The sequence below is a fragment of the Vibrio owensii CAIM 1854 = LMG 25443 genome, assembly GCF_000817815.1.
In the GTDB taxonomy this organism is placed as follows: Bacteria; Pseudomonadota; Gammaproteobacteria; order Enterobacterales; family Vibrionaceae; genus Vibrio; species Vibrio owensii.
In genome coordinates, this window is the sequence record NZ_JPRD01000042.1 from 57,672 (window position 1) to 115,342 (window position 57,671).

The window sequence follows — 57,671 nt, forward strand, 5'->3', positions numbered from 1 at the left end:
ATCAGCACCGAGGCAGGACGAGCAAATGGCACGACGGATAACACTCAATCCGAATACGATGGCTACGCAGAATGCGTGAAAACCCAGTTCGACCCTGAGCAGGTTTCGGTTGAAACTTTAATCGGGTATCTGTTTGAAATCATCGACCCGCACAGTGTTAACAAGCAAGGTGAAGACGTAGGTGAAAAGTACCGTACTGGTGTCTATAGCCAAAACGAACAACACCTAGCGATTGCCAAAGCATTTATCGCAGCAAGACCAGATGCCAATAAAATCGCCGTAGAAGTGCTACCACTCACAAACTATGTACCAAGTGATGATGAGCACCAAGACCGACTCACACGCTTTCCAAACGACTACTGCCATATCCCGTTAGATTTGCTGCATAAGTACAAGAATCCGTCTTAATGGATAAGCTAAATCCAGCGTACCAAGCTCTCCTAACCTCCCCTTGGCTTTAAATTCGGAGCTTACACATTGGCGGCCAGTGTGTATCAAGGGGAGGAACTAGCTGAGCTCACTATCAGCTCTCCTGCTCGCTTTATATCTTTTCTCAAGGAGATAGAAAATTACGTTAATAAAAGGGTTATTGCAGGAGCTTTAGCACAAAGCCTCTTTTTTATAGCAAAATTGAACCATATTTGATTCCCTTCTCGTTTATTTTCAAGCTTCATTATTAATTTCAAAATAAATGGAATATAAGTCACAATACTAATTCCCTTCTAGCTCATTGATATTAATGACTTCTATCACACTTAGCTCTCAGTGATACAAAAATATAGTTATTGGATTTTTTTTACTATTTCAGAAAACCGTAACATTAATTAAATTTGCCTCATTACTTCAGTACCAATGAGTCAAAAAATGATTACAGAACTAACAAACGTCAATTTAATTAAAGGCAACCTTCAAGCAAATAATAAAAAAGAAGTCTTTGAAGAGCTAGCACAGATGCTATTCGAAAATAATCGAATCAGCAGCAAAGAGGCTTTTTTAACCGACATCGAAGCACGTGAAGCATTAAGCGTGACTTCAATGGACGGCATCGCTTACCCACACGCAAAAAGCAAAGCGGTTACAGAGCCTGCAATCGCTGTTGGCGTAAAGCGCGAAGGCATCGAGTATGGCGACGAAGAGGGAGTCAAACCGACCGTATTCTTCATGATTGCCTCACCAGATAACGGTGCCGACCACCATATTTATGTTCTTCAAGAATTATTCGGTAAATTTAGCGAAGAGTTTATTGAAGATATTCATAACGCAAAAGACGAAAACCAAATACTAAATATTTTAATTAATTCATAAGGCGTGAAATTATGAGTACAATCACAGCTCAAGCTAATAATAATAGCGATTTCAAAAAAATCCTAAGTACCATGAAAGGTCACCTTTTATTCGGTACTTCTCACATGCTTCCATTTATCGTTGCGGGTGGTGTACTACTGGCGCTGGCGGTAATGGCATCAGGTAAAGGTGCGGTTCCTGCGGACGGTTTATTGGCTGATATTTCTAATATCGGTATTAAAGGTCTGGTGCTGTTCCCAATTATTCTTGGTGGCTTCATCGGTTACTCAATTGCAGACAAACCAGCACTAGCACCAGCGATGATCTCTTCTGGCATCATGGCTGACATGGGCGGCGGCTTCCTTGGTTGTATCGTAGCGGGTTTCATCGCAGGTGGTGTGGTATTCCAACTTAAGAAGATCCCTCTTTCTGCTAACATGACTGCGTTGGGCGCTTACTTCATCTACCCTCTACTAGGTACGCTTATCTCTGCAGGTATCGTTCTATGGGGTATCGGTGAGCCAATCAAGATCTTCATGGCGTCTATGAACGAATTCCTAGCTTCTATGGCTGGCGCTTCTAAAGTGGTTCTAGGTACGATTCTTGGTGGTATGACTGCATTCGATATGGGTGGTCCAATCAACAAAGTAGCAACGCTATTTGCTCAAACTCAAGTTGATACTCAACCATGGCTAATGGGTGGTGTTGGTATCGCAATCTGTACGCCTCCTCTAGGTATGGCGCTAGCAACATTCCTATTCAAGAAGAAGTTCACTAAGCAAGAGCAAGAAGCGGGTAAAGCAGCAGCAATCATGGGTTCTATCGGTATCTCTGAAGGTGCTATCCCATTCGCAGCAAACGACCCAGTACGCGTTCTTCCTTCAATCGTTGCTGGCGGTATCGTTGGCTGTGTGTTCGGCTTCCTAACAGACGTACTACTACACGCACCATGGGGCGGTCTAATCACAGCTCCTGTATCAAGCAACATCCCAATGTACGTTGTGGGTATCGCACTAGGCTCACTAACAACAGCAGTTATCGTTGGCTTCTGGAAACCAGTTGCTGAAGAAGAAGCTGAAGACGAAATCGTTGAAGCAGCACCTGCACAAGCTCAAGCGGCTCCAGCAGCAGGCGAAGGCGAGTACGACATCGTAGCAGTAACATGTTGCCCATCTGGCGTAGCACACACATTCATGGCAGCAAAAGCACTAGAGAAAGCAGGTGCGGCAGCTGGTCTGAAAATCAAAGTAGAAACTCAAGGTCAAAACGGTATCCAGAACCGCATCACTGACCTAGATGTAGCAAACGCGAAGCTGGTTATTCTAGCTCACGATATCCAAGTAAAAGACGCTCACCGCTTTGCAAAAGCAAACGTTGTTGAGTGTTCAACGAAAGAAGCGATGCGTAACGCAGCGACTCTTGTGAAAGCTTAAACCTTAAGCTCCTCCCCCTAAGAGCCCTTTCCCCCAAAGGGCTCTATTTCAAGTTTTTAAGTTTTAGTAATACCCCTGATTTTTTTAATTATATAACCCTACAATTTACAAGGCTTTAAAAATGAAATTCAAACCTTCCCTACTCGCTTGCGCAGTTCTCAGTGGTCTAGTCGGTCTGACTGGCTGTAACGACGACACCACCAACATTTATGAAGGCGGTGATACCAACCCTGCACTGCCGGATATCCCTGACGGCGGCAAGCCAGTATGTCCTCCAGTTGGCGATGGCGACTGCGATGACAAGCCAAACCCAGAAACACCTGAAATCGACATGGGCGTTCACATCCCAGTAGATTTCGCCGATATGGACGTAACACGCTACGTCAACCCATTCATCGGCACAGGTAACCTAGGCAACACCTACCCTGGAGCAACCACACCACACGGCATGGTGCAGCTTTCTCCAAACAACGGTTCTAACGGCTGGGAATACATTTCAGGCTACTACTACCACGACGCACGTACTTCCGGTTTCTCTCATACCCACCTTTCCGGAGCAGGTGCTGGCGACTTGAACGACATTCTCGTCATGCCAATCAACTCGCGTTCGGATTACATGATTGATGAAGGTTCGGCAACGCTAAACCTAGAAGCGTCTCGCTTCCAACATCGTGACGAGCAAGCGACGGCAGGCTACTACAAAGTCGATCTATTGGATTACGACATCAAAGCCGAGTTGACGGCATCTGATCGCGTTGGTGTCCACCGTTACACCTTCCCTCGTGATGAGAAGTCAGAAATCATCGTGAACACTGGCTTCAAAATTAACTGGGACTACACCTCAGATTCTTACTTGAAATGGGACAAAGACAATAACCGTCTAGAAGGTCACCGTTTCTCAGATGGTTGGGCACCAAGCCAAAAAGAATTCTTCGTGATGGAGTTCGACCAACCAATCAAAAACGTTCGCTTTGCTTACTATGATAAAGAGCAAGGTCGTTACATGGACGTGCCAGAAGGCATTACAGAAATCGGTAACGAAACACGCGGCAAGTACCAATACGCGCGCGCTTACGTTGAGTTCGACACATCCAAAGACGGCTTAACGGTTGAAGCGAAACTGGCGCTATCAAACGTTGAAATCGGCGAGAACGGCAAGTCAGGTGCTTCTCTTAACATGACAGAAGTTGCTGGCATGAACTTCGACCAAGTACGCGAAGCGGCAACGAAGAAATGGGAAGACGAACTCGGCAAGATCCAAGTCTCTGGCGATGAAGATTACAAACAGACGTTCTACACCGCGATGTACCACTCGTACCTAGGTCAAACCATTCACTCTGACTTAGATGGTCGCTACCGCCAAGTTCACCAAGGTCGTAACGCTTACCCAGATGGCAACACACCTTGGGGCGATAAGATTGATACGCTGAAAGAGTCGATCCGCACTGCCGATGCCAACAAAGATGGTAAAGCAGACTTCACGCGCTACGACACTTTCTCGTTATGGGATACCTACCGCGCAGTTCAACCGCTGTCTTCGATTCTTGAGCCAGACCGCTTAGCAGACGTTGTGCTGTCTATGCTGTCTTACGCCGAAGAAGAATGGGTGGATGACAAAGGCAACGTGCGCAAAGGTCGCCTGCCTGAGTGGACATTCAAAGGCAACGAAACAGGCATGATGATGGGCATGCACTCAACGCCTGTGATTCATGATGTGTTGTCGAAAGGCTCACTAGAAAAACGCATGATCGATCTTGGCTTCACAGAAGCAGAGCGCAAAGACGTAAAAGAACGTTTAGTTGAAGCAATGATCACTGACGCGCGCGCCGCAACGAGCCAAGGCGTAGCATGGATCAAAGAGTACGAAGAACAAGGTTACGTGCCAGCGCAATTGCACGACACTCCACCAGATTCTTACGGCGGTCACTCACCATTTAAAGACTCTTGGACAGCATCTTACTCGCTTGAATACTCAATGAACGACTGGGCAATCGCGCAATCGATCAAAGAAGTATTTGGTGAAGAAGATCCACGCTACACCGAGTTCGCTAACCGTTCTAAAAACTGGCAAGCGCAATTCGACTTCGGTGGTAAGCAATACCAAGGTTGGTTCAAAGCCCGTGACTACGATGGCGAGTTTATCGATGCAGGTTGGGTAGACCCAATCACTGGTCGCGCGGTTGGTAAAGACTGGCGTCCAGACATGTTTAACTGGGCATTCTCTGAATCGAATGGCTGGCAATACTCGTTCAGTGTTCAGCACGACATTCATGGCTTGATTGACCTGATGACACGCTTCGACAAAACACAAAACCCTGAAGCAGAACGCGGAGACTTGTTCGCAGCACGCTTGGATGAGTACTGGTCAACCTACCCAGATCGCAACGCAGGCGACAACCAATTCCCAGTGTTCAACACAGGTAACGTTGGTCAGCACGTGCAAGGTAACGAACCAGATATCCACGTTCCGTACTTGTACAACTACGTCGGTCAACCTTGGAAAGGTCAGGCAGCCATCGCCGCAGCAACCAACATTTGCTACAAGAACACCGCTGACGGCATTTGTGGTAACGACGACTTCGGTACGCTCTCTGCGTGGTTCGTGTTCCGTGCGCTTGGCTTCTACCCAGTGAATGCTTCTTCTGGCATCTACGAAATCGGTACTCCGCTGTTTGAAAGCGCGTCTATCGATGTCGGCAACAACCAGAAGTTCACGGTTACCGCGAAGAACGTTAGCCGCGAAAACATCTTCATTCAATCGGCTCGCTACAACGGCAAAGACTTCAACCGTACTTACCTGACTCATGACGAAATCATGTACGGCGGTGAGCTGGAGTTCGTGATGGGCGACAAACCAAATCAACGTTGGGGCTCTTTAGAGCAAGATCTTCCACCAGCACAAGGCATCGGTGAGTTCTTGCATGAGGACGAGATGCCAGCAGGTTCTCGTTAATCCCAATAGTGACAACTCAGCCGGGAGAGCACATCTCCCGGCTATCCCTACAAGAAAATTTTATAAGCAGTCCTTTAGAAACAGTCTCTTATAAACACTTTTTATATACGAATAACGACAAAACGGTATGCACATGTTTAAACGTAATCTTATCTCTTTGGCTATCCTGGTTGGTCTGACGGGTGGCTTGGCTGGCTGTAACAGCGACAACGATTCTTCCTCTTCACTGCCGGGCGATCCAATTGTTGATCTCGCGGTGTTGAAATACGTCGATCCTATGATCGGCACAGCAGCTTCTGGTCATACATTCCCGGGCGCGACGGTACCGGCAGGTATGGTTCAACTGTCTCCAGATACTTTCATCGGTTCTAACACAGACCATGAATCAGGACTTAACCCTTGGCACTCGGCATCTGGCTACTGGGATTCATCCAACTACGAAACTGGCGAAGTGGTTAACACTGACGTTCCGCTGTACGGCTTCTCACATACTCACCTTTCAGGTACAGGCGCAACGGACTTAGGCGACATCTTGGTTCTGCCATACGCAGACATGGCGAACACACAACTGAACTCTTTCGACAAAGCCAATGAAGAAGCAAGCGCAGGCTACTACAAAACCAAGCTAAACCAAGGTCAAATCGAAGTAGAACTGAGCGCAACCAAACGCGTTGGTTTGCACAAATACACTTTTGCCGAAGGCGCGGACCGTAACGTGAAGTTCGATTTGGGTCATACCCTAATGAACAACAACGGCAAGTCTTTGAAGAACAAAGTAGAAGTGGTGGACGAATACACCATTCGCGGTCGTAAAACCTCAACAGGCTGGTTCCAAGGGCAAGATCACCAAGGTCAAGACATCTTCTTCTACGCGAAATTCAACCAACCAATCGCCAAAGCACTATTGGGTGAACAAGACAAAGAACCAACGCGCGAAATGCGTAATGGTGCGGTTTACTCAGGCGATGACCTGACCGCTTACCTAAACTTCGGCACAGGCGAACAGTCAATTGAGATCCGCGTGGGTATCTCTCCTGTTAACTGGCAAGGCGCACAGAAAAACTTAGAAGCGGAAGCACCAAGTTTCGACCTAGCAAAAGTAAAAGAAGACGCGGAATACGCGTGGGCTGAGAAGCTCGCAAAAATCAAAGTAGAAGGCGGCACTGACGCAGAGAAAACCAACTTCTACACTGGCATGTACCACATGATGATCGCACCAATCGAGTTCTACGATGTGGATGGTCAATACGTGGATATGCTTGGCACAGTGCGCACACTGAAAGATGGCGACACACCAAACTACTCGATTTACTCAACGTGGGATACGTTCCGCGCGGTTCACCCAATGTGGACCATCATCGACCCAGACCAAGCAACGCTATACGTGAAAGACTTGATTCGTAAATCCAACGACGAGTTTGGTCTATTGCCGAAATGGGAAGGTCACGGCTCAGAGACAGGCACCATGATCGGCTACCCATCGGCAGCGATTCTGGGCGATGCAGTAACCAAAGGCTTGATTGATGCAGAGCAAGCTTACACCGCATCAGTAAAATCAGCACGCTACACACCGCATGAGTACCCACAGATTCATGACGACATCCTAAGCTCACTCATGGCAGGTCAGTTGAACTACCACGAGAAAGAACAGTGTGTTCGTTACCCGAACTGGAACTCAGTATCGTACTCGTTGGAATTCTCATTCTACGATTGGACGATCGCAGAAATGGCGAAAGCCGCTGGCGATATGGACGCGTATGAAGAGTTCAAAGCTCGTTCTTACAACTCTTTGAAACACTGGGATGCAGAAGCAGGTAACGCAGACGGCACGGGCTTCTTCGTACCAACAGAGCTGAAAGAAGGCGACCCATGTGCGCTGAAATACGCTTCAACTGACTTCGACCCATACAAGTCTGACGCGTTCTACTACACAGAGGGTAACGCGTGGCAGTGGCAATGGGCGTTCATGCAAGACTTGGACAAACTGACTGAAATCATGGGCGGCACTCAAGGTCTAAACGACAAGCTGAACAACCTATTTACTGCTGATCCAAATGGCGGCGAAGCGCACCAAGACATGACAGGCTACATCGGTCAGTACATTCACGGTAATGAGCCTTCGCACCACGTTATCTACTTGTACAACCGCACTGAAGAGTCTTACAAGGCGCAGGAATACCTAGACCAAGTTTACGACCAGTTCTACAAACCGACACCAGACGGCATCATCGGTAACGAAGACGTAGGTCAAATGTCAGCGTGGTACTTGATGTCAGCACTGGGCTTCTACCAAATCTCGCCAACCGATCCAACCTACAGCATCGGTCGTCCAATCTTCGACAAAGCGACGGTAGACATCGGCTCTGGCACGTTCACGGTAACGGCTGAAAACAACGGTCCAGACAACATGTACATCAAAGAAGTAACCATCAACGGTAAGCCTCTGGATGTGTACAACACCTTCCAGCACAGCGAATTCAAAGCAGGCGGCGAACTGCACTTCGTGATGACGGCTGACAAGTCTGAAGCAATGCAAGCCAACCTAGGCGAATAATGATTTTGAGGGGACCTCGTGTCCCCTTTTCTCGTGGAATAAAAACAATGAAACTAAAAAGAACCCTACTCTCTACCGCAGTGTTAACCGCCATGCTTGGTCTTGCTGGTTGTGGCAGCGACTCTGATCCAGAAACTCCAGTTATCTCTACCCCTACTTTGGAATTCGTTGATACCTTGATCGGCACTAAAGGTCTTGGCAACGTCAACCCATCTCCAGTTATGCCAGAAGGTATGATTCAACCGTCACCAGATAACTTCGATCCAAACGGTTGGAATGGCAAAGGCTCGCCTGTCGAATACGACCCAGTACACAGCTTGCTTTCTGGCTTCTCAATGACCCACATTTCTGGCGCAGGTAAAGGCGACCTAAACGACTTCGCTTTCTTGCCATACACAGGCTTCAATACCGATGCCGTAACCATGGATAAAAGCTCGGAAGTGGCAGAGGTTGGTTACTACTCGGTTGACCTTGTAGAAACTGGCGTAAAAGCCGAGCTTTCAGCAACCGACCGCGTAGCGTTCCAACGTTACACTTTCAAGCCGGGTGAAGATCGTAAAGTACGTATCGATCTTCAACACGAACTGTTGGAGCAATACGGCAACCACTCTCGCAGCATCTACTACAAACGCGTTAACGACACCACCGTCGTAGGCGCGCGTACCTCAAACGAATGGGGTCAATGGCAAACCGTGTTCTTCGCGGCAGAATTCTCTGATCCAATAATTGAAGAGAACCTATACACCAAGCTGGCTTCTGAAAGCAAATTGACTCCAACTGACGCTACCGAAGTCGGCTTAGAAGATTACCGCGGTTACGCAGAACACAAACCAATGCCGGGCGAACCAGAACCTGACCCAGAACGTTTGGCAAAACGCGCAAACGATGTCCTGACGCATTTGAACTTTGGTAAGAGCGATGATCCATTGGTGGTCAAAGTAGCGATTTCTGGCACTGGCGTTGACGGCGCACTGAAAAACCTAGAAGCAGACACCAACGGCTGGGATTTCGACAACGTCGTACAACAAAACCGCGTGGCTTGGGAAAACATCCTTGGCGAGTTTGAACTGGAAGGCGGCAACAAAGCCGACAAGACCATGTTCTACACCTCGCTCTACCGTACGTTTGTTGCTCCATTCGTATACCAAGACGTGGATGGCAAATACCGTGGCATGGATGGCAAAGTGCACCAAGCAGAAGATGGCTTAGTGAACTACTCAGTGTACTCAATGTGGGATACGTTCCGCGCCGCACACCCACTGAAAACCATCATCGATAAAGACCGCGCGATTGAACACGCACGCGATCTATTGAACAAATACCAAACGGGCGGCGTGCTGCCAAAATGGGAACTGCACTCGGATTACACTGGTGAAATGGTCGGTCATCCTGCGGTTTCGGTTATTGCCGATATCATGGTCAAACACCCAGAAGCCTTTACCGCAGCTGAGTTTGATTTGGCGTTGAAAGCCGCTGACGAAACGGTCAACTTCAATCTTGATAAAACTGAAAGCTGGGTGCCTTACCAAGATGCTTGGAACGGTGACAAACGCTTCACGGTCATGACGCGTCACAACGACTACCAAGAAGACGTCGGCTTTATTCCAGCCAATACCAAATGGGCGCCGGACTCTGGCGACAAACCGAATTATGTGGAAGGCTTGAAAGTCGACAAATACGACGAACTCGTGAACGAATCGGTGTCTTACGGTCTTGAGAATGCTTACTACGACTGGTGTATCGCTCAGATCGCTAAACTTGCAGGCAACGACCAGCAGTACGACCGCTACATGGCGCGCTCTGAATCGTTCAAGAACTACTTCGATTACAACCCAGAGCAATACGGCAAACTGCAAGACACCAAAGGCAACGCATTGGGTGCAACGGGCTTTATGCGTCCGGCTTACATGAACAGCGGCAGCAAGGTTTGGGCAAACAACCTGAAAGCCGAATGTTTGGACGAGAACATGGCGCTGTCTATCCCAGACGGTATGGACTACAACGCGTGTAAAGACCGCAAAGCACTCAACGAAAGTGACGTGTTCTGGCCTTACCGCGCCGAGCACCGTGGTGAAGACTTCACCGAAGGCAATACATGGCAATGGACATGGTTTGCACCGCACAACTTGAACGGTCTGGCTAACGTGATGGGCGGTGAGCACATCGACCGTACTGACTTCTCTCTTCCTGAAGACGTAACCGAACAAGGCAAAGCGGCATTCTTAGCCAACTTGAATGCGCTGTTTAATGCGGACTCCAACGCCGATACAAGCCAATCACACGACATGTCTGGCTACATCGGTCAGTTCGTGATGGGTAACGAGCCAGATCATCACGTGCCTTACCTATACAACTGGACAGCAGAGCCATGGAAGACACAAGAAATCGTCGACCAAGCGATGAACGAGTTCTACCACCCAACCCATGAAGGTCTGATTGGTAACGAAGACGTCGGTCAAATGTCGGCGTGGTATGTGATGTCTGCATTGGGCTTCTACCAAGTTACTCCGGGTGAAGCAAGCTACACCATCGGTCGTCCTTTGTTCGACAAAGCCGTGATTCCAGTCGCGGACGGTAAATTCACCATCACCTCAGAAAATAACAGCCAAGAGAGCATCTACGTGAAGTCGGTGACCATCAACGGCAAACAATTGAGTGACAACTTCAGCTTCGCGCACAGCGATTTGAAAGACGGTGGTGAACTGCATTTCGTTATGACTTCAGACAAATCTGAAGCGATGAAAGCGCAATAACCGACACCTATCCAAATAACGAAAGGGGGCATCTAGCCCCCTAAAAAACTTCACTTCAGTGGAACCATAAAAATGAAACTAAAAAGAACCCTTATCTCTACCGCTATACTCGCTGCCATGTTTGGTCTTGCTGGTTGTAACAGTGATGACGACAACAGCAAATCTGGTACTCCATCCCTCGACACTACGCTAACCCAATACGTCAACCCATTGATTGGTACAGGCGCAGATGGCCACACCTTCCCAGGGGCGGTTGTGCCTTACGGTTTAGTGCAACTTTCTCCTGATACCGAAATGGAAGGCTGGGGCTCTGCCGCAGGTTACTTCGACCACGGCAAACTGACTGAAATCCCAGTGTATGGCTTCTCCCACACTCACCTTTCTGGCACAGGCATTACCGACCTTGGCGATATCTTAGTTCTGCCTTTCACTAAGAAAGAAAACGCCGTTTTCAATACCTTCGATAAAGACAACGAAACCGCAGAAGCGGGTTACTACGCGGTTGAACTGAACAAAGGCGAAATCAAAGCTGAACTAACTACCACGCAACGTGTTGGCTTCCACCGCTACACCTTCAAAGAAGGCACCACGCCACACATCAAGTTCGATTTAGACCACACTCTCAACAAAGGTCACTTCAACAACCGCACCATGAAGGGTGATTTAGAGTTCATCGACGCTTACACCATTCGCGGTTTACGTAGCTCGAACGGTTGGGCGAACAACCAACACGTCTACTTCTACGCCACCTTCAACCAACCTATCGTCAAAGCCATTGCTCTAGTTGACGGCGCAGAAACGGAAATCGATGTAAACAACGACAACATCGACGCAGTGAAAACCATCGCTTACCTAGAATTCGCACCATCATCAACACCGCTAGAAATCCAAGTAGGCTTGTCACCAACAGGCACAGAAGGTGCAGAGAAAAACCTAGAAGCAGAAGCGAAAGACGTGTCATTTGATACTGCGCGCGCTCAAGCCAACGACGCATGGCACCAAGAGCTTAGCCGCATGATGGTATCTGGCGGCACGGAAGATCAGAAAGAGATCTTCTACACCGCGCTTTACCACGCTTCTATTGCTCCAATGATTTTCCAAGATGTCGACGGCCAATACCCTGCGATGCGTACTCGCATTCAAAAAGACGCGGGCGACACACCAAACTACTCCGTGTACTCCATGTGGGATACTTTCCGTGCAGCGCATCCACTGAAAACCATCATCGATCCGGAACGCGCCGAAGAGTTTGCCAACGACCTGATTCGTAAATACGAAGACGGTGGCATCTTGCCGAAATGGGAACTGCACAGCCACTACACGGGCACTATGATCGGCTTCCCTGCGGTTTCTATCATTGCTGACGCGATGGCAAAAGGCTTAGACATCGACCCACAACTTGCCAAAGAAGCGGCTGAGTTTACGGTGCGTTACCACGAGGCGTCTGAATTCCCAGATTGGACGGAAGACAACAACATCGACGCAGCAAACGTTGTGCAAGTGAAAGTGTACGAAGAAAACGGCTTTGTTCATCATGGCTACTGGAACAGTGCATCTTACACGCTTGAGTTTGCTTACGGTGACTGGGCAATGGCAGAAATCGCACGCATGGCTGGCGATGTAAAACTGCAAGAAGAGTTTATGACTCGTGCCGACAACTGGCTTAACCATTGGGATGCAGAGACAGGCTTCTTACGTCCGAAAAACCACCCGCTTAGCTCATCACCAAACAAACCACCTTTGGAGTTCAACCAACCAATTGATGAAGAGCGTTTGGATGAGTGTGAAATGGTTGAGTGGCCAGAAGGCTCTGGCGTGATGAAAGAGAAATGCCCGCTGCTACCGTTTGACCCTTACTACGTGGACGAGTTTGCCTACACCGAAGGAAACGCGTGGCAATGGAAGTTCCAACCAATGCACGATTTCAACCGCCTGAAACAAGAAATCTACCAAGCAGACTTGGCGCAAGGCAAAGACACCACGCCTGAGAAAGCGTTCCGTGAAGACTTGGACGAGTTATTCAATGCGCGTTCTTCAAACACAGGTGAAGAACTGCCAGACCTAACGGGTTACATCGGTCAGTACATGCACGGTAACGAGCCATCGCACCACATTCCTTACCTATACGCGCTAACGGATGAGCCATGGAAAGCGCAAGAGTACCTAGACCGCATCATGTCAGAGATGTACACCAGCGAGCCAACTGGCTTGATTGGCAACGAAGACGTGGGTCAGATGAGCTCTTGGTACTTGATGTCGGCAATGGGCTTCTACCAAGTGACGCCTGCGGATCCGGTCTACACCATCGGTCGCCCTATGTTTGATGAAATCACCATTCCAGTGGAAGGCGGCGAGTTCACAGTCATCGCAGACAACAACAGCCCACACAACAAGTACGTGAAGTCCGTAACCATCAACGGCAAACCGCTGGATGCCAACTTCACCTTCAAACACAGCGAAATCAAAGCGGGCGGCGAGCTTCACTTCGTCATGACGGGTGACAAGCAAGAAGCGCTTCAAGCTCAGTAACGTTTTATGTAATTCGTGTTTAAAGAATAAGCAGATAGATTAACTCAGTGGCAGGAAGTGAGGCGCTTCCTGCCTAAGGAATCAAGATTATGAACTTTACGAAAACCGCTATCGCCACCGCTGTGATTGCAAGTGTTATTGGTTTGGCTGGCTGCAACGATGACGACGATAACACCTCACCAAGCGTCGATACTTCCAACCTAAAATACGTCGACCCATTCATTGGTACTGGCTTTAACGGACACACCTTTCCGGGTCCTGTTGTGCCAGAAGGCATGGTGCAACTTTCTCCAGATACCGAGCTGATCGGCTGGCACTCTTCATCAGGTTACCACTTCGATAAAAAGACCCTATTTGGCTTCTCCCACACTCACCTATCTGGCACGGGTATGGGCGGCTTAGGTGACATTCTGTTCCTGCCGTTTACCGAAGATAAAGCTAAATACATCGAAGACAGCGACGACTACCGCGAAGCGATTTCAGTCAAAATGGACAAAACCTCTGAAGTAGCAGAAGCGGGTTACTACTCGGTGAAGATTGCTGAGAACGGTATCAAAGCTGAGCTTACAGCTTCTGAACGTGTCGGCTTCCACCGCTACACCTACCCACAAGGTCAACCACAACGTCTGAAGATAGACCTCAACTCCATCCTTAACAGTGACTGGGGTTCGACCTCTCTGCGCAACAAACTGACGGTGAGCGAAGACGGTCATACCATCACGGGCGAGCGCGATGCAGCACACTTCTCTGGCTGGGCAAAAAACCAAAAAATCTTCTTCTATGCGACTTTCGATAAGAAGATCAAAGACGTCTACATCCTTGCTAATGGTAAGCCTGTTGACGGCCTAACGGCAGAGCACGTTTCTGAATTGATTTATGATGACCAAGGTAATCCAGTTAAGCGTGTCAAAGCGGACGTCACTGCCTACATCGAATTTGAAGATGAAGGCTCACAAGAGCTGAATGCGCAAGTGGCGTTATCTGCGGTTGACCCTCAAGGTGCAGAAAACAACTACGATGCCGAAGCGAATGTCTCTTTCGATACTGCGCGCAACAACGCACGTGAGAAATGGGCAAAAGCACTCAACTTCTCTATCGAAGGTGGCACAGAAGATCAAAAAGAGATCTTCTACACTGCGCTTTACCACACCAAGATTGCGCCGATGGTGCATCAAGACGTGGATGGTCGATTCCGTGGCATGGGCAAAGGCTCAATTCGTGAAGGCGAAGGGGAATACTCCATCGCTTACGGTCAAGCAACGGAAGAACAACCAAACTTCTCGGTTTACTCTCTATGGGATACCCAACGTGCATTACACCCACTAAAAACCATCACTGAACCAACTCGCGCGGTGCAATACGCGAAGAACCTAGTTCAGAAGTACACTGAAAGCGGCTTGCTGCCGAAATGGGAGCACTTAGGTGACGAGACAGGCACCATGGTTGGCTACCCAGCGGTAGCAGTGATTGCGGATGCGATGACCAAATTCCCAGAAGAGTTTACTCAACAAGAGAAAGAGCTGGCGCTGAAAGCCGCGATCGACTCTTCAACTTACGACAACTACCCAGCACTGCAAGCCGATTGGGATCAAGGCGTATTGGATCGCACTTTAACCAAGCACATCGACTACATTGAGAAAAACGGCTTCACGCCTGCCATCCAACGTGTCGATGGTGAGCCAGTATTTGAAGACTACACGGTTGAGTCTGTTTCTTACGGTCTAGAAAACGCGTTCTACGATTGGGCCATCGCGCAAATCGCCAAAGCAGCCGGTGATACTCAAGCGGAAGAGCAATACCTTGAACGCTCGAAAGGCTACAAGAAGTACTTCGATTACAACCCAACGGAGTACGCAGAGCATGGCGTGACGGGCTTTATGCGTCCATTGATGATTGATGAAAACTTCATGACGCCATTCGACCCATACGGCACAGAACATGAGACAGGTAACTACACCGAAGGTAACGCATGGCAGTGGACTTGGTTTGTACCGCATGATATCGCGGGCTTAAAAACCATCATGGGTGGCGATGCTGAGTTCCAGAAAAACCTAGAAGCCACCTTCACAGCAGAAAGCCAAGGCACAGAAACACCGGATATGTCTGGTTTGATTGGTCAAGTTGCATTTGGTAACGAGCCTTCACACCACATTCCTTACCTATTCAACTGGACCGCAGAACCATGGAAGACGCAACAAGTCGTCGACCACATTCTTGATGACATGTACTTTGCAGCGCCAGAAGGCGTCATTGGTAACGAAGACGTAGGCGCGATGTCTGCTTGGTATGTGATGTCTGCACTAGGCTTCTACCAAGTGAACGCGGCAGAGCCTATCTACACTGTGGGTCGTCCGCTATTCGACAAAGCAGTGATTCCGGTGAAAGGCGGCACGTTCACCATCACCACAGAGAACAACGCCGATGACAACATGTACATCAAGTCTGTCACCATCAATGGCAAAGCGTTGGATAACGGTTTCTTCTTCGACCATTCCGAGTTCAAACCGGGTGGTGAGTTGCACTTCGTGATGACGGACGAGCAATCTGAAGCGATGAAAGCGCCTCAATAAGTCTCTACCACTCTTCCCTCTTCAAAGGTCAGTTCGCGAGAGCTGGCCTTTTGTTTTTAGCCTTTCACTTTCACTTTCACTTTCACTTTCACCAACACAAATGATCACTCTGCGACAATTAATCATAAGCTCAGTAAATTTATGTGATCCAATTCAAGCGAACGAAACGTTTGCTTTTTTAAAGTTGCCCCGTTTCGCGAAACCCAACATTCATTCGACTTAACCGGATCAGCTATGAACACATTTTCTAAAAAGCCGTTACTTTGCGCCTTGGCTGCAATTTCTATCGGTGCTTCATTTTCTTCATTTGCGGAAATTCGCAATGTCACGCTGCTGCACACCAACGACATCGAGAGCGTTTACGAACCTGTAGATGCCTTTTGGAATCCAGACATCTCACACATCGGTGGTATTCCTTATCTAGCCACCTTGATCAAACAAACCCGAGCGAAGGAAGAGACCAGTTTCTTGTTTGACGCGGGTGACATTTTCACGGGTTCACTTGCTAAGAAGACTCAAGGCAAACTCTCTTTCGATTTGTACAGCGCTATGGGCTACGACGCGATTACGCTCGGCAACCATGAATTTGAATACGGTTGGCAAACACTGAAAGAGAACATGCCGAGAGCGGCTTACCCAGTGCTGAACGCCAACATCAAATTCGAGCAAAACGATGCTCCATTTGCTTCGCCCTACACCATTATTGAGCGCGATGGCGTTCGTGTAGGCGTGATAGGTGTCATGGGCGTGGATGCGTTCTACAACACCATGTGGAAAGGCAATCGCAAGGGTTTAACCATTGATGATCCTATCGAAGTCACTCAATACTGGGTTGATAAGATTCGTGATGAAGTGGACATGATTGTCGTACTGACTCACCAAAACAAAACGGCGCCAATGCAAACCGACAAAGAAGCAGACCCAGAAGTGCAACGCGGTTTTGATGAAGACTACGACATGGCTGGCAAGCTAAAAGGTGTGGATGTGATCTTTGGTGGTCACTCAGACCATGGCTTGTGGAAGCCAGTTGTGCACCCGAAAACCGGCACCGTCATCGGTCTTACATTCGGTCAGGGCAAATACTTGGGTTACACCAAGTTTGCGGTGGATACAGAAAAGCACGACGTAAAACTGCTTGATGGCAAACTCATTCCTGTTGAATCCGACAAACTGGAACGAGACAAGAAAACCAGCGACCTTATCGCCAATGCACGCAGCAAATTCCCTGAGTTAAGCGAGCAACTGGCGACCATCAACGACACTGCTTACCGCCGTTACTACCGCGAATCAAACGTCGGCAACTTGGTGGCTGATATGATGCGTGAAGCTGCCAACGCCGATGTGGGTATGATCAGCTCTGGCAGTATTCGGGTCGACTTAAACAAAGGCCCAGTGACGATGGAAAACGTGATGGATCTTTTCCCATTCACGGATAAACTCTCGGTCGTGACACTGAGCGGTGAACAGCTCAAAGAACTGTTGGAATACAGCTACACCTTGCCTTACGGTCTGGCGCAATTCTCTGGTATCGAAGCGCGTTATGACAACGAAAAACCAGAGGGTCAACGCTTGGTGAGCCTAAATGTAAACGGCAAACCAGTGGACAATGCTGACTCATACAAAGTCGCGACTTACTCTTACGCTGCAAGTGGCGGTGACGGCTATCATGTGTTTGAGAAAGGTACGTTTGAATCAGAAGGCGATTCAGTAACACAAGTGTTGATTGACCAGTTCAAAGCGAAGAAGCAAGTGACCGTACCAGAACTCGGTCGCCAAGTAGACGTAAGCCAAAACTAAATCCATTACGGACTTAGCTCGGAGAATAAGCACCATGACATTTCGTCAAGAATACAATGGCTGTAAGTCGTTTGGTTGCGCCAATTGCGGCGTACCCGACTTGAGCTTGTATTCGCGCTCAAACCGACTCGGTTACGATGCGTGGCATTGTTCTGAGTGTGGTGCTTATCCTCCTGTTTTGGTGAACGAGCCCATTCTCGCGTTAGCCAATCAACTGGAACAGCACACTTTTAAACTCGATTTATTACCTCAATGCCATTGTTCAAAAGCATCTTGGCAACGTTTCGGACGCACAACCTCTGGCACCAAACGTGTGCAATGTCGGCAATGTAAAAAGACCGCAACGCTGATCAACGCAAGTAAAGCATCATCAAACCTGCAACCAATGCTGGAGGCTTTGATTTCTGGCGTTCCTCCCCAAGAACTGCAACAGGCTTTGGGGCTCAATCACCGCGCGTTTTCTCTGCGAATGGAACAATTGGCTGAGCTACTCAATACCTTCAGCCGTTTGTTTGAAGCGCAGCTTGATTTCTCAGTCCTACAAACTCGTTCGTTTCTTCAAGTCGCACGATCTGGATTTAGACACGATAGCCGCTCTCAAAGTAGCGCGCATATTTGGACACTATCGACGGCCGATGCCAAGACGGGATATGTACTGTTGATCAGTGATAACGCACTGATGGAGAAAGATTCGTTACCTGAAGAGGTGCAAGAGCAGAGCCGTTATAGACTCACCAAGAAAGAGCTCGCTCCTACAGAAAAAGACGTACTGCTTCAAGCGCAGAAGACGTACGACAAGATCTTAAATCGCAGCCAATTTGATCAACTCGGTTACTGCGATGCCCAACATGCCCAATCCAAGGAAGTGTTTCTAACGCGCCCTGTATTTGCCGCTCACGCCCACATGCAGAACTTAGCAAAGTATCTAAAATCTCAGCTACCAAAAGCTATATTGCTAGAGCATGAAAGCTTTATTCGCGGCGCTGCGATTACCGCATTTACACCAACTGTAATCAGTGGCAACACACATCTGTACTACTGCCATGTCGCCTCACGTAACGTGTACGACATTAACAACAGCGGTAAACAAAACATGAGTTGGTGGGATGAAACATGGCGACGAGTGAATATTGAAAATGCACTGAGCAAGTGGCAAATCGGCTTGGGTTTATTGACCAAAAAAGGCGAGCTCGATGCCGCCGCGATTCACTCCCTTTTCCCCACGCATCCAGATTGGAATTCGCGCTTCTGGCAACGCTATACCGAATGGCTCCAACCTAGCTACGCGTCTCACCTCAGTTTGGCTCGAATACAGCAATGGCAAATCATTTATCGCTTTTTGAACAATTTCACACTGTGCCAGCATGAAATCAAAATTGGATCTCGATTCATCGAACCAAACCAAGTTACTGACTTAGTTGACTTCATAAACCATCATTCACTAACAAGTGAACAATCATAAACATCTGATTAGAAATAATTTTTTATTGATAATAGCATTTTCATTTTTGGCTCTTTGTACAATGCCGTATTGCAGGTTAGAGAACTCTGTAATGTATAGTTTTCCGAATGATAAAAAGGACGAACTATCATGAAAGACTATGACGATGGCGGGCTTCAATTGGTTGACGAAGTCGTTGGCAAAGGCAAGCTGGCATTTATCAATAACATCCCATTTGACCAAAACCCCTACCCAATCGTGACTCTTGAATTCATGAGTTGGTGGTACGGCTGGTTGCTAGAAGAAGAACGCCAAACCATGGCTGCGTAACCCGCGTAATGACACCTTATTTCCACAATTAAACCGTTTCCAAGTTTACCTAATGCCAACAAGCGTCAGGTGCGCTTGCGGCTTTTTATTTTTTAAATACAGGTAGATATGGACATCAATACAACAATTAGAACCACAATCTTTACCCTATCGTTTATCACAACTTCATTCGCACTGTTTTTGAAGCATTCCCTCACCGAAGAACGAATGATGTTGTGCGCATTAGGAAATGATATTCCAGTGTTTGATAGCGAAGATTGCTTATTCTATTTTGAGACGTTTGGCGTTTCGCAAGATTTACTAAGCTTAGTCGAGTATCAATATGGTATTTCGTCGATTCTAAGTGGTGACAGTCATAGCCGCTTTCGTATGGCAAACACCTTAATCGCACATGGGTTTGACGTAAATTGGCTGAACGAAAGTAACAGTCCACCTCTGCACTCCGCCATCATTCATGATGATTTCGAAGCGTTTAAATGGCTAATGCAGCAAGGGGCAAACAAAGATCTTTATTGCCCAAAGGTAGGAAAGAACGCCACTGAGTTTTTGGATTGGATTTACACCGAGAACCCGACCGCCAATCGCGGCGCTATGTACGCGCTATTGCACTAGAGCAAAAACAAAGGGAGCCGCTCGCTCCCTTTGTTGTTTTTATATAGTTGAAATTAATCGATATTCTGGCTTATGCGCCACAGCACGCCACTAGGATCGTGCAAACAGAATTCTCGCATCTTCCAAGGTTGATCAACCAATTCTGTCATCTTGGCTCCGAATGACGCCAGATCGACATTCGAAACATGTTCATGCCAGTTGGCAACATCTTCCACCAGCAAATGCATCATGAAATTATTGCAGTGTTTTGGCTCATAAAAATCTTGCAACAAGAATGAGCAACTGCCCTTGAAGAAGTACGCCACACCACCAAAATCCGAAGGCATCTCAAAACCCAACGCCTGATAAAAGCGCTTTGATAGCTCGTAATCTTTCGCCGGAACAAAAGATTTAATTTCAACAATATTGAGGTTTTCCATTTCCTAAGTTTCCATTGTGTAGCACGTGTTCAACCACTCTAGTCATTTCGAAAAAAACTACCAATGTTTGGTGGTGATTTCTGTAACACAACTCGACTAAGAGCACATCGAAGTTTGATAATCGCACGTATAATCTTCATCAGAACGATTAAGGGCTATTGACCTTGAGGAAAGGAACTCAATGAAAAAACTACTTCCGATTGTATTCACTTGTTTGAGCTTAGCTTTCACCGCACCACCGGTATTGGCTTCTGAACGTGCAGAGCAAGGTTGGCAATGGATTGAGCAAGGTGCAATGATTGTCGATGTGCGTACGCCACAAGAGTTTTCCGATGGTCACTTGGACAATGCGGTTAACTTCCCACTTTCAGAGTTGGATAAACACTTTGCCAATGTCGATAAAGACACACAGATCGTGCTCTACTGCCGCAGTGGTAATCGCTCAGGGCAAGCGTATCAGTACCTGCAATCACAAGGGTTTACCAACCTTCATAACGCAGGTGGTTTAGTTGAGATGCAACAAGCGAAGTAGCACGACTTAGCACCTGCCTAGCCAATGGAATGGAAAGCACACCTCTCGTGTGCTTTTTGTTTTTTCACAATCTATTCGTTATCGGTTGAAGCCAGCTCGCCAAAGTAGTCTTCTAGTCGATGACGACCATAAGTCGGCGCAATATTGTCACCGCCTAACATGGTTAAAAAGAACTCCGCTGGACCGCCCCATTTCTCCGGAAAATGACGTACTATCGATAACCCAACTGTGCGCAGGAAGTCCGGTAGGTGCGTGTTTTTCTCCACTTTGTTTTGAGATTTGAACGCGATCCGAGCAATGTCATTGACAGACAAAACATCTGGACCACCGACATCGAGTTCCGTGTCATTTCGTTCAATAGCCTCTAAACAAAACCTTGCCAAATCTTTTCCATGAATGGGATTAAGCAAATTTTCACCATCGCCAAAAGTAAATACTCGACCTGATTTCGCCATGTTGTACACTTCGGTAATATCAGAGAAAAAGCCATTCGGGCGAATCACACAAGGGGTTAGTTTTGTTGATTGCAGAAGCCGATTCGCAAAGCGTTCTTTCGCCTCTAAAAGACGAACTTGAGGATATTTCTGAGCATTAAACGCAGAGATGTAGATGAATTTACCGACACCTGCTCGCTCTGCTTCTTCAAGCAAGTTCAAATTTGCTTGGTAGTCGACATCCAAATAACCTAATCCGTCTTGTTGGCGAGTAATGCCCAAGCATGAGATAACAACATCCACACCCTCACAAACACCTTTAAGCTCATCGGGATGAGTAACCTAAGCCTCTATCACTTGTGACTCTTCCACGCCCATTGCGAGTAACTTGGTTTTGTTTCTCGCAATGGCTTTAAAATCAATGTGCTCAGAGAGGAGTAGCTCAACAATATTCGAGCCTAAGTACCCCGTTGAGCCCGCAATTAAAATTCGAGGGTGCGTTTTCATAACATGACGTCCTATTCTTGCTCTGGTCGGTATGGTTCTTCACGCAATACGTGGCTCACCAATAACTTTAGGTAGAACAGCGGTAAAAACCATTCCAAACCTTGTGGTGCTTGTGCCCAATAAATCGAAATAATCACACTCAGAGAATACAGAGTTAGCGCCACAGGACGTTGTAAATACAACGGTGTTTTCATGACTAGGCTACATGCCAGAACCATGTAACCACCGATCACAACAATCCACATGATATCGAGATTCAAAAACGTCCAACTGTAGAGAGAAAGCTGCACGAAATGAGTCAGAATAAAACTCATGTGCTGCTTAAAGCCTTGTCCTTCACGATGAAACCAGCGCTTTGCCGTAGACGTCGCATTGGTAATAATGCCGCCGATGATATCCACTGTGAGCAAACCCGCGATAACATATTGAGTAGTAGTCCAATCCAGTTGTGCAAAGTACGCATAAATCACCACGACAAAACCAGCAGCAAAAGGGACATACAGCTGTAAATTCTTTTCTGCTTTCGTTGCACCCGGACCAATCAGCTTATCAATTCCACCCCAGAAACCCGCTCTTGCTTGAGGAGCACTCCAATCAATTTTCATACTAAAACCTTATTTCAACCACTTGGTCTTTTTAAATTAGTACGCTTTGAGAGCTAGGTAAAGATCTTTTTTGTCCACTCGGTCTAAATAAAAGATCTTGTGTTATACTGCGGGGCATTGCGGTAATAAAAGCTGAGAAGAAAACCATGCCGAAGATCGTCGACCATGAGAGCAGACGTAGAGAAATTGCCTTAAAAGCAACCGAAGTATTCCTTGAGTTCGGTTACAAAAATATTGGTATGAGACAGCTGTGCGAACAGTTAGGAATGAGCAAAAGTGCGGTTTATCACTATTACAAAAGTAAGGATGAACTATTCAAAGCCGCAACAGAGGCCATCGTCAACTTTGATGCAGAAGTGCTAGCAGATAGACCAAACTCAAGTGAAGCGAATACAGAGCAACAAGTGGAAAACTTCGTATTGATCTTCCAGCAAATGGCTCTGCGTTTCTTCCAAGAAATGAAGCTCGTATCTGATTACATTGATGTGATTGGGCAAGAAAACATAGCTACCGATCCATGCATGTTACTTGCGAATCAAAAGTACATGACGATGCTAGAAAACTACGTTTCAGCGCAACACAAAGAATCGCTTTATACCCTTATGCTAGGACTACTAAACCATCAATTGATGTTGGGTAAAGCGCTAGAAAATTCCTATGTTATTGAGCAAGTTGAGCGCATTTTAGTTTAGATTCAAACTCGCATTTAAAACGAACGTGAAAGAGGCTCCGTCGAGCCTCTTTTGTTTAGATTAATATGGTGAAGTCTAGTTGCTTAATAGCTCTACTTTCCTCGTCCATACATCTTGTCGAAGTTCGGAATGTTCTTTTCCCAAATGGGCGTCTCTTCTCCCACAATGGATTTGAGTGTGTCGATAAATAACTTGGTTTTGATCGGTGCATCTCGGTGCGGATACACGGCATAAAAAGTACCGAAATCATCAATGTTCAAGTGCGTCATGATCGGCACTAGCTTGCCTTGTTTGATTTCGTCTTGAACCATTTGTGCGGTCACCACAGCAAGCGTATTTCCTCCTGCTGCGCTTCTTGCTAACATTTCCACATCATTCACTTTATAAGCGACATTAAGCTGAAAATGCTGTTGTTTACCTTGCTCATCTTGATAGCCGAATTTATCGAATAACAACCCTGGGGCGGCGTAAATAGTGGCGGGTAGTGATTCCAGTTTCTCAAGACTGTTCACCTCACCATGTTTTTCTAAAAACGCTGGGGCGGCAACAATCAACAGGCGACTTCGTGCAATCTTACAGGTAATCAAGCTTGAGTTTTTAGGTCGTCCGATGCGGAAGCCAATATCAAACCCCTCTTGCACCATATCAACCATGCGATCTTCTAAGCGCAGTTCAAATTCCACATCTGGATATTGCTGTTGAAACACCGAAATCGCATCTTGAACATATTGACGCCCGAACATGGTCGAGCTGGTAATACGCAAGACACCACGAGGCTCTTCGTGATAATTCTGCGCCAAACGGTGAGTATCACTGAGAAGTGACCGAAGGGATTTGGCTTGGTTGACCATTTCATTCCCAGCAGCCGTTAACGATAAAGAGCGCGTGGTTCGGTTGAGTAATCGAACGCCCAACTCCTCTTCCAAACGGCTGATCTGTTTTGAGATCACCGAACGATCCACATTCTTCTGTTCTGATACCTTGGTGAACGAGCCAAGCTCGACCACTTCAAGTAACAGCAGTAAACGACTAGAGAAATCCATAACGTCTTACCTAAAAAACTATTGTTGCCAATAGAGCACCAATTATGTGCTATTTAGCTTATTTTTCTCATCTTATAACAAATCTATAGTAGCTGCACACAACGGGAGAGAGACAAACCTCCTCAATACCAAACCAATAAATTCGCGTTACCGAGGTCTGCTGATCTTACTAACGCTGAGGAAACAGCTATGAAAACTCTATCAATCACACAACAAAATGGCATCGCTACTGTTGAAATCAACAACCCACCAGTGAACGTACTGACTATCGATTTGATTAATGAAATCAACGAATTTGTACTATCACTTAAAGATGACCGCGATACAAAAGTGGTGGTCTTCAAATCGCTTCATGAGTCTTTCTTCTTGGCGCATTTAGATTTGAACGTTATCAACGGCACACAAGGTGGTCAGGCAGCATCCATTGAATTCAACCACATGATTGCCAACATCAAAGCGATGAAACAAGTATCGGTTGCTATGGTTGATGGTGTAGCTCGTGGCGGCGGCAATGAGTTTGTGATGGCGTGTGACTTGGCATACGGCACTGAAAACGCAGCATTTGCTCAGCCAGAGATTCACGTAAACATCCCAACGGGTGGTCAAGGTGCGGTGCAGTTCGCTCGCCGCATGGGCAAAAACAAAGCGCTTCAAGCACTGCTACTTGGTAACGACTTTACGGCACAACAAGCAGAGCCGTTAAACATCATTACTCAGTTTGTTCCTAAAGCAGAGTTAGATGGGTTCTTAGCGGCAACATTGGGCGTGATTAGCCAACTAGAAGTGCGTGACATCGTAATGTACAAAGAGATCATCGCAACCTCTATCAAAGATGAAGACGCAGGTGCAGAGCTAGAATTGCGTTACTTCTTAGAGCGCGCAAAAGAGCAAAAAACCGCAGCGATCATCGACGCGTTCCTAAAACACGGTGGTCAAACAGAGCGTGAAGCGAAAGACATCCAAGGCATCTTTGTTGATACCGCGGCTGAGCTAAACAAACAATAGAATTTAGTTCATCATTTACTTAGGCACCGACAGTCCGTTGGTGCCTTGTCTATTAGAAAACTCGGGAAATCTTATTGCATGAAAAACGATTAAATCATTCGTTTATTGCAAACTTAGCTTTTCGACAGCAATGTTAGAAACAAAATTGCGCGTGCGAGGAAATACAATGGAGGCAGTTAAACAATAGCCAGATCAATAGAAAAACGAGGTCCTCCATGAATCAACTTCCCGACGAAAACCAAAAACGATTTGTTGCCGTAATCAGTAAAAAAGTCGAAGTGGGACGCGCCGTTAACGTATTAGGACACTTGAGCGTAAGCCTTGCGAATCAACTTTCTGATGGCGACGCAGTCTACATCGACTATCACGATCTCGACGGCAATGTTCATCCAAATATCTCCCACTATCCGTTTATCGTCTTGAGAGCGGACAACTCCAACAAAATCAGAAAACTTCGCCAAGAAGCACTCGATAAAGACATCCCCTTCTCCGATTTTACTCACACCATGGTAGTAGGTGGCTCTGAAATACAACAACAAACCACCAAAAACACACCAGAAGCCGATTTAGAATATTTAGGCATTTGTTTGTTCGGCGAGACTGAAACTCTTCGAGAATTGACCAAAAAATTCAGCTTATATCGCTAAAAGCGCGTGATACCTTGGTGATCCTCTCATCATTTTTTCATCAAGCTATCTGTACATTGCCACTTTTAGGTTTAGAATCTAGCGAATCTATCAACCAAAAGTGACAACACTTACAACGAAATTAAGGAGGAATTTATGTCTTTGTGGTGTTCAATCAACCCACGTTTTTATGGCATGAAGGACCGCTCAAGAGTTTCAGATTTCGCGCTGCGATAATCTCGACTTGAGCGAATAATTACCTTTCGACGAAAACACGTCACCCGAGTACTTTCCCTCAAGCTCGAAGAATTATTGTCAGTTATGACAACGGCGTCTTGCGCCCAAAATTCTTGAGAACACTATGAGTACTTTTTTAACTGCACAATCACTAACCCTTTCTCATACAGCAACACCAATCTTCAAAGATCTAACGTTTACGATTCACCGTGGCGACAAAATTGGTCTTATCGGTCATAACGGCTGTGGTAAAAGCTCCCTACTCAAACTGCTTAGCGCTCAATTTGAACCAAGCCAAGGCACGGTTGCCAAAGCCAGTTCATGTTTGATGCGTTATGTTGAGCAACATTTACCTGAGTCTTTAAGCACACATTCCGTATTGGACGCGTTAGCGGAATCCTTATCCGATGATGAGCTCTGGCGCGCCGAACTCTTATTGGATGAACTCGGATTTTCGACCACAGAACGACACATGCCGGTTGAGAATTGCAGCGGAGGTCAGCAAATGCGACTCCTGCTTGCTCGTGCGATTATCCATCAACCTGACTTACTGCTTCTGGATGAACCAAGCAACCACTTGGACTTGCCATCGCTCCTTTGGTTAGAGCAATTCCTATCAAACTGGAAAGGCTCATTCGTATTGGTATCTCACGATCAAACCTTACTCGATCGCGTCACCAACACCACTTGGGTCATGCGAGATCGGTCTCTGCATCATTTCTCTTTGGCTTGCTCTCAAGCAAGACAAGCATTAAAAGAGAAAGATGAAACCGATCAACTTCGCCATGCCAGCGAGCAGAAAGAGATCGACCGAATCGAGAAAAGCGCCAAGCGTCTAGCCACTTGGGGCAAAGTCTACGATAACGAAGATCTTGCTCGAAAAGCCAAGACGATGTTTGCGCGCAAAGAACGTTTAGAGGAAGAACAAACCGAACTGACAGAAGGCACACCGTGGGCGCTGCAACTTCAAGGTGAGTCAATGCCAGCAAATCGACTGTTAGAGGTTTTGCCTTTCTCGGTAACGCCACCAAACAGTGATTATCATTTGTTTGATTTGGCAGAAATGCGCGTGAAAAGTGGCGACCGAATTGCCGTTCTAGGCAGTAATGGTTGCGGTAAATCGACTTTGTTGAATCTGCTTTATCGTCAGTATGAAGCCATCCAAACCGACCTAGGCAACAAACATGAGAGTGTGACTTTCCACGACCGCTGTCGCTTGGGTTACTACGATCAATCTCTAAGGCAACTCGACGATCATCAATCCATCACAGATGCGCTGCAGTCGTTTGCCAGCATCAGCAGTGAACAGGCAAAACGTTCGCTAATTGGAGCAGGATTCGAGTACGCAAGACACGAGCAGAAAGTCGTCAGTCTAAGTGGCGGAGAACGAGCGAGGCTGCTGTTTGTGGGCTTAACCCTCGCGCGTTATCACATGCTATTTTTAGATGAACCGACCAACCATTTGGATATGGAAGGCAAAGAAGAGCTGATTGAAACTTTGGAGTCCACACTATATGGTATTGATATAGCCAAAATACGTGGGAAGCTTGATTGTATCTACTCATGTTATTTGTCCTCTTTGACTTCTGGAAAAATCAAAGACGCATTTAGCATGAGTAGTTTTACAGGCAAAGCCGAAACGGATGATAACCACCNNGGTTTAGGGCTGAAAATAAAGGCTCCGAGATGGAGCCTTACATAATGAGAAAATCCACTTAACGATTGAGTTCCGCCAGAGATTCAATGCTGATGGCATCGTGTCGCCAATACTCGATATCGCAATCAATCAACTCACCGTGTTGGTTGTAGTTGATACGCTCCACCACCATCGCTGGTGTGCCGGCTGTCGCGCGTAGTGCTTGAGCCATTTCACCCAACAAAGTACTGGTTGAAATGCGGTAGCGAATCTTTTGATACGTCACGCCATAATGATCGCGATAAATGTCCGTCAGTGAATTTGATAAATCGTAGTCCAGCAGGTTCGGAAACAGCTCTGGGCGAATGTAGTTTGTTACGAATACCACAGGCCTATCTTCAAGGTATCGCACACGGTCGACTCGATACACGTCCGAGAAAGGCTGCAAGTCCAGCAAGCGCGCGGCTTGTTTGTTTGCCAAGGTTCCTTTTGCTGCGACCAACTCCGTTTTTGGCACACGATTTTGCGCTTTCGCCATGTTCGGGAAGTTCAGCGTTTGGGTTGGGTCGTAACGCAATGGCTCAGGTGAGATAAACCAACCTCGGCGATCTTCGCGATAGATTCGACCTTCTGCTTCCAGCAGTGATAAAGCTTCACGCAGAGTGACGCGTGTAGTATCGAACGACTCCGCCAACTTACGCTCTGCTGGCAGTTTTTGACGCGGCGATAGCATGCCCGCTTCAATCTGTTCAACAATCGAATCTTTAATTTTTACGTATTGCACGAAGTGTCCTTATCTTTTGCGCCAAGCTTGTGTGTGATTTTCTAACAATTTACCCAAAGTCATCTGAACAATCTTCGCAATTGCGGCAGCCATCATGATCATCACAGCCATCGCTGCTGCAGCGCCAGTTTGACCGGCATCGTCCATATTCAGAATCGAGACCGAAGCCGGAATCGTATCGGTTGAGTAAAGGAATACTACCGCAGAAGTGGTGGTCAATGCATTAACAAACAAGTAAGTCGCAATGTCCAAAATCGCAGGTAAACACACAGGTAATGTCACTTTAAAGAACAACTTGTATTGAGGGAGCTTCACCGATGCCGCCGTGGCTTCAATCTCCGATGGCAACTGCTTTAGCGCTGTCAGGGCGGTCATGTGACCCACTGTGTAGTAATGCACTACCGTGTTAATCACCAAGAATGCCATGGTGCCATAAAGTACGTTCAGAGGATTGTTCGCATCGTTGAAGTAAAAGATGTAACCCAAGCCAAGCACCATACCCGGAACCGCCATTGGCACCACGCTGAGCATTTGCATCACTTGACGAATTGGACCGAACGCACGCCCTTTCTCAATGCAGTAAGCACCGACAAAGATGATTGCTGTACCAATAACCGCTGTCCAACCTGCCAGCGTTAGCGAGTTGAAGAATGGGCTCCAACCGTAGGTGCTCATTTCAGCAAAGTTGTAGTTGTTTAGCGTCAACGCTTTGTTCCAAGGCCAGAATGTAACTAACGAGCCATACACCGCCATACCAAGTACTGCCAACACTGCGATAGAAATGATGCTGCAGTAAACCAAACAAATACTGTCGCGCGCTTTGTTAGGTTCTGGCTGATAAGGCACCGAGCGTGTGTCAAATAAGCTCTTTTGCTTTTTCTGTACCCAGCGGTCTGCACCAAATGCCATTACCGCAGGGAATAACAGCATAATGCTGGTCACCGCACCCATAGCAAAGTTTTGTTGTCCCACAACTTGCTTGAAGATGTCAGTCGCCAGAACGTTGTAGCTTCCACCAATCACTTTCGGCACACCAAAGTCCGTGATAACCAGCGTAAAGACGACGATAAGCGTACTGATCAAACCGTATTTCGCCGCAGGTAACGTCACCATAAAGAAGGTTTTGATGGGTGAAGTTTTCAGTGCGCGGGCTGCTTCATACAAACGGGCATCTGAAGTGCGCAGTGAGGTGGTTAAGATCATCAATGCATGAGGGAAGGTCCAGAAAATCAAACCCATCGAGATACCAATCACGCCGTAAATCGAGTTTCCTAACAACATATCTTTGGCAATGCCTTGATTACCGAAAAGGAAGATCAAACTGATCGCCGGCAACAACGAAGGCGCAAGAATTGGCGCAGTGCCTAGGATTTGAAACAAACCTTTAAACGGCATACATGAACGAGTCAGCGCGTAGGCATAACCAAACGCAAGCACACCCACTACCGAGGTCACAATCACGCCTAAAGTGAAGGTGTTACCCACAGACACCCACAAGCTTGAAGAGGAAAAGTATGTCGCAAAGTTTGCCAATCCGACAAATTCGCCATTGGCAAAGATGGAAAATTGTTGGTTGTCGACAACGGTGCGTACGGTGCACGTATCGCTCAGATCGCTGATTACCTAAATATTCCATGCCATGTAGTTTCCCCAGGCGAAACATCACAGCCACACTTGAACGAGGTGGAAACTGCATTGGCATCGGATCCTGCTATCACACACGTGGCAATTGTTCACTGTGAGACAACCACTGGCATGCTTAACCCAATTGAGGCATTTGCTTCTGCGGCAAAAGCACACGGTAAAGTCGTGATTCTCGATGCCATGTCGAGCTTTGGTGGCATTCCTATCGATATCGCTGAGCTAGGCATCGATTTTATGATCAGCTCTGCAAACAAATGTATTCAAGGCGTGCCGGGCTTTGGCTTTGTGATTGCGAAACAAACTGAGCTCGAAAAGTGCCAAGGTCAGGATCGTTCTTTGAGCCTTGATCTTTACGACCAGTGGCACTGTATGGAAGTAAACCACGGCAAATGGCGTTTTACGTCTCCAACGCACACGGTTCGCGCTTTCTATCAAGCATTGTTAGAGCTGGAACAAGAAGGCGGCATTGAGGCTCGTCATAACCGTTACCAAACTAACCAGAAAACACTGGTTGCAGGTATGCGCTCTTTGGGGTTTGAGCCACTACTGAGTGATGACCTTCACTCGCCAATCATCACTTCTTTCTACTCTCCGACGCACAGTGATTACCAGTTCAAAGCGTTCTACACACGTTTAAAAGAGCAAGGTTTTGTGATTTATCCGGGTAAGGTATCGAACGCAGATTGCTTCCGTATCGGCAACATTGGCGAAGTTTACCCAGCAGATATCGAGCGCTTAATCGGTGCAATTGAAAAAGCAATGTACTGGCAAGTTGCGTAAAGCAGCCTTCTGATTGAGAGAGCGTTATGACTCAGAATATCAAACCGACCCATTTCCGCAGCGAAGGCGATGTCAACACAACACCAGCGCGCCAAGCTTGGAATGCATCGATGGACGACGAACGCACGCAAGCCTTGTTGAAGCGTGATTCGGAGGTCTTTCTTCATCAAGCCATGTCGACGCCTTGCTTAGATACCTTGGAGGCAGCAGAAGGCATCTACATCCAAGATGCCACCGGCAAAAAGTACATGGACTTTCATGGCAATAACGTCCACCAGCTAGGCTATGGTCATCCGCATGTGATTAACCGTGTGCAAGAGCAAATCGCCAAACTGCCGTTTTCACCACGTCGTTTTACCAATGAAACTGCGATTGAATGTGCCGAAAAACTCACCCAAATCTGTGGCGGCGAATTGAACCGCGTGCTGTTTGCTCCGGGTGGCACATCTGCGGTTGGTATGGCTCTTAAATTAGCACGCCACATCACGGGCAACTACAAGGTGGTGTCGTTGTGGGATTCCTTCCACGGCGCATCATTGGATGCCATCTCAGTAGGTGGCGAAGCGTGTTTCCGCCAAGGCATGGGGCCATTAATGGCAGGTGTTGAACGCATTCCACCAGCCGTATCTTACCGTGGCGCTTTCCCAGTTGCGGACAGCAGCGATGTGCATTACGCCAATTACCTCGAATACGTGATTGAGAAAGAAGGCGGCGTGGGCGCGTTTATCGCAGAAGCAGTTCGTAATACCGACGTACAAGTGCCGAGCAAAGCCTACTGGAAACGCATTCGAGAAATCTGTGACAAACACAATGTCATGTTGATCATCGACGACATCCCAAATGGCATGGGTCGCAGCGGTGAATGGTTCACATACCAAGCCTACGACATCGAGCCAGATATGCTCTGCATCGGTAAAGGTTTGGGCGGAGGGTTAGTGCCTATAGCAGCCATGGTAACCAAAGACAAATACAACACTGCCGAGCAAATCTCAATGGGTCATTACACTCATGAGAAAAGCCCTATTGGTTGTGCTGCAGCACTGGCAACCATGGAAGCTATTGAGCAAGACGGTTTGCTAGATAAAGCCAAAGCCGATAGCCAGTTCATGCGTGAAAAGCTGCTAGAGATGAAAGCCAAATACCCAGTGATTGGTGATGTGCGTGGCATCGGCATGTTGTGGGGCATTGAGTTGGTCACTGACCACGAAAGCAAAGCACGCGCGTATGACGAAGCGGAAGCTGTGTTGTACCAATGCCTCAACAACGGAGTGAGTTTCAAGGTATCGCAAGGTAACGTGATTCAACTCAGCCCACCGCTGATCATCACTCGCGAACAGCTGACAGAAGCGTTGGCGATCTTCGAAGAAGCCATCGCCAAAGTGTGTAAAGACTTTAATTACATTTAGGGTCAATAGACCTCAACAAAAACCAATTTATCCTGAGCGCAGTTCCGACGTGTAGGCAAGCGCTCTGGCAAGCAAGAAAAAGGATTGAACATGAGCAACTCACCAATTCAAGCAGTGATCTTTGACTGGGCTGGCACTATCGTCGATTTCGGCTCTTTTGCACCAACTAGCATCTTTGTGGAAGCGTTCAAACAAGGCTTTGACTTTGAAATCGACCTAGAAGAAGCGCGCGAACCAATGGGCCTTGGTAAGTGGGAGCACATCCAAGCTGTGGGTCGTATCCCTGCGGTTGATAAGCGTTGGAATGAGAAATTTGGTCGCTCAATGACCAACGAAGACATCGATGCTATCTACGCAGCATTTATGCCTTTGCAAAAAGCAAAAGTGGCGGACCATGCAGACCCAATCCTTAATGCGATTGAAGTTGTGAACGGTCTGAAAGACAAAGGCATCAAGATCGGTTCTTGTTCTGGTTACCCTCGCGAAGTGATGGACGTATTGATTCCGGTGGCTGCGGATTACGGCTACAAACCGGATTACGTAGTAGCAACGGATGACCTGCCTCAAGGTGGTCGCCCAGCACCATTTATGGCACTGAAGAACGTGATTGAGCTGAATGTAACGGACGTTAATGCGTGTATCAAAGTAGATGACGCAGCACCGGGCATCGATGAAGGTCACAACGCCGGTATGTGGACCGTTGGCTTGCTGCTTTCAGGTAACGAAGCAGGTCTAACGTTTGAAGAATACCAAGCCGCAGACGAAGCAACGCTTAATTCCGCTCGTGAAAAAGCGCGTGCAAAACTGCTCAAGAGCTCGCCGCACTACCTTATCGATACGATCGCTGACTTCCCAGAAGTGGTTGCAGATATCGAACGTCGCCTAGCGGCAGGTGAGCGTCCTTAGTCGACAGTCACTATTCTCACGCATAAAAAAACCTCTCAGCATCGAGAGGTTTTTTGTATCGCGGGTTGTCGCTAATCAAATTAGTTGATCGCAGTACTCGCTCGACGTTTTAGCTTAAAGCCCATGTCCGTTGCGTGCTCTACGGGCTCACCTTTAATGGCTTGCAGTAACTTGTCTGCGGCTTTCGTCCCCATACGTTCGTAATCGAATTCCGCACAGGTCAAACTTGGGTAGGCGTGCTCACCCATGGAAGAACCTTCCAAACAAATAATCGCAATGTCGGTCGGGACTTTCAGCACTCGGCGATGACACTCAAACAACGCGCCAATCGCAATCTCTTCATGGCTACATACCAGAGCATTCAAACTTGAATCGCGCAGCAATAGCTTTGCCAACCCTTCCGCCCCTAATTGTGAAGATGGTGCTTCGTGCGTGGTTAAAAAATGGTCCGGCGCAAGGTAGTTTTCAATCATCGCGCTTTGCCAGCCGTGTAGCTTACGTTGCAAAGTGGAGTGATCGCCGCGCGCACCAATGAAGCCCACGTTCTTGAAGCCTTGTTCAATCACATGCTTAGTACAAGCTTTACCCACCTCAAAATGGTCAACACCGATATTGAGATAGCTCGCTTTCGAACTTAACTCAGCAATTTCCAATACTGGCGTGTTCGAGGCTTCCAAAAGCTGATTAGTGCGTTGGCTGTGTTCATTACCAAACAGCACTACTCCGGCTGGGCGGCTCTCAAGAAATGTCGAAAGCAGTTTCTCTTCTTGCTCTACCGAGTAATCACTGTAACCAAGCAGCAACTGATAACCTGCCTTGTTCAACGCTTGTTGAAAGCTCGGTAAGAAAAGCGCGCACGCTTTTTCAAACAGGGAAGGAATGATAAGAGCGATGGAGTAACTTTCAGCAGACGCCAAAGCCCCTGCCGCTTTATTCGGGATATAGCCGAGCTCATCAACCACTTGTTGAATCTTTTCTCTCAGCTTGTCAGATACTAGCTCGGGCGTTCGTAATGCTCGCGACACCGTCATGGTGCCTACGCCGGCTTTTTTAGCGACGTCCGCCAAGGTGACATTGCCAGTACTTCTTCGTTTGCGAGGTTCGCTCATTGTTCTTATTTAGTGTTCTCTATTTTCTGCCGCGACATCTTACCACAGCGTTTTAGTGGTTTTGATATTAGCGCATTAGAAGTCGATCACAAGCATATGAAACTCGGATGACAGATAAAAATAGTAGCGCTATCACAATTTATGATAGCGCTATCAGATAGCGCTACCATTTGTGATCATTCTCAGGTTTTTCTGACAAATTGATCGATAAAGTACCCATCAACAAAACAACAAACCGGAAAGATCCAATGCTACGTGAACTGATTACCTCTGATGTGATTCGCATCCATTCTGATGCTACTGACTGGAAAGATGCGGTGAGCAAATCCTGTGAAGCACTGATTGAAAATGGCGCGATTGAGCCAAGCTACGTGGACGCTATTTACCGCTCACACGAAGAGCTCGGTCCTTACTACGTGGTAGGTCCTGGTATGGCAATGCCACACGCTCGCCCTGAAGATGGCGTTAACCGTTTGTCTCTTGCAATCACGGTGATTCAAAACGGCGTGAACTTCGATTCTGAAGGTAACGACCCAGTGAAAATGCTGGTTACGCTAGCCGCGACAGACAGTAACTCGCACGTGGATGCGATTTCTAAACTGGCTGAGTTGTTTATGAATGAAGAGCATGTAGAAGCCATCTGCACCGCTCAAAACACACAAGATGTTCTCGCGATCATCGAAAAATACTAACTCCTGATGTGCCCTTAAAAAATGGGCATACACCCCTATAAAAAGAAAAGGTCTGAATTATGAAAATTATGGTTGTTTGCGGTCACGGTCTTGGTACTAGCCTAATGATGGAAATGAGCATCAAAGGCATCGTGAAAGAATTGAATGTAAACGCAGAAGTGGATCATATCGATCTAGGTTCTGCAAAAGGTACGGATTGTGACATCTTCATCGGTACTAACGACATCGTTGAGCAGTTGAACGCACTTGGCGTTGAACCTCGCATCGTTGCGCTTGATAACATGGTCGACAAAGTGGCAATGAAAGAGCGTCTATCTGTGGCACTTCAAGAGCTTGGCGCTCTATAAGGTGGCGTTATGGAATTTTTCAGTTTCTTAATGAACGATGTTCTATCAGAGCCAGCAGTTCTGGTAGGTCTCATCGCCCTAATCGGCTTAATTGCCCAGAAAAAACCGGTCACCGAGTGTATTAAAGGCACGGTAAAAACCATTCTTGGTTTCATCGTGCTTGGCGCGGGTGCGGGTCTAGTTGTGACTTCTCTGGGTGACTTTGCGACGATTTTCCAACACGCGTTCGGCATCACTGGCGTGGTTCCAAACAACGAAGCTATCGTCTCTATCGCGCAAGAAGCGTTTGGTAAAGAGATGGCGATGATCATGTTCTTCGGTATGTTAGTGAACATATTGATCGCTCGCTTCACGCCATGGAAATTCATCTTCCTAACAGGTCACCACACGCTATTTATGTCGATGATGGTAGCGGCAATCCTTGCTTCTAGCGGCATGAAAGGTGTTCCACTGATCGCGCTTGGTTCTCTAGTTGTGGGCTCTGTGATGGTGTTCTTCCCTGCGATTGCTCACAAGTACATGAAGCAAGTAACAGGTTCTGACGACGTTGCGATTGGTCACTTCTCTACCCTTTCTTACGTACTAGCGGGCTTTATTGGCAGCAAGTTCGGTAACAAAGAACACTCTACTGAGGAGATGAACGTACCTAAGAGCTTGTTGTTCCTACGTGATACGCCAGTAGCAATCTCGTTCACCATGGGCATCATCTTTATGGTGACGTGTATCTTTGCTGGCGGTGACTTTGTACGCGAAGTTAGCGGTGGTAAGCACTGGTTCATGTTCGCACTGATGCAATCCATCACATTTGCCGGTGGTGTGTACGTTATCCTTCAAGGTGTACGTATGGTTATCGCAGAAATCGTTCCAGCATTTAAAGGCATCTCAGACAAACTAGTACCAAACGCAAAACCTGCGCTTGATTGTCCGGTTGTATTCCCATACGCACCAAACGCGGTATTGGTTGGCTTCCTATCGAGCTTTGCAGCAGGTCTTTTGGGCATGTTCCTACTTTACGTGATGGGGCTTACTGTGATTATCCCTGGTGTCGTTCCACACTTCTTTGTAGGTGCAGCGGCAGGTGTATTTGGTAACGCTACAGGCGGTCGTCGCGGTGCAATCTTGGGTGCTTTTGCACAAGGTCTACTGATTACCTTCCTACCAGTATTCCTAATGCCAGTACTGGGCGACCTAGGCTTTGCTAACACGACCTTTAGTGACGCAGACTTCGGCGCTGTTGGTATCTTACTGGGTCTGATTGTTCGCTAAGTAGTTAGTCTGAATATGACTAGCTGATAACTGACTTGATTGATGCGGGAATAGGCTCATCGGCATCAATCTTCAAGAATCTCTAGTCATAACAAACGACGAACTTTAGAAGAAAGCAATCGTAGAAAGAAAACAAACGCCCCTCACGTGAGGGGCGTTTTTCTTTTTGGCACTATCTTAAGGAGGTTTGGCTTATTGAAGCGTACTTCCGTTAGATAGCAGCTTTCTTGTCGGCTCTTGCTCGGTGTACTCGACCGCATCGTGATCGGCGAGCTTATCGACTTCCGCCTGTTCACCCACCACAATCAACACGTGTTGTTTCACCAGAGCGTCGACCACTTCAATGTTGTGCTGACGAAGAAGCGCTCTCACTTCGCTCTCTTTCCCTTCATGATACTTAACAAAGTAACGTGCAGGTTGCTGCTCGGCTTGATCTTGGCGTTCATCCACGAGAGGAAATCCTTGATTGTTTGCCAAGCTGCTTGAGCTCAGTCCGATTGCCAATAGTGCGGTAGCGCCTACCGCAGACAAAGAAAGTAAGGTCAACTTCTTCATAGTCACTCCTTATTGAAAGGTCAGAGTCCAACTGTTGATGGTGCCTGTGTCTCTTCTGGCATTGTCCACCGCTTTAAGTTCCCATGTGCCTTGCGATTCAAAACCAGAGAAGTCCGCTTGGAAACTGGTTTTAATGTCGTTCGCACCACCACCCGCATTGTCGTGCAGTACTACTTGACCACCGTCAGGTGACGTTAGCGTGACACGAAGATCGCCAATGTAGGTGTGAGTGATATCCAAGTCGATAGTCACTGAACCTGCATCGCCAGAGCGAGCCACATCTAATGGGCTTACAATACCTGCAGAGCTGTTGTCAGGAATTGCTACTGCATTCGAGTTGGTGTAGCTAGAAGGTGCAGAACCGCCACCTGATGAATCGTCCGAACCGTTATGCGCGGCAACAAGAGAAACACCAGAGTACGCGCTGTAGCCGTAAACCAATACTTCATATTGCCCTGCGCCAGAGACGTTCAAGCTACAGCTTTCGCCATTACCGCCCGCCCATGAACGACAGTCGTAAGTGCTGGTGCTTGGTGTGCCATTAAAGCGCACGTAAAGGTCAGCATCACCAGAGCCACCACTCATGTTGAATGTCGCTTGCGTTGCATCCGCAGGGACGTCAAACACGAATACTGTGCTTGATTTGCTGCCGCCAGAAAGCTGCGTTTTCGCCACGCCGTTTTCTAGAACGTTGTCGTCGCCAGAACCGCCGCTATCCGGACCATTACAGCCTGCGTCTAGGTATTGTTTCGCTGCTTCAGCATTCACAAGACCATGACCTGTGCGGTTATCACGACCTGTTACGTCGATGTCCGTTGCTGTCTTGATCAATGCGTTACGTACTTGTGCTGCGGTACAGGTTGGATGGTAACTCCACACTAAACCTGCAACACCCGTTACGTGCGGTGTCGCCATCGAAGTACCGTTGTAGTACTCGTAGTCTTCACCCTTGGTGGTCGATACCGTGATGTCTTGACCAACGTAGCCCAACAGCTCCTGACCGAAGGCACGATCAACGGTTACTGACACAATACGCGCCGCGTTGTTTTGATCGACAAGGAAAGGATTCTGCAAGCCCGGTAGCTCAGAGTTACTGTACACAATCGCCGCACTTGCGCCTGCGTTGTAACACGCTTGAACTGCATCGATTTCTGGGTAGTTGCCTGATGATTGGTTGCCCACACGCTCGGTCAAACAGATCTTGCCCGACATATCACCACAGCTGAAGCTGCTACCAGATACGTCACAACTTGCCAGTGTCGCCGTGATAGAACCGGCTACTGGATCAGGACCGTAACTGCCGCCCGATTGGATCAAGCGGTTGTGAGGAACGATGCCACGATCGAACTGGCTAACACCGTTCAAGCGAATGTCTGAAAGCTTACCCTCGCCCACAGTCACCGTAGACAGAATTGCTACGCCCGGACCTGCGATTTCAACTTGGTCTGTCGCTTGAGAGAACGCCGCGTGATCACGCTTATCATCCACCGCCGCAACGGACATAACTGAGTCGTAAGACGCTGGGTAGCTGTGCGCAGTATTACCATCGTTACCCGCAGCGGCAATCAGCAGCACGCCTTGGTCGTAAATGGTTTGCAACGCGTTTTTCTCCGTCACACTCGACTGGCTACCACCAAGGCTCATGTTGACGACGTTCGCGCCGTTGTCAGCACAAGTTTGTACCGCTTTCACCAAGCTGGATGAGTAGCCCCAACCCGCTTCATTGAACACCTTAACGATGTGCAAATTCACGTTTTGGTTTGGCATAACGCCTTTGATGCCCTCTGTGTTGGCAATCGCGGCAATCGTACCCGCTACGTGTGTACCGTGAGCGTTGTTGTTCCCCGGAACACTCCAAGAGCCGGTACCGCTATCGTTTGTACCCGACACTCGGTTACCACTCAGATCGTTGTGCGCCAAATCGTAACCCGAGTCGATGATACACACGGTGCGATTTCCTGCATTTGAGTCATCCAGAAGTTGGGCGTTCACCGCCTCATAACCCCAAGGGATAGTCTCGCTTAACAAATAACGCGGTGGGTCAATTTCAACGTATTCCACATCGCTGCGGTTACGTAATTGCCCCAACTCCGAGTCTTCCATCTCCACGCTGTAGATCGCGCGATTTCCTAGCTTTTCCACTTTACGCGCTTTGAGCTGATCTAATACCGACTCTTGCGCGATGCGTGGCCCCCAGAATGAGTTCCCACCCAATGCTGAAGGACTGGACGTATCTTCTTTAAATTTGACAATGTATTTTGTCGGCAAGTTAGATTCGTCGAACCCCGTTAAAGGAGCCGCATGCGCTGACATCAAAAACGTCAGTGCTACTGCAACGGCAGACAATGAAAACAAGCCATTTAATTTAGTTGTTGTGTGATGCATTTGCTCTATTCCTTTTTGAGCTGATTTTTATTCACTTTATCCTCATGAAAAATCATAACCCTGACTTATACATGAGCGATTCAGCTATAGGTTATCGCCTAAAAATGCCAAACAATTTGTTTCATGAATACACAACAATGAACAAAAGATCATCTAAACAACAGATTTAGTTAACATATAAAAACACCACCAAAACCTTATAAAGCAATTACTTATTAACACAAAAAGTGCATGTTAAATTAATGTTAGTGAGTAATTATTCTAGATTTTATAAAATCTTAGTATTTACCAAATCTATTGAAATACGATTGCGGTACCAAAATTGACAGAATGAATAATTAGATATTTGACTAAGTAGGGTATTTACTCAGAATGAGGGCGTTTAGTGAGATAAATTCTCACTTAAATCATGACGATAATCATCATAGAGAGTGAATCATGAACAAGACCATTACGTTACTTAGTGCATTATTACTACCACTGAGTTTGGCTCACGCTGACGAGCCATCCCTGACTCCTGAAATGGTAAGCACCTCGCAAGTCAGAAGTGCGCAAGCGAAACAAACCTACACTTATGTTCGCTGTTGGTACCGCACCAGTTATTCAGAAGACGAGCCTGCGACAGATTGGGAATGGGCCGAGAATCCTGACGGCAGTTACTTCACAATTGACGGCTATTGGTGGAGTGCTGTTTCTTTCAAAAACATGTTTTACACCGACACACCACAAAGCATCATCAAAGAGCGTTGTGAGCAGACCCTAGATCTGGCGAACGAAAACGCTGACATCACCTTCTTTGCTGCCGATAACCGTTTCTCCTATAACCACACCATCTGGAGCAACGATCCAGTCATGCAGCCCGATCAAATCAACAAGGTCGTCGCGCTGGGTGACAGTTTGTCGGATACAGGCAACATCTTTAACGCATCACAATGGCGATTCCCGAATCCAAATAGCTGGTTCTTAGGGCATTTCTCTAACGGGTTTGTATGGACAGAGTACATTGCTCAAGCGAAGAACCTACCGCTCTACAACTGGGCTGTTGGCGGCGCAGCAGGTGAAAACCAATACATCGCTCTGACGGGAGTGGGTGAGCAAGTTTCTTCTTACTTGGCGTATGCGAAACTTGCCAAAAACTACAAGCCAGCCAATACATTGTTTACGCTCGAGTTTGGTTTGAATGACTTCATGAACTACAACCGCAGCGTTCCCGAAGTGAAATCAGACTACGCGGAAGCCTTGATCAAACTGACCGATGCGGGTGCGAAGAACTTGTTGTTGATGACGCTACCAGACGCCACTCGTGCGCCACAGTTTACCTACTCAACTCAAGAGGAAATCGACAAGATCCGTGCGAAGATCGTGGAAATGAACGAGTTCATCAAAGCGCAAGCAGCGTACTACACAGCACAAGGCTACAACATCACTCTGTATGATACGCATGCCCTGTTTGAAAGCTTAACTACGAACCCAGAGCAACACGGCTTCGTTAATGCGAGCCAAGCTTGCCAAGACATTAACCGTTCGTCTTCTGCAGATTACTTGTATCACCATGCGCTGCGCTCAGAATGTGCTTCTTCTGGCTCTGACAAGTTTGTGTTCTGGGATGTGACTCACCCAACTACCGCCACACATCGCTACGTAGCTGAGAAGATGCTAGAAAGCAGCAACCAGCTATCGAACCATCCGTTCTAATCCTATAACCCGAGATACAGATAAGAAAAAGGCTGACGTAATGTCAGCCTTTATTGTTTTTGAATCCTACTTATCTCGAAGCTTTGCCTCTTTCTGCGACCTTTATCGATGCAGAATCGCCACCGCTTTGGTGGTCTTCTCTAAATTCTCTTCCGCTTGGTCTGGAATCTTACTCGCGATGGTCGCATACAAGCTGTCGATCATCGCAAGTTTGACTAAGCGCGCGATGCCGTTTTTACCCAGCAATGGCTCTGGCGATGCAGGCGCGTATAGCGGGTAATCGGAAAGCTGGGACAACTCAGCGTGGAAGTTGTTGGTGATAGAGATGATCGTCGCACCAGATTGCTTCGCAAGACGGACAGCATCCATCAAATCAACGGTTTGACCTGAATGCGATACCACCAGCACCACATCTTTTTCGCTCAACACGCTAGCCGACATCAACATTAAGTGACGGTCACGAGGCACTGAGGCGCGAATACCAAAACGCAAAAGCTTATGCTGGAAGTCTTCACAGATGATGTTCGAACCACCTGCTGCGTACAACTCTATGTTACGTGCGTTAATGATGGCCTCAGCAGCAGCGCTCACCATGTTGGCATCCACAAAGTTGAGGATTTCCGTCAAGGCATTGATGGAGTTTTGCAGCACCTTAGTGACGATCTGCTCGCAAGAATCATCCGGCTGAAGTTGCTCACTTGGCGCGTAAGAATCTGAGTGATGATGAGCGTTTAACGCGTCTTTAAGCTGTTTGAAACCACTGAAGCCAAGCTTCTTTGACACCTTAACGATCAACGCCGTTGACACACCCAATCGCTCCGCCACTTCTTTAATTGAAGTCGACTTCTGCATGAAGTGAGGCTTGAGAAAGTTTTCCGCAATGGATTGTTCGGTACGCGTGAGTGAAGGCATACGCATACGAATATTGGGAATTACTTGATTGACATCCACGGACAATATCATTCCTTGTGAAACAGTCGGATCATTATACATAGCTACCGCTCTCTCGTCATGGTAACTGCACTTGCAGCTACAGTTATGCCTTTAATTGCCAATGTGTTGCCGTGACTGCGCTTTCACTCTCAATCACAAAACCCACACCTTGCGCGTTTTGGCCGAAGAAGCGTGATGTCGACACCGCCTCACCTTGGTTAATAAACACTTCCACACTTGAATGGTCGCGAAGAATTTGTAGATGACGAACCTCACCTTGCCACTGCTTTGATTCCCACTCACCCGTTTTCAGATTTCGGCGGATGGTTGCTAGCCCTTGTGGCGTCACTTGCAACTTCAAATCGGCAGCAACATCGATGGTCAGTTCTGCCGGAACATTTTCAATCAGCAGTTCAGAAGACAATCCATAAAAACGCAGCGATTGGTTGGTAAAGCTTTGTGGTTGCGAACGCAAAGATTCGAGTTCTGCACTTGGTTTTTGCAGTAAGCGTCCATCTTGAAGAATCAGTTCTCGCGGGCAAGTCATTTGGTGAATCCAGCCAAACTCTATCGTTGGTTGGTAAGATTCGAACTCATCTGGTTTCCCCATCCACCCAAAGAGAATGCGGCGGCCTTGCTCATCTTCAAATGTCTGAGGCGCATAAAAATCGAAACCATGATCCATCAAGACGCCTTTGCCATGTTCAAAGCTCGCAGTTGGGTAATCAAGCTGACCGAGATGATAAGTCACATCAAAGGTTTCCACTTTACGGCCGTCCACTTCTAACCAGTTTTTCGGGCAAGTGATCAGCGCGTATTGGTCACCAATTGGGAAAAGATCTGGGCATTCCAACATAAAGTCATCGCTTTGATGTTGATTGCGGCCATCACCAAATACCTCACCAACAAACTGCCATTGTTGCCTGTCTGATGAACGGTACAGCAGCACTTTGCCTTTATAATCGAGATCTTCTGCACCCAGCACCATGTAGTACTCACCATCGTGCAACCATACTTTTGGATCGCGCACATGGCCGCTGTAGCCTTGTGGTAAGTCGAGCACAATGCCTTGTTTCTCTACTTGTTTGCCCGCCTCTAACGTAGCTCTGCATTGGTAAGCGGTTCGGCCACCTTGTTCAAACTTCACGTTGCCGGTGTAAAACAGTTCCAGCGCACCATCCACCACCAAGCCGGAGCCAGAATAACAGCCGTGCGGCTCGTAGTTTTCTGTTGGCGCTAACGCCAAAGGTTGATGCTGCCAGTGAATAAGATCTTTACTGGTGGCGTGTCCCCATGCTTTCGCGCCATGCGCACACGCTTTTGGATTCCATTGATAAAACAGGTGATATTCACCCGCAAAGTGCGCCAAGCCGTTTGGGTCGTTCAATAAACCAAATTGCGGTGCAAAGTGCCAAGTCGGACGGTAAGGGTCTTCTTGCGGTTTTGCCATCTGATTTAAGGCAATCGCCAACACGTCGTTAATGTAGGTTTGTTCTGCTGTCATGGTAAGCCTTATTAAAATCTAGAAACAGGAATCCCCCTGAAGTCAGGGGGATGAAAACACAAGGGATTACTTGTCTTGCAGCATCTTGTCTGAGTAACCAAATAGGTAAGTCAAAGTAAATGCCGTACCGATAGCAATTAAGTTCACCGCTAGGTAACCCAGCATCTGACCATTCAAGTAGAGCAGTGCTCCTGGAATTACCGTGATAGCCATGCCTGTTGCTTTCAAACCAAATACCGTTGCGAAGAAGCCGCCAACTGCACCGCCAATCAAGCCCATGATGAATGGTTTGAAGAAGCGAAGGTTCACACCGTATAGCGCAGGCTCAGTGATACCCAAGAACGCAGATAGTGTTGATGGCATTGCCAAAGCTTTGAGTTTCTTGTCTTTGGTTTTCACACCTACCGCAAGACAAGCAGCACCTTGTGCAGCGATTGCGGCGGTAATGATAGCGTTGAATTCGTTTGCACCAGTGTTGGTCAGCAATTGAATCTCAAGCAGGTTGAAGATGTGGTGAACACCCGTCATCACAACGATTTGTTGTAGACCACCAATCAAGATACCGCTCAGACCCAGTGGCAGATCCAGCATGAACTGCGCGCCTTGCAGAATAATAAGCTCTAACCAGTGGAAGATAGGACCAATCACAAATAGAGAAGCCGTAATCATCACCAATAGCGTTAGGAATGGCGTTACTACTAAGTCCAACGCTTCTGGTACGAAGTTACGAATACGGCGCTCTAGTTTGGCTCCCAACATACCGGCAATAAAAGCAGGGATGACCGAACCTTGGTAGCCAAGCACGGGAATAAAGCCAAAGAACATGATTGGATCAAGCTCACCAGACGCCACAAACCATGCATTTGGCAGCGCTGGCGACACCAGCATCATACCCAAAATCAGACCAATTAAAGGAGAACCACCAAACACGCGCGCCGCCGACCACGCGATCAGTGCTGGTAGGAAAATGAAGGCAGTATCCGTCAGAATTTGAGTATAAAGAATGAAGTTTTGCGGAATGGTTTCTGGCGTTAGACCAAACAAGCCTAAGATCTCTGGCTGCATGAACAAGCCACGCAAACCCATAAACAAACCTGTCGCAACAAGCGCTGGAATGATTGGCACGAAAACATCACCAAACGTACGAATTGCACGTTGGAAAGCCGTCCCTTGTTTTTCAACCGCTTTACGTTGTTCATCTTTCGAAGCTGTCTTCAGCTTTAAGTTCTCAAACGCTTCAAAGACTCGGTTCACCGTTCCGGTGCCGAAAATAATTTGGTATTGGCCGCTGTTAAAAAATGCGCCTTTTACCTTGTCGGTGCCCTCGATGCGTTTCTTATCAATTTTGTTTTCATCGGCAACCATTACGCGTAATCGAGTGGCACAGTGAGCGACAGAGACAATGTTTTCTTCTCCGCCTAACGAGCCCACCAACTCTTCTGCAATCATCGTGTAAGACATATTCAAACCTGTTTCGTGATTAATGGATTAACTGCCTATTAAGCTATCAATAAGTCATAGACTCCGCCTCTACCGAGATCACAAAAATAAACTTTCTGTGAATTTTTTATTTCTGTGAATTTTATTGTAAACTTTTATTTATTTTAAATACAATAACTTAAGTAACATTTGGTGAGTTTCAATTAAATTCACTGTTTACAGTTGTGATTTTATTTGTAAACTTTAAAGCAAATCTGAACGCTTGAGAGTTACGAATATGAAAATTGCTATCGGTTGTGATCATGTAGGGATCGAACATAAAGAATTGGTTATCAAACACTTAGAAAGTAAAGGTATTGAAGTAATTGATTTCGGCACGCATTCAGCAGAGCGTACTGACTACCCTCAATACGGTTTAGCTGTCGCGAAAGCGGTAACAAGTGGCGATGCAGACCAAGGTCTTTTGATTTGCGGTACAGGCGTTGGCATTTCGCTAGCAGCAAACAAAGTTCCGGGCATTCGCGCAGTCGTTTGTAGCGACCCATACACGGCGCAGCTATCTAAACAGCACAACAACACCAACATCCTTGCGTTCGGCTCTCGTGTTATCGGTATTGAGCTAGCAAAAATGATCATCGATAGCTGGTTAGAAGCAGAGTTCGAAGGTGGTCGTCATCAGAACCGTGTAAACCAAATCGCAGAAATTGAGGAGCGATAAGATGGCTAAGTTTTGTCCTTCAATGATGTGTGTCGACTTCTCTAAGTTGGCAAGCGAGCTGAAAGAGCTAGAAAAAGCAAACGTCGATATGCTGCATATTGATGTGATGGACGGTCACTTTGTACCAAACTTCGCGCTTGGCCCAGAAGACATCAAAGCGATTCGTAACTTAACGGACATCGAATACGATGTGCACCTAATGTTGTCGGACCCAGACCAGTTTATCGACTTGTTTGCAGCACTAGGCCCTAAGCTGATGTACATCCACGCAGAAGCACCACCGCATCTGCATCGCTCACTCGGTAACATCCAAGCGAAAGGCATTAAGTCTGGCTTAGCAATCAACCCTGGTACGCCATTGAGCGCGATTGAAGACGTACTGGATGTGACGGACGTGATTTTGGTGATGTCGGTAAACCCTGGTTTTGCCGGACAAGCCTTTATTCCAAATGCTTACAACCGCATCGAGCGTATTATCGAAATGATCGAAGCGAAAGGCACCAACACTAAGATCGCCATCGACGGCGCGATCAGCCCAGAAGTAATTGAACGTCTGAGTGACAAAGTGGAGTACTTTATTCTTGGTACTGCGGGGCTGTTCGGTAAACCGAAGAGCTACGCAGACACCATGCAAGACCTACGCGCCCTTGGCGAAAAAGCGGTCGCTTAATACCCCCAACTATCTTTCCTTAGTTTATCCCCGAGTGCTTGGCTTCTGGTGCGCTCGGGGATTTTTTGTCAAAACAGGCGTACATTCCATCTAGCGTATACACTTATTTCTACTCAATAAATTCAGAGTCGAGGTTGGTGTGAAGGGAATGATAAAGCCGATGTTTGCCCACAGCTTGCGTTGCTTAACCGCTGTGTTGTTATTGCTGATTTCCTTTGTCACCGTCGCGCAAACCCTACCAGAAACCGATTTTCTGAAAAGCGAAATCGCACGCTTGAACGCGGAGTCACCAAAAAACGATACGCTGATTGGTCAGTACGAAACTCTACTCAATCAGATTACAGGGTTCGACGCGCAGAAAGCATCGCGTGACGATTACCGAAAAATCATTAGCCAGTTCCCCTTGCAGCGAGAGCGTCTTCTCAAACAAATCGAAGAAGCCGACAAGCTCGACATGTTCAAGGCCAAGCAGCTCAATAGTTACAGCGACCTATCTCAATCTATAGCGTCACTTCAGGCAGCCATGAGTGAATGGCGCACCACTTCACAAGCGAATGCTGAAAAGACCAAACAACTCAACGCAGCAAGAACCTCCCTCCCCGTTTCTTTGGCTCAATTGAATCAACAAATTGAGCAAGCTTCATTGGTCAAAAGTGAAAACGGCGCAGAAATAGATCAATGGTTAGAGACCGCGAATCTCACCTACCTTAAGTTACAAAAAGAGGTGATGACGGCTGAACTACAAAGTTTGGATGAACGCACAGAGCTTGTGCGATTAGAACAGCAATTGTTGGCGAAGAAGCTTCAGTTAGCCTCTCCCATGCTGATTGAACTGCAAGACAAGCTCACCCGAGTTGAACAAGAATCGGTGAGAGGTTTGATTGCCGAAGCGCGGGAGCTAAGCGCGAAAGCCGATGAATCTGACGTGGAGAAACAGCGACTCATCGAGCAGCTTCGTCAGTACACGCTAGAGCTAGAACAAGTGTTGGTAGAAATCGACCAAGCACGCATTGCTGGGCAAAAGTTTGAATCAGAGCGCCGGAGCTTGTCGGAAGAACAGCGCCTAATCAAAGAAAACCTATCATGGCTGCGAGACAGCACCGCATTTGGCGCCTCAATTCGCGCTCAGCTGCAGCGTTTGCCAAACCAAATTCAAAACAAAACCATACCCGATGAGATTGCCAATGCTCACATCCGCAAATACGAAATCAGTCAGTTGCTGGATGATTTTGCGCTTGAAGATGCGGTTCGTGCAACGCAATCCAATGCCAAAGCTCCAGACCGTTTAGAAACCTTATCACACGAGCTAGTTGAACAGCTCTCACAAGATTATGAAAAACTCATTATCGCCTTAGGAAAACTGCAACTGACCATCAACCAGTACGCCATCGAAGTCGAAAATGCGCGAGCATTCTTACGTGAACAACAACTTTGGACACGCAGTAATGTGCCTTTCTGGCAGCACCTGACTGACTTCGATAAAGAGATTTGGTTTGGAACCAAAACCCCATTGAAAACCCTGCAAGATGAGGTTAATCCTGACCAACTCAAAATGGTAGGTGGTGCGTTTGTTTTCTACACCTTGGTATTGTTTTATTTAGGGCGTCGTTTGGTTCGTCGTACGACTCGACTTCGTCATGAATACAAAAAGGTGTTTGGCCACCCGCTCAAAGACCGATTCCAAAACAGTATTTCACTGCTGTTTATGGCGATGTGTCGAGCTGTGATTCTGCCACTTTGGTATGCCATTACCGCAGCAGCACTGTTCTGGCTGTGGCCAGCTCCCAACGCAACCGAATCCAAAATGCTGATCGTTGCCAGCGCTTCTGCCTTGTTTGTGATCGAATTGATTTATGCCATGAGCTCGAAAAAAGGCTTGTTGGAGCTGCACCTAAATTGGCCAGAACGCATTTGTGATTATGTTCATAAGCAGAGTAACCGCCTGCGTTTTCCGTTTGCCCTCTTCCTCTTGCTGATCTTCTTTGCAGAGTTGGTTGCCGGCGACCAAGAAGCAGAAATATCTCGCCTGTTCTTCCTGATGCTAATGGTCGGTATGACGATGGTGTATGGCGCTTTGCTTAAGTCTGATCGCATTCCATCTACACTGCCTGTTCCACTCAATCGCGGACTTGGATTGTTGCTCCTTAAGGTGATGATCCTCGGTTCCTTCATTGCCATCATCATTATGGCGTTGATGGGTTTGTACATTGCTGCATGGCTGTTGCTCATTTACCAGCAGCTCACCTTGTTTGTCGTGCTTGGCGTCTTGTTTACTTATCAGCTTGGCGAACGCTGGCTCAAACTCGAACACCGTCAACTTAATTACCAACGCCTACTGGCTCGCCGAGAAGAACTAATTGCTCAGCAACAAGAGCAAGCGGATGAGCCACCGGAAATCGCCGAACTCAGAGAAAACTTCCCAGAAGTGGAAGAGCAAGGCTTAGGTAGCGAGCAGATCAGCGAACAATCCATGACACTGTTGCGCGGTTTATCCTTGATTAGCTTGGTTATTGCGGTTCTGACTTTATGGTCGAGTGCGTTAGAGATGACCAGTTGGCTCGATAAAGTGGTGGTGTGGCAAGTCAGTGAAGTGGTCAGCGGCAGTTCGACCTTGGTTGACGTGACGCTACAGTCTTTGATTTATGCGCTGATCACCTTGCTTGTTACCTTTGTTGGCGTGCGCAACCTACCGGGCATTCTGGAGCTGCTGATTCTGCGCCGTTTAGAGTTATCTCCCGGCACGGGCTACGCGGTGACCACTTTGCTGCGCTATCTGATTTTGATGACGGGTGTGCTGTCTGCTTTCGCCATTCTTGGCTTTCAGTGGTCGCGTCTGCAATGGCTCGTAGCGGCATTTGGTGTCGGCTTGGGATTTGGTCTGCAAGAGATCTTCGCAAACTTTATCTCTGGTTTGATTTTGTTGTTTGAGCGCCCAATTCGTATTGGCGATATCGTCACCATCAATGACCTATCTGGCACAGTGAGTAAAATCCAAACTCGCGCTACCACCATCATCGATTGGGACAACAAAGAGATTGTGGTGCCGAACAAAACCTTTATTACCGAAAAGCTCATAAACTGGTCACTCACCGATTCAATCACTCGCATTGTGATTCCAATTGGCGTGGCGTACGGCTCTGATGTCGAAAAGGTCGAAGAGTTGTTGTATCAAGTAGCGGAAGAGCATCCATTAGTGCTGAACGATCCGTCTCCGTCAGTCTTTTTCTTAGCGTTCGGGGCAAGCAGTTTGGACTTTGAGTTACGTGTGCACATTAACTCCATCGATCACCGCTTATCGACCATTCACATCATCAACAAAAACATCGATAAACTGTTCAAAGAGAACGACATCGAAATCGCCTTCCCACAAATGGATGTGCACGTTCGCGACTGGCCGCAGGATGGTGAGAAAAGCTAAATCTGCCAATTGCACCGCACGGATAAACTCGGTAAGTTGAAAGAAAAACCAGAGGTCAATGTCGTGCTCGATCATCCATTTACTCAACGCGCTCTTGATGTGATTCGCTCGAAATCCGCAGGAGTAGCGCAGTCACATCCTTTCGCAGTGACCATCAACTTTCATCCAGATCGAACCACCTCAAGAGGCGAGCCTTTGCTTAAGGCAATAGCCCAAGATGGCAAGCTCAAATCCCAATTTGAAACCGGTACAAGCAATGGCGGACTGACGGCTTACGAAGGTGGAGAGCGTTGGCGTTGGGAGCAACGTGTGTTTGATGGGGTTTACAACAATAGCCAACCAAATCAACGCCCAAAGTATGGCGCGTTAAACTTCTCAGGTTCAAACGTTGGCGCTTCACCCCGATTTGGTTCGAGCTACTTCTTATTGAAACCAGAGATCAGCAAGCGAGCGACATTCTGTTATCCAGATAGCTTCTTCGAGCCCGAGCACTTCGCGACCATTGAACGTGTTCAACCCTTGTTGGATGAGTTAAACGCACAAGCGCCTGACAGGTTGGACGCCTATATCGAAACTCAAATCCACGGTGATTTGCGCTTAGAGGAAGATATTCAAGCCTTGGTGCTGGACCCTTCATTTAAAGGCACAGAGATAGAAGATTACGCTCGTGAATTGCCAGTTGAAATTCGTTGGCACAGTGGTTTTTGTGTCTCAATAGAAGACATCAATTTTTATCCAGACTACCGAGGACAAGCCATTTTAGACATCGCAAATCAAGTTGCAGAAAATGGCATGCTAACGCCACGCATTATTGGTGAAGCGGTAAAAGCAAAAGCGTTTGACGAGCAAGATTTGAAAAAAGTCTGGCACTACTTAGCGCGATTTGGGTTTGATTATCGACAGACTGGGGATTAAAAGCCACCAGCCCATTTGTCGAAATCGTCGATCACGTTAAGCTCTTGTTGAGTACGAGGGCGCGGGTAATACGGCAGAGCAAGTAACTTCTCTGATGGCATTAACAGCCAATCTGGTGACATCTTCATGCGCACCAACTCTTGCTCATCATCACGGCGAACAAACATGTAATAGCCATCTGCGTGGGTATTGGCGTAGCTGGCGATTTGCACAATCTCGCCGCTTGGCAGTTTGACTTTGCGTCCCAAAGGATACAAACGATGCAGCGCAAAGCTCACATGCGCATCCTCTAGATAACCCTTTTTGAATCGAGAGATACCAATCGCAGTCGACGTTGTTCGATGAGACCATCCCGCTAGCTTCAAGCCCTTGAGAGAATCTTTGAATGGTTGTCCTTTTGGCTCACCTTCATTGGAGATGAATTGCACCGTTAGCGCGTCACCTTGCTCATCTAAAATCTGCAAGAACTGCTCACCCGTTTTATCTGCCAATAATTTCACGTTACTGCTCCGCCAAAAGGTCTGTGAATGGAATACTATAAAGCCACCATCGCAAAGTTCAAGCTCATCCTCTCAATCCCTTTTCCCGATGAGTAATCGTCTCTGCAACGAGAATGCACAGTGTCGGGTTCTACAAACAGCGTTTAGAGACAGACACAAGCAAAAATTGTTAGGGTGGGTTTATCTTTTTTATCGCGGGTTTACCATCACTTTTCGTCAATCTTGCTATGATGATTTGGTAACCCTTTAAGGAGCAAAGAATGAATCTAAAACGCTATGTTGTGTTGCCTATGATGGCAGCAGCGCTATTTGGCTGTGCTCAACACGCATCCGATGACACCGCAAAAATCATGACCGTTAATGTAGGTCCAGAACTGGTGGACTGTGTGGGCGTCGGACCAATGAAATGCATGGTGGTGGATGGTAACTACTTCTATGACCAAATCGACGGTTTTGAATTTGAATCAGGTTCCGAGTACACCTTAAAAATCAAACGCACTCAACGATTTACTCCAGAGAATGCACCAGCTGATGCGAGCTTGTATCGATATGAGCTGATTGAAGTGTTAGAGAAGCGATAACCATAACATTCACCACCCATAGAAAAGGAAGTTTTATGTTTGGAAGTTGGAAACGAAACCGTCAAATTCGCGAGATCGCAAAGGACATCACACCAAAATTAGCACTCAAATATGGTGAGAAAGCAGATTATTCGAAGGAAGAGATCGACTGGGCGCTGAAAGAAAATGGCAAGACAGATGATGCCTTTGCCCTGATCGCATACGGAATGTTGATTAGCCAAGCCGCTTACGTGCCGATGGGCCTAAGCCAAGAGCTAGGTGAACATGCTGAATTCCAATCCGAAGTCTCACTTGCTTTGTTTGACCAAGCGACAGATCTGGTGAGCGTCAGTGCTTTACTGACTTACGCGGAGATTCAAGACAGCCACAAACAACAGCCCGCTACTGATTCGGATGATTTCGATGCTGATGGTGGAGACTTTGGAGGAGACGGCGGTGGGGATGGTGGCGGTGAATAGCAATTAAGCCAGCATCTGTGGCAATAAAAAGCGACGCCAAGTCATCTCAATATTAACCACAAAAGGCTCATCACGAGCCTTTTAGCTTATCACCTTGGGCAACTTAAAAGCTTCGTTTTGCTTATACCAAGCCTTTCAATTTCGCTAAACCATAAGCCGCAATGGTGACGCAGTCTTTGATTTCACCATTTATCATCATTTGCTCGAACGCTTCAACAGAGAACGAGCGTGTGATCAAGTCTTCTTCTTCACTGTCTAGCTGATTGCCCACTTCAGACAAGTCACTCGCGAAGTACACGTGGCAAGTCTGGTTTAAGAACCCATAAGCGATGAACTGCGCACCAACGTACTCCATCTTATTGGCTTGCATGCCCGTCTCTTCTCGAAGCTCACCTTTTGCTAACTCAAGATGATCAGCATCTGGATTTGATTCCCAAGCACCTTGTGGGATTTCCCAACAACGTTGCCCTACGGTGTAACGAAACTGCTGTACTAAGTGAATCACGCCGTTATCGATAGCCAGAATCGCTGCACAGTCTGGCTTGTCGACCACACCGTAAATACCTTCGGCCCCGCTAGGACGTTGGATCTTATCTTCACGTACCGTCATCCATTTGTTTTGATACACCACTTTGCTGTCGAGCTGCTTGATGTCTGCCATGAGAGTCCTTACTGCTTGATTCTTCGGAATTAGTTATTGGATTAGAAGCCATTCTAACGCTGTTTGCGTGTCAGTTTGTAGACGGTTTTCAAAATCAACGCGCTTATTGGCATTCAATATATCCAATCAAAACAATCATTCATCGCAATGATTACGATGGCGCGAAATGGCAAGTTTTCAGTTCGAGGAACTCATATAGTTAACCCATCGACGCAAGGCATGACTTTGCAAACTTGTTCATTATTGATTGAGGGTTCTTATGAGCGCATCGGATAAAGTCTACGGTTTCAACACTCCACAACGTCTGTTTGTTGGTTATACCTTGGCGGTATTGGTAGACCTTACGGTACTGAACTTCTATGACGAATATTGGGATTTCGTAACCATTGATTCATTTACGATTTCTTTCGCCGCGGCATTACTGCTTCAGTTGCTCTTGAAGTTGTCTATTAAAGCGGAACACAAAATCGCAGAGTACTTTAAATCGAAGCAGGGTACGGCACCTAAGATTTACCGTGGTATCTCGACTTACGTTATCTTGGTCGGTTCGAAGTTCGTGATGCTAGAAGCCATTAACATTCTGTTCGGTGACAAGGTTGACTTTAGTGGTCCTTGGAACGGTGTCGTCGCCTTCTTTGCGGTGGTGTTTACCATCCTGATTTCAGAAGTCATCGTCGGTAAGATTTACTTCAAACTTGGTGAGAAAGAACAACAAGCACAACGTGAATTGGCTGAAAATAACGCTAGCTAATAAGCAAGCTCGATAAATACAAAACAGCATCGATAGAAACAAAAAAGCGCTGAGAAATCAGCGCTTTTTTTGATTATTCGTTCGCTTAAGCTTAAGCGACGAGGATGTTCTTAAGCTCGTTCAACGATTCCACCGTGTAGCTTGGTGCAATACGCTCATCCACACTCGCACCTGTGGTGTTCAACCAACACGTTTCAATACCAAAGTTGTTACCGCCCAAGATATCAGAATGCAGGTTATCGCCCACCATCAATACGCGCGTCTTACATGGGTTGCCCATTTGCGTCATCGCGTATTCAAAAATACCCAGATCCGGCTTAGCAATACCAACTTGCTCAGAAATCACCACGTGCTCGAAGTAATCGCTCATACCTGTACGTTCTAGGCGAATCGCTTGCAGTTCAGTAAAACCATTGGTGATGATGCCCATTTTGGCTTTACCTTGCAGCGCTTCCATCAACTCTTTCGCACCCGGCAACAAAGTACAGATATCTGCCATCGCTTCTAAGAATGCAGTGTTGAGATCCGCCGTTGTGGTATTGAGCTTTTCGGCCCACTCAGTAAAGCGTTTGTGCTTGAGCTCATCTGCCGTCACTTTACCATCTTGGTAATCTACCCAAAGTGGCTTGTTGACCGTTTGGTAGTGCGCAAAATCTTGCTCGGTGAAATCTACGCCTTTGCGAGAAAACATCAGCTGCAAACCTTTGAAGGCATCAAAGTGAAACAAGGTTTCGTCAGCGTCAAACAAGATCCAATCGTATTTCATTTTCTTCTTTCCAATATCCAGGTCGTTTTCTGCCGCATAGTCTAATTGTTTTCTTCTTGAAGATAATCTCTATAATTGGAAAATGATTGTATCGTTTTTCTCAACAATAAAATTAATAATAGATAACCCCCAATAACCTAGGAGCACGCCGTGAATGCCATTGCGTCACTGCCAGTATTTGTCGCTGTCGTCGAATGTGGCAGCTTTTCCCTTGCCGCCAAGCAGTTAAACCTCACCAAATCGGCGATCAGTAAACGCATCAATCAACTCGAAGATGACCTCGGTATTCGATTGCTTAATCGCACCACAAGAAAGCTCAGCCTAACCGAAGCTGGACGCCGATACTTCGAGTACGCCTCTCAAGCAGTGAATCTTGCTCAACAAGGTGTCGATGCCGTTTCTGAATTGCAAGGCTCACCGCAAGGTCGGCTCAAAATCACTGCACCCATGTCTTTCGGCGTATTGCACGTTGCACCACTTATCAGCGAATTTCTTGCACGTTACCCGAAAATTGAGGTCGATTTACAGCTAGAAGACGCCATGGTGGATTTGGTCGAACAAGGCTTTGATTTGGGGATTCGTATTGGCGAACTTGCGACTTCAAACCTTGTCGCTAAACGCCTTGCTCCGTGTAAAAGCGTGCTGTGTGCCTCTCCTGAATACCTAGAAGAGTTTGGCGTACCAACCAAACCAAGCGATTTGGTGACACACAACTGTTTGCGCTATTCGTATTTCCGAGGCGGGGTCGAATGGATGTTCATCAACAGCGGTAACGAATATAAGGTACTGCCGAAGGGCAACTTTGTGGTCAACAACAGCGAAGCAATTCGCCAATTGCTATTAAGAGGGTCTGGCATCGCACAATTACCGACTTTCATCGCCGCGAAAGACTTTGCAGCCGGTAACTTAAAACCGCTGATGGAAGAGTTTTCCCTCCCAGAGCATGCCATCTACGCGGTATTTCCAGAGCGCAAACACATGCCATTGAAAGTGCGTGTGTTCATCGACTTCATCAGCGAAAAACTCGGCACTGATACACCGTACTGGGATCGTTATTGAGCGATTTGAATACCCTCTGACGAATGCACATGTTTTGCTGAGATCAGTTATTGGCCTCAATCAGAAGATCTTTCTTCAACTTAAGCGCCATAATTTCCTTTCTCAGCACTTCTTTCGTTTCAGGATCTTCTGAGCTTTCGAATTCTTTCTGCTTCTTCTCAATAAGCTGCATCATTTGCACCGCTGGCGGCAGGCAGTTTGCGTCTTTAAGAATCTTCATACCCATTCGGTGCTCAGCGGGTGTTTTAAAGTAGTCTTCAAGGTCGAGCTTTTTGCCTCTGTAAGGGTTGTCTTTCAGCTCACCTGTTTTTTCAGCATTGCGAATCCAACCACCGATCGCGTTATCAATGTATGACGACATATTCACCTCTCGAGTAATGCGTTCTATTTGTAAACGGCTTTGAGACCTTCGATAGTGATTCGAATACCATCATCGAAGTACTTGTCATAGTCCACGGGCTTAGCTTGACTCATTAACCACGCAAAATGAGGCAGTTGCTCGGCGTCCAATTCAGGAAAAGATTGAGGTTCATTGCGCGCAGCTTGTTCTTGATGCTCAACGATGTCCGTTACTCGCGTATACACACTCGCAAACGCCATAAAGCCAACTTCTGCTTCAAATTTGGCCTCTCTGAAGATACCTAAAACATCGTTGACGATGACGCTTGAAGCGGGCGTAAAGCTTTGACTATGGCGAATAAACGCGACCGAACCTGGAATAGACATAAGTGCTTGTCTGAAGTTTTTCGCAAACGTGTAAAGGTATGCTTCCCAGTCTTTCTCTTGCGGCAATGCGACTTTCCCTAGTACATAGTCACAACATAAATCGACCAACGCATCTTTAGAGCCAACATGTCGGTACAGTGCCGTCGCGCTGACCCCCAATTGTTTGCCAAGTGCATGCATGCTTACATTTTCTAGCCCTAGGTTTAAGGCACACTCAACCACTTCTTTTCTAGAAATTTGTGCAGGACGCCCTTTGCTGCTTTTTTCGCTCATCATTGTCTCAAAATAAATAGTTAACAATATTAAGTTAATGCTGTTAAGTTAATGACATTAACTTAAACTGTCAATACTGCGATTTATTCAAAATGGCATATCGTCTTATTTGGTTAATCTAATGTTTCATTTTTAACAGGTGCGCAACCATCATAGGAGCGCTAACTTAAGTAGCACGTCAACCACACCGGAGTGTGAAGCTATGAAAGTACTGATTCAATACACCCAAGCGGGTAAATATCGTGACCAAGCGTGGGAATCACTGACGCTAAAAGCAAAAGGCGAGATGCAAGCTGTGACGCCTTCTTATGCCGCGCAGCTTATTGAGCAAAACAAAGCGACGCTGGTAATGACGGAAGACGAGCAAGTGATCTTCCATTCTTAAGTAACAGGCATCGATAAAAAATGAGCTCAAATTGAAGCTCATTTTTGTTTGATAGGTAGGAGGACTATCACGATCAATCTTGAATGATCTTGTTGCCGCAGTTTTCGCAGATTAGATGACGAGAGAACTCATCCATAGACGCAAGGAAAGCCCCAAACACTGTGCTTTTTAGAAAACCAGAAATGAATTCCTTCTTACTGCGATTCTTATCTCCCTCAAAAGCACTTTTCTTTCTGACCAACACCACAACATGATGCGTTTCCACACCACACGAAGGACACATAACAACTTCCGTCTTTTTCGACATAATAAGCTCCTTGAAATCGATTCTGTTTTCTAAAAATTATCTCGC

Annotated in this window: 48 protein-coding genes and 5 pseudogenes (2 of these 53 cut by a window edge); 33 read left to right on the top strand and 20 right to left on the bottom strand. The window is 47.0% G+C overall.

The window, feature by feature from the left end:
* The 12 genes from H735_RS20635 to H735_RS20690 all read left to right on the top strand — a co-directional run.
* A protein-coding gene (locus tag H735_RS20635) for a peptide-methionine (S)-S-oxide reductase (protein ID WP_020196126.1) crosses the window boundary here: on the top strand, positions 1 to 408 show its 3' portion. Its footprint begins 72 nt before the window's first position; the window shows 408 of its 480 coding nt (coding positions 73-480); its start codon lies beyond the left edge, outside the window; its stop codon occupies positions 406 to 408.
* A gap of 456 nt (positions 409 to 864) precedes the next feature.
* On the top strand, positions 865 to 1,305 hold the full coding sequence (locus H735_RS20640) for a PTS sugar transporter subunit IIA (protein WP_005436338.1): 441 nt from the start codon (positions 865 to 867) through the stop codon (positions 1,303 to 1,305).
* A gap of 11 nt (positions 1,306 to 1,316) precedes the next feature.
* Positions 1,317 to 2,717 carry a PTS fructose transporter subunit IIBC gene (locus H735_RS20645; protein WP_020196128.1) on the top strand — a complete coding sequence of 467 codons (1,401 nt, stop codon included), beginning with the start codon at positions 1,317 to 1,319 and terminating at the stop codon, positions 2,715 to 2,717.
* A gap of 121 nt (positions 2,718 to 2,838) precedes the next feature.
* Entirely contained in the window at positions 2,839 to 5,670 is a 2,832-nt protein-coding gene (locus H735_RS20650; protein WP_005429443.1) for a GH92 family glycosyl hydrolase, read from the top strand.
* Positions 5,671 to 5,803: 133 nt separating this feature from the next.
* On the top strand, positions 5,804 to 8,224 hold the full coding sequence (locus tag H735_RS20655) for a GH92 family glycosyl hydrolase (RefSeq protein WP_020196129.1): 2,421 nt from the start codon (positions 5,804 to 5,806) through the stop codon (positions 8,222 to 8,224).
* Between the two features lie 47 nt (positions 8,225 to 8,271).
* Complete coding sequence (locus H735_RS20660) at positions 8,272 to 10,977, top strand: GH92 family glycosyl hydrolase (protein ID WP_020196130.1); 2,706 nt, start codon at positions 8,272 to 8,274, stop codon at positions 10,975 to 10,977.
* A 72-nt stretch (positions 10,978 to 11,049) separates the two neighbouring features.
* Complete coding sequence (locus H735_RS20665) at positions 11,050 to 13,506, top strand: GH92 family glycosyl hydrolase (protein ID WP_020196131.1); 2,457 nt, start codon at positions 11,050 to 11,052, stop codon at positions 13,504 to 13,506.
* A gap of 89 nt (positions 13,507 to 13,595) precedes the next feature.
* Positions 13,596 to 16,076: a GH92 family glycosyl hydrolase gene (locus H735_RS20670; RefSeq protein WP_020196132.1), complete on the top strand. Its 2,481-nt coding sequence runs from the start codon at positions 13,596 to 13,598 to the stop codon at positions 16,074 to 16,076.
* A 234-nt stretch (positions 16,077 to 16,310) separates the two neighbouring features.
* Positions 16,311 to 17,873 carry a bifunctional metallophosphatase/5'-nucleotidase gene (locus tag H735_RS20675; protein ID WP_020196133.1) on the top strand — a complete coding sequence of 521 codons (1,563 nt, stop codon included), beginning with the start codon at positions 16,311 to 16,313 and terminating at the stop codon, positions 17,871 to 17,873.
* 34 nt (positions 17,874 to 17,907) lie between these two features.
* The gene (locus tag H735_RS20680) at positions 17,908 to 19,335 is read left to right on the top strand and encodes a hypothetical protein (protein WP_020196134.1); all 1,428 of its coding nucleotides are present in this window, start codon (positions 17,908 to 17,910) and stop codon (positions 19,333 to 19,335) included.
* A gap of 129 nt (positions 19,336 to 19,464) precedes the next feature.
* Positions 19,465 to 19,644, top strand: a complete 180-nt coding sequence (locus H735_RS20685) for a hypothetical protein (protein WP_009706408.1) — start codon at positions 19,465 to 19,467, stop codon at positions 19,642 to 19,644.
* Between the two features lie 108 nt (positions 19,645 to 19,752).
* Positions 19,753 to 20,256 carry an ankyrin repeat domain-containing protein gene (locus tag H735_RS20690; RefSeq protein ID WP_050567178.1) on the top strand — a complete coding sequence of 168 codons (504 nt, stop codon included), beginning with the start codon at positions 19,753 to 19,755 and terminating at the stop codon, positions 20,254 to 20,256.
* Between the two features lie 53 nt (positions 20,257 to 20,309).
* Here the strand turns inward: H735_RS20690 and H735_RS20695 are convergent, their stop codons facing one another.
* Entirely contained in the window at positions 20,310 to 20,675 is a 366-nt protein-coding gene (locus H735_RS20695; RefSeq protein WP_020196136.1) for a VOC family protein, read from the bottom strand.
* A 181-nt stretch (positions 20,676 to 20,856) separates the two neighbouring features.
* Here H735_RS20695 and H735_RS20700 point away from each other — a divergent pair, with 181 nt between their 5' ends.
* The gene (locus H735_RS20700) at positions 20,857 to 21,207 is read left to right on the top strand and encodes a rhodanese-like domain-containing protein (protein ID WP_020196137.1); all 351 of its coding nucleotides are present in this window, start codon (positions 20,857 to 20,859) and stop codon (positions 21,205 to 21,207) included.
* A 71-nt stretch (positions 21,208 to 21,278) separates the two neighbouring features.
* On the opposite strand, the pseudogene H735_RS20705 reads toward H735_RS20700, so the two are convergent.
* Both H735_RS20705 and H735_RS20710 read right to left on the bottom strand, forming a co-directional pair.
* Positions 21,279 to 22,148: pseudogene (locus H735_RS20705) on the bottom strand (SDR family oxidoreductase).
* Positions 22,149 to 22,159: 11 nt separating this feature from the next.
* Positions 22,160 to 22,753: a hypothetical protein gene (locus H735_RS20710; RefSeq protein ID WP_020196140.1), complete on the bottom strand. Its 594-nt coding sequence runs from the start codon at positions 22,751 to 22,753 to the stop codon at positions 22,160 to 22,162.
* 146 nt (positions 22,754 to 22,899) lie between these two features.
* Between H735_RS20710 and H735_RS20715 the strand changes: the two genes are divergently transcribed.
* Positions 22,900 to 23,445, top strand: a complete 546-nt coding sequence (locus H735_RS20715; RefSeq protein WP_020196141.1) for a TetR/AcrR family transcriptional regulator — start codon at positions 22,900 to 22,902, stop codon at positions 23,443 to 23,445.
* A gap of 92 nt (positions 23,446 to 23,537) precedes the next feature.
* On the opposite strand, the gene H735_RS20720 is transcribed toward H735_RS20715, so the two are convergent.
* Complete coding sequence (locus H735_RS20720) at positions 23,538 to 24,488, bottom strand: LysR family transcriptional regulator (RefSeq protein WP_020196142.1); 951 nt, start codon at positions 24,486 to 24,488, stop codon at positions 23,538 to 23,540.
* 189 nt (positions 24,489 to 24,677) lie between these two features.
* On the opposite strand from H735_RS20720, the gene H735_RS20725 reads away from it, so the two are divergent.
* From H735_RS20725 to H735_RS20735, 3 genes and pseudogenes are all read left to right on the top strand, one after another.
* Positions 24,678 to 25,493 (top strand): enoyl-CoA hydratase/isomerase family protein, encoded by an 816-nt coding sequence (locus H735_RS20725; RefSeq protein ID WP_020196143.1) that lies wholly within the window; start codon positions 24,678 to 24,680, stop codon positions 25,491 to 25,493.
* Positions 25,494 to 25,708: 215 nt separating this feature from the next.
* The gene (locus tag H735_RS20730) at positions 25,709 to 26,140 is read left to right on the top strand and encodes a DUF2000 domain-containing protein (protein ID WP_020196144.1); all 432 of its coding nucleotides are present in this window, start codon (positions 25,709 to 25,711) and stop codon (positions 26,138 to 26,140) included.
* Between the two features lie 340 nt (positions 26,141 to 26,480).
* Positions 26,481 to 27,863, top strand: a pseudogene (locus H735_RS20735) (ABC-F family ATP-binding cassette domain-containing protein); the annotation flags it as partial.
* On the opposite strand, the pseudogene H735_RS31230 reads toward H735_RS20735, so the two are convergent.
* The 3 genes and pseudogenes from H735_RS31230 to H735_RS20745 form a co-directional block, all read right to left on the bottom strand.
* A pseudogene (locus H735_RS31230) lies at positions 27,835 to 27,921 on the bottom strand (IS200/IS605 family transposase); the annotation flags it as partial. The pseudogenes H735_RS20735 and H735_RS31230 overlap by 29 nt on opposite strands.
* A gap of 150 nt (positions 27,922 to 28,071) precedes the next feature.
* Positions 28,072 to 28,776 (bottom strand): phosphonate utilization transcriptional regulator PhnR, encoded by a 705-nt coding sequence (gene phnR / locus H735_RS20740; protein WP_005442366.1) that lies wholly within the window; start codon positions 28,774 to 28,776, stop codon positions 28,072 to 28,074.
* Between the two features lie 9 nt (positions 28,777 to 28,785).
* Positions 28,786 to 30,330: pseudogene (locus tag H735_RS20745) on the bottom strand (putative 2-aminoethylphosphonate ABC transporter permease subunit); the annotation flags it as partial.
* Here H735_RS20745 and phnW point away from each other — a divergent pair.
* From phnW to phnX, 3 genes and pseudogenes are all read left to right on the top strand, one after another.
* Positions 30,322 to 31,200: pseudogene (phnW, locus tag H735_RS20750) on the top strand (2-aminoethylphosphonate--pyruvate transaminase); the annotation flags it as partial. The pseudogenes H735_RS20745 and phnW overlap by 9 nt on opposite strands.
* A gap of 26 nt (positions 31,201 to 31,226) precedes the next feature.
* The gene (locus H735_RS20755; protein WP_020196607.1) at positions 31,227 to 32,606 is read left to right on the top strand and encodes an aspartate aminotransferase family protein; all 1,380 of its coding nucleotides are present in this window, start codon (positions 31,227 to 31,229) and stop codon (positions 32,604 to 32,606) included.
* A 90-nt stretch (positions 32,607 to 32,696) separates the two neighbouring features.
* Positions 32,697 to 33,512 carry a phosphonoacetaldehyde hydrolase gene (gene phnX / locus H735_RS20760; RefSeq protein WP_020196608.1) on the top strand — a complete coding sequence of 272 codons (816 nt, stop codon included), beginning with the start codon at positions 32,697 to 32,699 and terminating at the stop codon, positions 33,510 to 33,512.
* An 80-nt stretch (positions 33,513 to 33,592) separates the two neighbouring features.
* Here the strand turns inward: phnX and H735_RS20765 are convergent, their stop codons facing one another.
* Positions 33,593 to 34,621 (bottom strand): LacI family DNA-binding transcriptional regulator, encoded by a 1,029-nt coding sequence (locus H735_RS20765; RefSeq protein ID WP_005442357.1) that lies wholly within the window; start codon positions 34,619 to 34,621, stop codon positions 33,593 to 33,595.
* A 248-nt stretch (positions 34,622 to 34,869) separates the two neighbouring features.
* Here H735_RS20765 and H735_RS20770 point away from each other — a divergent pair, with 248 nt between their 5' ends.
* Genes H735_RS20770 through H735_RS20780 form a run of 3 tightly spaced genes read left to right on the top strand, consistent with a single transcriptional unit; the run spans position 34,870 to position 36,926 of the window.
* On the top strand, positions 34,870 to 35,313 hold the full coding sequence (locus tag H735_RS20770; protein ID WP_005384357.1) for a PTS sugar transporter subunit IIA: 444 nt from the start codon (positions 34,870 to 34,872) through the stop codon (positions 35,311 to 35,313).
* A gap of 59 nt (positions 35,314 to 35,372) precedes the next feature.
* Positions 35,373 to 35,660 carry a PTS sugar transporter subunit IIB gene (locus H735_RS20775; protein ID WP_005374080.1) on the top strand — a complete coding sequence of 96 codons (288 nt, stop codon included), beginning with the start codon at positions 35,373 to 35,375 and terminating at the stop codon, positions 35,658 to 35,660.
* Positions 35,661 to 35,669: 9 nt separating this feature from the next.
* Positions 35,670 to 36,926 carry a PTS ascorbate transporter subunit IIC gene (locus H735_RS20780; RefSeq protein WP_005384349.1) on the top strand — a complete coding sequence of 419 codons (1,257 nt, stop codon included), beginning with the start codon at positions 35,670 to 35,672 and terminating at the stop codon, positions 36,924 to 36,926.
* A 192-nt stretch (positions 36,927 to 37,118) separates the two neighbouring features.
* Here the strand turns inward: H735_RS20780 and H735_RS20785 are convergent, their stop codons facing one another.
* A complete protein-coding gene (locus H735_RS20785) occupies positions 37,119 to 37,481 on the bottom strand; it encodes a hypothetical protein (protein ID WP_020196609.1) in 363 nt (120 codons plus the stop codon).
* 9 nt (positions 37,482 to 37,490) lie between these two features.
* Positions 37,491 to 39,866, bottom strand: coding sequence for a S8 family serine peptidase (locus H735_RS20790; RefSeq protein WP_020196610.1), 2,376 nt, complete (start codon positions 39,864 to 39,866; stop codon positions 37,491 to 37,493).
* 435 nt (positions 39,867 to 40,301) lie between these two features.
* Between H735_RS20790 and H735_RS20795 the strand changes: the two genes are divergently transcribed.
* Positions 40,302 to 41,561, top strand: a complete 1,260-nt coding sequence (locus H735_RS20795) for an SGNH/GDSL hydrolase family protein (protein WP_152447641.1) — start codon at positions 40,302 to 40,304, stop codon at positions 41,559 to 41,561.
* Positions 41,562 to 41,663: 102 nt separating this feature from the next.
* Here H735_RS20795 and H735_RS20800 read toward each other — a convergent pair whose 3' ends face one another.
* The 3 genes from H735_RS20800 to H735_RS20810 all read right to left on the bottom strand — a co-directional run bounded on the left by H735_RS20800 (position 41,664) and on the right by H735_RS20810 (position 45,459).
* Positions 41,664 to 42,512 carry an SIS domain-containing protein gene (locus H735_RS20800; protein WP_009705064.1) on the bottom strand — a complete coding sequence of 283 codons (849 nt, stop codon included), beginning with the start codon at positions 42,510 to 42,512 and terminating at the stop codon, positions 41,664 to 41,666.
* Positions 42,513 to 42,597: 85 nt separating this feature from the next.
* The gene (locus H735_RS20805; protein WP_020196612.1) at positions 42,598 to 43,998 is read right to left on the bottom strand and encodes a glycoside hydrolase family 32 protein; all 1,401 of its coding nucleotides are present in this window, start codon (positions 43,996 to 43,998) and stop codon (positions 42,598 to 42,600) included.
* A gap of 66 nt (positions 43,999 to 44,064) precedes the next feature.
* Complete coding sequence (locus tag H735_RS20810) at positions 44,065 to 45,459, bottom strand: sucrose-specific PTS transporter subunit IIBC (RefSeq protein WP_020196613.1); 1,395 nt, start codon at positions 45,457 to 45,459, stop codon at positions 44,065 to 44,067.
* Positions 45,460 to 45,715: 256 nt separating this feature from the next.
* Between H735_RS20810 and rpiB the strand changes: the two genes are divergently transcribed.
* The 4 genes from rpiB to H735_RS20830 all read left to right on the top strand — a co-directional run bounded on the left by rpiB (position 45,716) and on the right by H735_RS20830 (position 51,159).
* Positions 45,716 to 46,156: a ribose 5-phosphate isomerase B gene (rpiB, locus tag H735_RS20815; RefSeq protein ID WP_009705066.1), complete on the top strand. Its 441-nt coding sequence runs from the start codon at positions 45,716 to 45,718 to the stop codon at positions 46,154 to 46,156.
* Between the two features lies 1 nt (position 46,157).
* A complete protein-coding gene (gene rpe, locus H735_RS20820) occupies positions 46,158 to 46,826 on the top strand; it encodes a ribulose-phosphate 3-epimerase (RefSeq protein WP_009705067.1) in 669 nt (222 codons plus the stop codon).
* A 148-nt stretch (positions 46,827 to 46,974) separates the two neighbouring features.
* The gene (locus H735_RS20825) at positions 46,975 to 50,244 is read left to right on the top strand and encodes a mechanosensitive ion channel domain-containing protein (protein ID WP_227741546.1); all 3,270 of its coding nucleotides are present in this window, start codon (positions 46,975 to 46,977) and stop codon (positions 50,242 to 50,244) included.
* Between the two features lie 63 nt (positions 50,245 to 50,307).
* Entirely contained in the window at positions 50,308 to 51,159 is an 852-nt protein-coding gene (locus H735_RS20830) for a DUF3626 domain-containing protein (RefSeq protein ID WP_027726730.1), read from the top strand.
* Here H735_RS20830 and H735_RS20835 read toward each other — a convergent pair.
* Complete coding sequence (locus H735_RS20835; RefSeq protein ID WP_009705070.1) at positions 51,156 to 51,659, bottom strand: hypothetical protein; 504 nt, start codon at positions 51,657 to 51,659, stop codon at positions 51,156 to 51,158. The two genes, H735_RS20830 and H735_RS20835, sit on opposite strands and share 4 nt — an antisense overlap.
* Before the next feature lie 260 nt (positions 51,660 to 51,919).
* Between H735_RS20835 and H735_RS20840 the strand changes: the two genes are divergently transcribed.
* On the top strand, positions 51,920 to 52,240 hold the full coding sequence (locus tag H735_RS20840) for a DUF4377 domain-containing protein (RefSeq protein WP_020196616.1): 321 nt from the start codon (positions 51,920 to 51,922) through the stop codon (positions 52,238 to 52,240).
* A 35-nt stretch (positions 52,241 to 52,275) separates the two neighbouring features.
* Positions 52,276 to 52,698 (top strand): hypothetical protein, encoded by a 423-nt coding sequence (locus tag H735_RS20845; RefSeq protein WP_020196617.1) that lies wholly within the window; start codon positions 52,276 to 52,278, stop codon positions 52,696 to 52,698.
* Positions 52,699 to 52,819: 121 nt separating this feature from the next.
* Here the strand turns inward: H735_RS20845 and H735_RS20850 are convergent, their stop codons facing one another.
* Positions 52,820 to 53,359 (bottom strand): NUDIX domain-containing protein, encoded by a 540-nt coding sequence (locus H735_RS20850; RefSeq protein WP_020196618.1) that lies wholly within the window; start codon positions 53,357 to 53,359, stop codon positions 52,820 to 52,822.
* Positions 53,360 to 53,618: 259 nt separating this feature from the next.
* Here H735_RS20850 and H735_RS20855 point away from each other — a divergent pair, with 259 nt between their 5' ends.
* Entirely contained in the window at positions 53,619 to 54,110 is a 492-nt protein-coding gene (locus H735_RS20855) for a hypothetical protein (RefSeq protein WP_020196619.1), read from the top strand.
* Between the two features lie 91 nt (positions 54,111 to 54,201).
* On the opposite strand, the gene yjjG is transcribed toward H735_RS20855, so the two are convergent.
* Complete coding sequence (yjjG, locus tag H735_RS20860) at positions 54,202 to 54,876, bottom strand: pyrimidine 5'-nucleotidase (protein WP_020196620.1); 675 nt, start codon at positions 54,874 to 54,876, stop codon at positions 54,202 to 54,204.
* 150 nt (positions 54,877 to 55,026) lie between these two features.
* Here yjjG and H735_RS20865 point away from each other — a divergent pair, with 150 nt between their 5' ends.
* Positions 55,027 to 55,935 (top strand): LysR family transcriptional regulator, encoded by a 909-nt coding sequence (locus H735_RS20865; protein ID WP_005438170.1) that lies wholly within the window; start codon positions 55,027 to 55,029, stop codon positions 55,933 to 55,935.
* Positions 55,936 to 55,978: 43 nt separating this feature from the next.
* Here the strand turns inward: H735_RS20865 and H735_RS20870 are convergent, their stop codons facing one another.
* Together H735_RS20870 and H735_RS20875 are read right to left on the bottom strand one after the other, a co-directional pair.
* Positions 55,979 to 56,296 (bottom strand): DnaJ family domain-containing protein, encoded by a 318-nt coding sequence (locus H735_RS20870; RefSeq protein ID WP_009696887.1) that lies wholly within the window; start codon positions 56,294 to 56,296, stop codon positions 55,979 to 55,981.
* Between the two features lie 23 nt (positions 56,297 to 56,319).
* Complete coding sequence (locus H735_RS20875; protein WP_227741547.1) at positions 56,320 to 56,937, bottom strand: TetR/AcrR family transcriptional regulator; 618 nt, start codon at positions 56,935 to 56,937, stop codon at positions 56,320 to 56,322.
* A gap of 199 nt (positions 56,938 to 57,136) precedes the next feature.
* Here H735_RS20875 and H735_RS20880 point away from each other — a divergent pair, with 199 nt between their 5' ends.
* Positions 57,137 to 57,319, top strand: a complete 183-nt coding sequence (locus H735_RS20880; RefSeq protein ID WP_009705084.1) for a hypothetical protein — start codon at positions 57,137 to 57,139, stop codon at positions 57,317 to 57,319.
* Positions 57,320 to 57,392: 73 nt separating this feature from the next.
* Here H735_RS20880 and H735_RS20885 read toward each other — a convergent pair whose 3' ends face one another.
* Entirely contained in the window at positions 57,393 to 57,626 is a 234-nt protein-coding gene (locus H735_RS20885) for a hypothetical protein (RefSeq protein WP_009705085.1), read from the bottom strand.
* Positions 57,627 to 57,670: 44 nt separating this feature from the next.
* Position 57,671 carries a 1-nt sliver of a hypothetical protein gene (locus H735_RS20890; protein ID WP_020196622.1) on the bottom strand. Its footprint extends 815 nt past the window's final position, so only 1 of the gene's 816 nt is visible here; its start codon lies beyond the right edge, outside the window — the gene reads right to left on this strand; only part of the stop codon is in view: it crosses the right edge, with 1 base visible at position 57,671.

Bases quoted from the DNA above. Each gene is read 5' to 3' on its own strand.
- H735_RS20640 (WP_005436338.1), top strand. From the start codon at position 865: ATGATTACAGAACTAACAAACGTCAATTTAATTAAAGGCAACCTTCAA.
- H735_RS20645 (WP_020196128.1), top strand. From the start codon at position 1,317: ATGAGTACAATCACAGCTCAAGCTAATAATAATAGCGATTTCAAAAAA.
- H735_RS20650 (WP_005429443.1), top strand. From the start codon at position 2,839: ATGAAATTCAAACCTTCCCTACTCGCTTGCGCAGTTCTCAGTGGTCTA.
- H735_RS20655 (WP_020196129.1), top strand. From the start codon at position 5,804: ATGTTTAAACGTAATCTTATCTCTTTGGCTATCCTGGTTGGTCTGACG.
- H735_RS20660 (WP_020196130.1), top strand. From the start codon at position 8,272: ATGAAACTAAAAAGAACCCTACTCTCTACCGCAGTGTTAACCGCCATG.
- H735_RS20665 (WP_020196131.1), top strand. From the start codon at position 11,050: ATGAAACTAAAAAGAACCCTTATCTCTACCGCTATACTCGCTGCCATG.
- H735_RS20670 (WP_020196132.1), top strand. From the start codon at position 13,596: ATGAACTTTACGAAAACCGCTATCGCCACCGCTGTGATTGCAAGTGTT.
- H735_RS20675 (WP_020196133.1), top strand. From the start codon at position 16,311: ATGAACACATTTTCTAAAAAGCCGTTACTTTGCGCCTTGGCTGCAATT.
- H735_RS20680 (WP_020196134.1), top strand. From the start codon at position 17,908: ATGACATTTCGTCAAGAATACAATGGCTGTAAGTCGTTTGGTTGCGCC.
- H735_RS20685 (WP_009706408.1), top strand. From the start codon at position 19,465: ATGAAAGACTATGACGATGGCGGGCTTCAATTGGTTGACGAAGTCGTT.
- H735_RS20690 (WP_050567178.1), top strand. From the start codon at position 19,753: ATGGACATCAATACAACAATTAGAACCACAATCTTTACCCTATCGTTT.
- H735_RS20695 (WP_020196136.1), bottom strand. From the start codon at position 20,675: ATGGAAAACCTCAATATTGTTGAAATTAAATCTTTTGTTCCGGCGAAA.
- H735_RS20700 (WP_020196137.1), top strand. From the start codon at position 20,857: ATGAAAAAACTACTTCCGATTGTATTCACTTGTTTGAGCTTAGCTTTC.
- H735_RS20710 (WP_020196140.1), bottom strand. From the start codon at position 22,753: ATGAAAATTGATTGGAGTGCTCCTCAAGCAAGAGCGGGTTTCTGGGGT.
- H735_RS20715 (WP_020196141.1), top strand. From the start codon at position 22,900: ATGCCGAAGATCGTCGACCATGAGAGCAGACGTAGAGAAATTGCCTTA.
- H735_RS20720 (WP_020196142.1), bottom strand. From the start codon at position 24,488: ATGGATTTCTCTAGTCGTTTACTGCTGTTACTTGAAGTGGTCGAGCTT.
- H735_RS20725 (WP_020196143.1), top strand. From the start codon at position 24,678: ATGAAAACTCTATCAATCACACAACAAAATGGCATCGCTACTGTTGAA.
- H735_RS20730 (WP_020196144.1), top strand. From the start codon at position 25,709: ATGAATCAACTTCCCGACGAAAACCAAAAACGATTTGTTGCCGTAATC.
- H735_RS20755 (WP_020196607.1), top strand. From the start codon at position 31,227: ATGACTCAGAATATCAAACCGACCCATTTCCGCAGCGAAGGCGATGTC.
- phnX (WP_020196608.1), top strand. From the start codon at position 32,697: ATGAGCAACTCACCAATTCAAGCAGTGATCTTTGACTGGGCTGGCACT.
- H735_RS20765 (WP_005442357.1), bottom strand. From the start codon at position 34,621: ATGAGCGAACCTCGCAAACGAAGAAGTACTGGCAATGTCACCTTGGCG.
- H735_RS20770 (WP_005384357.1), top strand. From the start codon at position 34,870: ATGCTACGTGAACTGATTACCTCTGATGTGATTCGCATCCATTCTGAT.
- H735_RS20775 (WP_005374080.1), top strand. From the start codon at position 35,373: ATGAAAATTATGGTTGTTTGCGGTCACGGTCTTGGTACTAGCCTAATG.
- H735_RS20780 (WP_005384349.1), top strand. From the start codon at position 35,670: ATGGAATTTTTCAGTTTCTTAATGAACGATGTTCTATCAGAGCCAGCA.
- H735_RS20785 (WP_020196609.1), bottom strand. From the start codon at position 37,481: ATGAAGAAGTTGACCTTACTTTCTTTGTCTGCGGTAGGCGCTACCGCA.
- H735_RS20790 (WP_020196610.1), bottom strand. From the start codon at position 39,866: ATGCATCACACAACAACTAAATTAAATGGCTTGTTTTCATTGTCTGCC.
- H735_RS20805 (WP_020196612.1), bottom strand. From the start codon at position 43,998: ATGACAGCAGAACAAACCTACATTAACGACGTGTTGGCGATTGCCTTA.
- H735_RS20810 (WP_020196613.1), bottom strand. From the start codon at position 45,459: ATGTCTTACACGATGATTGCAGAAGAGTTGGTGGGCTCGTTAGGCGGA.
- rpiB (WP_009705066.1), top strand. From the start codon at position 45,716: ATGAAAATTGCTATCGGTTGTGATCATGTAGGGATCGAACATAAAGAA.
- rpe (WP_009705067.1), top strand. From the start codon at position 46,158: ATGGCTAAGTTTTGTCCTTCAATGATGTGTGTCGACTTCTCTAAGTTG.
- H735_RS20825 (WP_227741546.1), top strand. From the start codon at position 46,975: ATGATAAAGCCGATGTTTGCCCACAGCTTGCGTTGCTTAACCGCTGTG.
- H735_RS20840 (WP_020196616.1), top strand. From the start codon at position 51,920: ATGAATCTAAAACGCTATGTTGTGTTGCCTATGATGGCAGCAGCGCTA.
- H735_RS20845 (WP_020196617.1), top strand. From the start codon at position 52,276: ATGTTTGGAAGTTGGAAACGAAACCGTCAAATTCGCGAGATCGCAAAG.
- H735_RS20850 (WP_020196618.1), bottom strand. From the start codon at position 53,359: ATGGCAGACATCAAGCAGCTCGACAGCAAAGTGGTGTATCAAAACAAA.
- H735_RS20855 (WP_020196619.1), top strand. From the start codon at position 53,619: ATGAGCGCATCGGATAAAGTCTACGGTTTCAACACTCCACAACGTCTG.
- yjjG (WP_020196620.1), bottom strand. From the start codon at position 54,876: ATGAAATACGATTGGATCTTGTTTGACGCTGACGAAACCTTGTTTCAC.
- H735_RS20870 (WP_009696887.1), bottom strand. From the start codon at position 56,296: ATGTCGTCATACATTGATAACGCGATCGGTGGTTGGATTCGCAATGCT.
- H735_RS20875 (WP_227741547.1), bottom strand. From the start codon at position 56,937: ATGATGAGCGAAAAAAGCAGCAAAGGGCGTCCTGCACAAATTTCTAGA.
- H735_RS20880 (WP_009705084.1), top strand. From the start codon at position 57,137: ATGAAAGTACTGATTCAATACACCCAAGCGGGTAAATATCGTGACCAA.
- H735_RS20885 (WP_009705085.1), bottom strand. From the start codon at position 57,626: ATGTCGAAAAAGACGGAAGTTGTTATGTGTCCTTCGTGTGGTGTGGAA.